This is a genomic window from Streptomyces sp. NPDC046860 (genome assembly GCF_040645115.1).
Classification (GTDB): domain Bacteria; phylum Actinomycetota; class Actinomycetes; order Streptomycetales; family Streptomycetaceae; genus Streptomyces.
Genome location: NZ_JBEYXQ010000018.1, coordinates 1 through 55,718, shown reverse-complemented (window position 1 = coordinate 55,718; position 55,718 = coordinate 1). Strand labels below are relative to the sequence as shown.

Sequence of the window (55,718 nt, the reverse complement as noted above, 5' to 3'; positions counted from 1 at the left end):
TGGGTGTGGCCTGGCACCGCTTCCTCGCCTTCCCGAACATCTGGTTCAAGCGGGACGCGGACGGCGGGGTCGCCCTCGGCGCCCTGCAGCCGATGACCTCCGGCGGCGAGCCGATCGACTTCACCGACCCCGGTGAGGACGACGTCTTCGGCGTCTCCCAGGTCGAACAGTTCTCCTGGAAGGGCCTGCTGGACTTCTCCACCTGCACCGAGTGCGGCCGCTGCCAGTCGCAGTGCCCCGCCTGGAACACCGGCAAGCCGCTCTCCCCGAAGCTGATGATCATGTCGCTGCGGGACCACGCCCACGCCAAGGCGCCGTACCTGCTCGCGGGTGGCGGCAAGACCATGGAGGGCGAGGAGAAGGCGAGCGAGGAGCAGCTCAAGGACGTTCCCGCCGCGGCCCTCGCCGAGGCCGAGCGCCCGCTCATCGGCACCGCCGAGGAGAACGGCGTCATCGACCCCGACGTCCTGTGGTCCTGCACCACCTGCGGCGCCTGCGTCGAGCAGTGCCCGGTGGACATCGAGCACATCGACCACATCGTCGACATGCGCCGCTACCAGGTGATGATCGAGAGCGCGTTCCCGTCCGAGGCGGGCACGATGCTCAAGAACCTGGAGAAGAAGGGCAACCCCTGGGGCCTGGCGAAGAAGCAGCGCCTGGAGTGGACCAAGGAGGTCGACTTCGAGATCCCGGTCGTCGGCCGTGACATCGAGGACCTGTCCGAGGTCGAGTACCTCTACTGGGTCGGCTGCGCCGGCGCCCTGGAGGACCGCGCCAAGAAGACCACCAAGGCCTTCGCCGAGCTGCTGCACATCGCGGGCGTCAAGTTCGCGATCATGGGCGGCGACGAGAAGTGCACCGGTGACTCCGCCCGCCGCCTCGGCAACGAGCCCCTGTTCCAGGAGCTCGGCATGGAGAACGTCATGTCCCTCAACGCCGCCTTCGGCGAGGAGATGGACGACGACGGCAAGGTGCTGCCCGAGTCGGCGAAGCCGAAGTCGGCCAAGAAGATCGTCGCCACCTGCCCGCACTGCCTCAACACGCTCGGCAACGAGTACCCGCAGCTCGGCGGCGACTACGAGGTCATCCACCACACCCAGCTGCTCCAGCACCTGGTGGACGAGGGCAAGCTGATCCCGGTCACCCCGGTCGAGGGCATCATCACGTACCACGACCCCTGCTACCTGGGCCGGCACAACAAGATCTACACGCCCCCGCGCGAGATCATCGGCAAGGTCCCGGGCCTGCGCAACGAGGAGATGCACCGCCACAAGGAGCGCGGCTTCTGCTGCGGCGCCGGCGGCGCCCGGATGTGGATGGAGGAGCGGATCGGCAAGCGCATCAACAACGAGCGCGTCGACGAGGCCCTCTCCCTCAACCCGGACATCGTCTCCACCGCCTGCCCGTTCTGCCTGGTCATGCTGACCGACTCGGTCAACGGCAAGAAGGCTGCTGCCGAAAGTGGCTCCGCCACGGGCGTCAAGCCCAAGGAGTCCATCCAGGTCGTGGACGTGGCCCAGCTCCTGCTGGACTCCGTCAGGACCCCGGCGGACCCCGCGGACGAGGACGAGCCGGCCACCGAGCCGGAGCCCGAGCCGGTGAAGTAGCCGCACGACTCCCCATACGACGGCGCCCCCCGGCCCACGAGGCCGGGGGGCGCCGTCGTATCCGTAAGGGCTACTTCGGGGACGCCTGCTGCACGACCTCGAAGGACCACAGGGTGGAGCCGGCCGCGGCGGGCCGCTGCTTCTCGCCGCCCTCACCGCCGCCCGCGCCCTGGTGGGCGGCCTTCATCGGACCCTCCATCCACGCCTGGAAGGCCGCGTCGTCGCGCCAGCGGGTGTACACGAGGTACTGGTCGGTGCCCTCGACCGGCCGCAGCAGCTCGAACCACTCGAACCCGTCCGAGCTCTCCACGGTGTGGGCCCGCGAGGCGAACCGCTTCTCCAGCACCTCCCGCTGCTCGGCGGGAACGGTCAGCACATTGATCTTCACTACGCTCATGCCCCCATCCTGCCCCCCACGGCCCGCCGACGCCCGCCCCGGAAGTTTCCCCGCGCCCGCGGGCAACCGTTCCCGCCCCACGTCGGTCTGATGATCGCCAACCGCTGCGCGGCCCCCGGGCGACCGGGGCCGACGCGGGCTGTCGGCCCCCACCGACCGCGGATGCCCGTCCCCGGCATCCCCCGTACGCCGCAGGAGAACCCCATGCGCGCGCACCACAGACTCGTCCTGGCGACGGCCACCGCGGCCGCGCTCACCGGCGGGCTGCTCACCCTCACCGCCGCCCCCGCCACGGCCGCCGACTCCACCACCGTGGCCAGGGCCGACTTCAACGGCGACGGCATCGGCGACATCGCGACCTCGGCCTGCACCGCCTACGTGGGCGGCAGGAAGGGCGCCGGCCAGGTCGTCGTCCTGTACGGCACCAGGACCGGCGTCTCCGGCACCAAGCGCACCACCCTCAGCCAGGACACCGCCGGCGTCCCCGGCGGCTCCGAGGCGGGCGACGCCTTCGGCGGGTCCCTGGCCTACGGCGACTTCAACCACGACGGCTACGACGACCTCGCCGTCGGCGTCCCGCACGAGAAGGTCGGCACCGACGTCAACGGCGGCGCCGTCACCCTGCTCTGGGGCTCGAAGAGCGGCCTGACCGGCAAGGGCTCCGACCTGCCCGACCCGGCCGTCGGCTCCCACGACTACTGGGGCCGTAACCTGGCGGCGGGCGACTTCGACGGCGACGGCCGCACCGACCTCGTCGTGGGCGCCACCGGCTCCACCCTGTACCTCTACAAGGGCGGCTTCAGCTCCAGCGGCACCGCGGCGAGCCGCACCACCGTCAAGCCGCCCATCCAGTCCGGCACCGCCGACGACCCGACCGGCCCGCTCAACCTGACCGCCGGGGACGTCAACGGCGACGGCCGCACCGACCTGGTCGTGGACGGCTACGAGACCGGGACCCGCTTCGGCTGGAACACCAACTACTGGCTGCCCGGCACCGCGAGCGGCCTCAGCACCTCCGCCGCGAAGAAGCTCAGGTCCGGCATCATCACCGGCATCGGTGACATCAACGGCGACGGCTACGGCGACATCGTCAGCGGCGCCATGTGGGACGGCGGCAGGCTGGACGACGGCACCCCGGTGCCGGACGCCTCCACCGGCGGCCGCGTCAACATCACCTACGGGTCGGTCTCGGGTCCTGACCGCAACTCCGCGATCGACCAGAACACCGGCAACGTCCCCGGCGCCTCCGAGAAGGGCGACGGCTTCGGCGGCGAGCTGGACCTCGGCGACATCAACGGCGACGGCTACCAGGACCTGGTGATCAGCAGCGTCTTCGAGGACCTCGGCACGGCGTCCGACGCGGGCCTGGTCACCGTCCTGTACGGCTCCGCGGGCGGCGTGAACACCGCCACCCGGGCCCAGTCCATCGCCCAGAGCACCGCGGGCGTGCCCGGCAACGACGAGAAGGGCGACCACTTCGGCATGGACGTCAAGCTCGACGACGTCACCGGCGACGGCCGCGCCGACCTGCTGGTCGGCTCCGACGAGGACGGCGGCGACGGCGCGCTCGTCTACCTGCCGTCCGACGGTACGAAGATCACCGCGACCGGCTCCCGCTTCGTCGGCGTGAAGAACGTGGGCGTCTCGTCGACCGGCGCGCCCTGGTTCGGCAGCGTCATCGCCAACTGAGCCCCGGGCGCCGGAATCCCGCCCGGCCCCGGGATGTCACCCTGACGGTCCCTTAGGGGATGTCACAGGATGGCCGCAATGCCGGGCCCGACCCCTCGGGCCCGGCACACCGGCGGCCGGGAGCAGGTACGTTCGACGGGTGGCTGGATTCAGGATGGGACGCGGGGACCGGGACGACCGCACCGCGCAAGGACAGCAGACGCACGCGCCCCAGGGACCGTCGTACGGCGGCCGGGCCCCGCACCAGGGGCAGCGGCAGCCTTCCTACGGCTACCCGCAGGGCAGCCCGCAGAGGCAGCAGTACGGGTATCCGGGGCCGGTGAACGACGGACCGGAGTACTTCGGCGACCCCGGCCACGGGGCCCACGGCGGTGGGCACGACCCGTACGCGGCGAACCAGCCGGGCCACACCCAGGCGTTCTCCGTCGACGAGGCCTCCGCCTACAGCCAGGGCGACACCTACCACGCGGGCTCCGCCGCCCCGGCCGGCCCCTCCGGCCCGCCGCTGCACTGGAAGGAACTGCTGAAGGGGATCTTCCTCTCCCCCGGCCCGACCTTCCTGCGCATGCGGGACTACACGATGTGGGGCCCCGCCCTGATCGTGACCTTCCTCTACGGCCTGCTCGCCGTCTTCGGCTTCGACGGCGCCCGCGAGGACGTCATAGGAGCGACGCTCACCAACGCGATCCCGATCGTGCTGGTCACGGCCGTGGCGCTGGTGCTCAGCTCGTTCGTCCTCGGCGTGGTCACCCACACCCTGGCCCGCCAGCTCGGCGGCGATGGCGCCTGGCAGCCCACGGTCGGCCTGTCCATGCTGATCATGTCGCTGACGGACGCGCCGCGCCTGGTCGTCGCCATGTTCGCCGGCGGTGACGCGAGCTTCGTGCAGGTCATCGGCTGGATCACCTGGCTCGCCGCGGGCGCGCTGCTGACCCTGATGGTCTCCCGCTCCCACGACCTCCCCTGGCCCAAGGCCCTGGGCGCGTCCGCGATCCAGCTGATCGCGCTGCTGTCGATCGTGAAGCTCGGCACCTTCTGAGCGGACCCCGGCACACGAGAGGGCCCCCGGAGCACGATGCTCCGGGGGCCCTCTCCCGTACCGGGCGCCGTCAGGCGTCCAGCACCTGACCGGTGCGCCGCACGACGGGCGGTTCGACGCTCCACGGGAAGTTGATCCAGTCCTCGGTGCGCTTCCAGACGTACTCGCACTTCACGAGGGAGTGGGACTTCTCGTAGATGACGGCGGAGCGCACCTCGGCGACGGTCTCCAGGCAGAAGTCGCGCACCAGCTTGAGCGTCTTGCCGGTGTCGGCGACGTCGTCGGTGATCAGCACCTTCTTGTCGGAGAAGTCGATCGCGTCGGGGACGGGCGCCAGCATGACCGGCATGTCCAGCGTGGTGCCGACGCCGGTGTAGAACTCGACGTTCACCAGGTGGATGTTCTTGCAGTCCAGGGCGTACGCCAGGCCGCCGGCCACGAAGACGCCGCCGCGCGCGATGCTCAGCACGATGTCCGGCTCGTAGCCGTCGTCCGCGATGGTCTGCGCCAGCTCGCGGACGGCCGCGCCGAAGCGCTCGTAGGTCAGGTTCTCCCGCACGTCACTCATATCGTCGTCGCCCTCATACCTGGGTCCGGTGGAAGTTCAGGAAGGACCGCGAGGCGGTCGGACCGCGCTGGCCCTGGTAGCGGGAGCCGTAGCGCTCGCTGCCGTAGGGGTGCTCGGCGGGCGAGGACAGCCGGAACATGCAGAGCTGGCCGATCTTCATACCGGGCCAGAGCTTGATCGGCAGGGTGGCGAGGTTGGACAGCTCCAGCGTCACGTGGCCGCTGAACCCGGGGTCGATGAACCCGGCGGTGGAGTGGGTGACCAGGCCGAGCCGGCCGAGCGAGCTCTTGCCCTCCAGGCGGGAGGCGAGGTCGTCGGGGAGGCTGATCACCTCGTACGTGCTCGCCAGGACGAACTCACCCGGGTGCAGGATGAACGGCTCGTCGCCCTCGGGCTCCACGAGCCGGGTGAGGTCCGGCTGCTCGACGGAGGGGTCGATGTGGGGGTACCGGTGGTTCTCGAACACCCGGAAGTAACGGTCCAGCCGTACGTCGATGCTCGACGGCTGAACCATGGATTCTTCGAAGGGATCGATCCGCACCCGCCCGGCGTCGATCTCGGCCCGGATGTCCTTGTCTGAGAGAAGCACGCCCCGAGGATACGCAAGGGGCGCGGACCGCCGACAATCGTGACGAGTCCGCGCCCCCTGGTGGTGCGTGTACCTACCGCTTGTCTACCGCTTGCCCAGCGCTTGTCTACCGCTTCTGCAGCGTGACCGGCACCGCGCTGCGCAACCGCGCGCAGCGGGGGCACCGGACGAGCCGGCCGGGGCCGAGGCGCTCGGCCTGCTGCATCGGGAACGTAGCGGCGCTGAAGACGTGCCCGTCCGCGCAGCGGACGACGGTGCGTTCCATCAAGTCCCTCAAGTCCCTTCCCCAGGAGCCGCGTCGGGCTTGCCTCCCCGACGCCGGACGGCACATTACGGGATGAAAGAGACGCCGTACCAGGCGGCACTCCGGGCCGTCCGAAGCCCCCACCGTACGCCTCAACTCACCCCTCCCACCCCGAGGGTCGGACACGCCCGCACGGCCATGGGGTACAGTGAGCGGGCGTTCGGACATCGACTGCGACTCGGTCAATATGTCCGTATTGCGCGGGTGTAGTTTAATGGTAGAACATCAGCTTCCCAAGCTGAGAGCGCGAGTTCGATTCTCGTCACCCGCTCCATGAAGAAGGCCCAGGTCATCGACCGGGGCCTTTTTGCTGTTCGGTTCCTCTCAGTCGTCGCGTGCCACATCCGTGCCAGAAGCTTGATCGTTCGCTTTCCGTGCCACAGCCCGGCGAGCCTTCCGCACACTGCGGTCCAGCATCCCGGCAACCTCCTGCTGCCGCGCGTCCTCGGAGTGCTGGTAGCGCATCGCGGCCTTCTCCGACGACTGGCCAGCCCGCGTCATCGTGTCCTTGAGCGTGGCACCCGAACGGGTCGAGAGGGTGTGCCCGGTGTGCCGCAGGTCGTAGAAGCGGAAGTGGTCGGGCAGCCCGACGACCGCACGAGCCTTGCGCCAGTACCGGCCGAAGGTGCTGCGCCGGAAGGGGGCACCGCGTTCTCCGACGAAGACCAGCCCATCGGGCCCTTCCTCGGCGAAGGACTCCATATGCCACACCACCTCGCGCTCAAGGAACGAGGGCAGGTGGATCGTGCGCACGCCGGCTTCCGACTTGGTGTCGCCCGGAGCGCGCCGGCCGTTCGTCCGCTCTGGTTCAGCAACCCGGATGGTGACCTTCAGGGCGTCGAGATCAACGTCACGGCGGCGGAGCCCGGCCAATTCCTCCGGTCGAGTGGGGCCGTACGCCCCGAGGTAGACCATGAGGCGCCACCGCACACCGATGGCATCGGCCAGAGCGTCAACCTGGGCGACGGTCGCAGTGGGGCGCTCCTTGGCTTTCTCAGCGCCGGCGCCCTTGATGCGGCAGGGATTTCGGCGGATCAACTCGTCATCCACTGCGGTCTCCATGACCGCCTTGAGCAGCCGGTACGCCTTCGCGGTCGCGGTCCTCGCGCCGGTACGGAGACGTTCCGTACGCCAGGCCCGGACGCGGGGAGGGGTGATCTCATCCAGGTTGTCATCACCGAAAGTCGGCAGGAGGTGGGCGTCGAGCAGGTACCGGTACAGGTCGACGGTGAGGACGCCTAGTTCGCGGTCCTCGACCCACTTGTCGGCGTAGGCGCGGAAGTTGACCGCCCCTGCATCAGGGTCTCGCCAATCACCCTTGCGCACCTCGGTCTGCTTCTCGGCAAGCCAGTCGTCCGCCTCGGTCGTGGTGGCGAACGTCCGAGGCGCCGGCCGCATCACGCCATCCGGTCCGGGATACCGGGCCTGGAACCGGCCGGAGGGAAGCCGCCTGATCGCTCCGAACCGACGACGCCGGCCCCTGCTGTTCGCCATTACGCAGCCCTCCTCACCGGAACGGTGCGCGAGGCGATGTACTGCTTGACCACCGATTCCGCGATGAAGACCCTTCGACGGTCTTTGACGTACTCGATCCGCCGTTCCTCGATCAGGCGCCGTACGTAGCGCTCGCCTCCAAGCACCTCAGCGACCTCCCGCACGGTGAGCAGTCGATCCACGGTCACCACTCCCCCTCGGAGTTCGGGTCGGGCATGTCGCTCAGGGCCTCGCGGGCGGCCTCGCGGTTGTGCTGGATGTCCCGGCGGATGTTGGCGGCGAGCCAGGATTCGCCGGGGGTGTGGCCGTGGCCGGCGTAGGCCCAGTGGGCGAGCGTGAGGGTGGTGGCCTCTTCCTCGGTATCGGGGTCGGGGAGGCCGAGGGCGGTGCGTTGCTGTGCGGCGCGGTAGTCGGCGCGGGTCTGGCGGAGGGCGCCGAGGGTGGTGGAGTAGCTGCGGGACTTGGTGGAGAAGTGACCTCGGAAGCCGAGCATGTGCGCCCAGTCCCGCAACTTCCGCTCGGGGTAGAGCGGGTGGAGGTCTAGGCATGCGGCGATGAGCCGGGCCGGGTGCTCGGGCACATCGAGCAGGGCCAGGGCTTCCTTGTTGCCGATCCGGCGGTCCACGGTGCCGGTGGTCTCGGCGGCTTTGGTGGCGTACTTGGCGACGTAGGAGGCCACGGCCTGTTCGGTGATCTCGGCCCCGTCCCCGAACGCATGGATCGGGCGCACGTCGATCTGCTCACCCCACCGCAGGGTCCGGGCCGGCTGGTCCCCGGCCGGGTCCACATCGACCGCGACGCGGGCGGCGGCGGCCCCGATCGCTGCGTCGAGGAGTTCGCCCGTGGCCCAGGCCGGGGGCGGGTCGTCGGGGCCGGTCGGTCCGTCGAAGCGGATCACCACGTGGAAGTGCACGGCCCCGCGCTTCTGGTACTCGGCGACCTTGCCGAAGGAGACGCGGGACTCTTCCTTGGCGGCTTTCTGGGTGAGCCCGGCCATGCGGGCGATCTCGCGGCGGAGGTAGATCGTGAAGTAGCGCCACAGGTCGGAGGCGTGGTTGTTCCACAGCACCGCCCCCGCGTAGTCATAGTCGTCCGGGTTGAGCGGCGTGCCCAGCTCCGGGGCGTGCTCATCGTGGCGGGTGCCGCAGCGGCAGGGCCGGTTGCCCGGCCGGTTGTGGACCGGGCCGAACGACGGGGCGGTCAGGGTGGCGAACACCCGCGGGTGATCCCGGATCGTCGTCGGGGTGCCCTTTCCCGGGTCTCCGACGAGGCCGGCGCGGATCAGGTGGTAGGTGTCGCCGGCGTAGGTCCAGGCGCAAGCCGGACAGCGCGAGGCACGCCGATTCCCGCACGCCAGACGGAGCACGCCGCCGGGCTCGGTTTCGGTCGAGTAGTGGTGCAGCACGTGGCCCGTGGCCTTGTCGCGGGTGACAGTCGTCCCGGTAAGGCGGATGGGGTCGGTGCAGCCGCCGGTGCGGCGGATCTGGTCTTGGATGCGGTCGAAGCCGGTGGACCCGGCCAGCCTCAGCACGTCGGTGAGGGTGGCCGGGTCCAGGCCCGCCGCAAGGGCGGGGGCGTGGGTCACGTGAAGCACCGCCCGGAATCACACAGTGCGGTCTCGTCCCACTCGTCGAAGAGGGTGTCCCAGCCGTCCGGGATGGCTCGGTCGAGGGGCTTGCCGAAGCGGGTCAGGTAGACGGGGTCCTTGCCGAGGGTCGCGCGGCGTTCGTTGAGGATGGATTCGAGCTGGCAGGAGCGGGCGAACAGCTCAGGTGCGGTGCGTCGCATCTCGCGCCACGTCTCGGGGCGGTGGAAGGGGCAGAAGAAGCACGCCGATTTCGGAGGGACTGGCAGACCCGCGGCCCGGATGACGCGGTGGCAGTCGGTGCGGCGTAGGCCGAGGTCGAGAAGCGGGTAGGTGATCTGCTCGTACGGCTCGCAGCGGCGGTTATTCGCCCGTTGGATCTCATCGACGCTGATCCCGACGCCCACCTTGGCCGGTGATTCAGCGCTGGCTCCAAGTTGCTTGAGCCACTTGCCGATCACCCTGATCTTGAAGTCGGCGGTGCACTGGCGGGTGCCAGGGGCGCCATTGGCCATACGGACCGGGATCGGCAGGGACCGAGAGCCTTCACGGGTCAGCCGACCCCAGAGCGTTTCCGTGCTGCCGTCGCGGCGGATGCGGTGGAGTTCTTCTAGCTGGATGTTGTGGGCGGCGGCGTAGGGCTGGGCGTGCTGACGGAAGTAGTCGAGGGTGCGAGGGTCCTCGGAGTCTTCACCGACGTTGGCGAACAGGAAGACGTCAAAGTCGATGCGACCTTGAGCGGCGAGGACCAGGCAGGCTACCGACTGGACACCGCCACCGAAGCTGAAGACTCGGAGCTGGCCCGAGTTCCCGGCCGTCATCGGGCTTCACCCTGCTCGGTGTGGGCGTCGATCCACTTCTCGGCGCACACCTTGTGGACGGGCTTGCCACGGTCGGAACGGAGCGGGGTGGGCTTGGTGCAGAGGACGCAGGGCTTGTCGCCGCTGTGGTCGAAGTGCTCCGGGGAGCGCCAGTCGAGGAGGGCCACGGCGGTCACTTCCCGGCGCGGGCGAGGCGGGCGGCGGGGGTGCGGTGGCCGGTGCCCTGGCAGGTCGGGCAGAGCACGGTGAGCGTGGCGCGGGTGCCGTCCGGAGTGCGGGTGCCGGTGGTGATGACGACCGCGGCGAAGCCGTCGCAGTCGCGGCACAGGCGCGGGGCAGGGGTGTGCTGGGGCATGATGGTGCTTCCCTTCCGGGTCCTTTGGATCTGGGATGTGGGCCCCCGGAGCGGCGGAGACTTGGCGGTTGAGGCCGCTCCGGGGGTTGGTCAGTGCTGGGTGTTGCGCCTGCTGTGGCCCTTGACCGCGTACATCGACCTGTCGGCGGCGGAGAGTGCGTCGGTGAGGGTGGGGACCGGCAGGTCCGCGCGGTGACAGCGTCCGACCGACGCGGAGACCGGCAGCACCTCGCCGTGGTGGTGGACCGGGCGGTCCAGGGCGGCCCGCAGGGCGTGAAGCCCGGTGGTGTGCGTCGGGTCGGTGACGATGGCGACGAATTCGTCTCCGCCGATCCGGGCGGCGATGCCGTGGCGTCCCACCCAGTCGTTCAGCCGGCGGGCGGTCGCGGTGAGTACCGCGTCTCCGGAGGCGTGGCCGTGCTGGTCGTTGATGGCCTTGAAGTCGTCCAGGTCGACCAGGGCAACGAGGGCGTTGGGGTGCCGGTCGAGGAGGCGTTCGGCGCGGGCGGTCCAGCCGGCGCGGGTGTGCAGGCCGGTGAGGGGGTCGCGGCGGGCGCCGGCCAGGCGGCGGGCGAGGACGCTGCCGTGCACGGCCCAGCCGAGGGCCGGTAACGCGGCGCCGACGAGGGTGAAGTCCATCCCGCTCACCGGCCGTTGCGGGAGTCGTTGAGCAGGGAGCGGAGGACCACGGCGCAGATCGCGACGGAGACGCCCGTGATGGCCACAGCGAGCAGCATGGAGACCAGGACGGTGCCGACGATGAGGACCACGGCGGTCCCGCCGCCGACGAGGACGAGGGTGCTGCCGGGGGTGAGCTGGATGGTCGGCCGGTTCGACGCCGGGACCGGGGTGACCGGGGCCGGGGTGGTCATGGCCGGCACGGTCGAGGACGCCGTGGAGGCCGTGGTGGGCGTCGGGGTAGGGGCGTGGTCGGAGGGCGGGTACTTGGGGGTGAGCATCGGGGTGTTCTCCTGTCAGGGGTTGCAGCGGTGGGTGCGGGCGGCGAGTTCGGCGGCGGAGCGGTCGGCGTAGTCGGTGGAGAAGCCGCAGCCGGGGGCGGAGCAGGCGACGGTGTGGCGGTTGCGGCCACGGCCGTCGTGGTAGGTGGCGACGGTGACCGGGCCGAAGCGGCGCACGTCACGGAACCGGCGGTACACACTCACGGGATCAACCTCCCTTTCCGGATCAGGTGAGTTCGAGTTGTGCGGCGATGGCCTGGCAGGTCGGCCCGGGAAGCCCGAGCCGGGCGGTGAGCGTGTCCGCGGTGATCGGCTCACCGGTGGTCTTGCGGTGGGCGTCCGCGATGGAGCGGGCGTGCTCGACCAAGGCCGCCGGGACCGCGGGAACCGGAGCGGACGGCTTGACCGGCGCGGGGGCCAGCTCCGCAGGAGTGGACGCGGGGGCCGGGACCGGTGCAGTGTCGGTGCGGTGCAACTCGACTTCCGGCACTGCCAACTCAGGCTCCAGAGGCGGGGCTTCGGCAGCGGCCGTCGAGGCGGGGGTGTGGACGAGGAGGGTGCCGCCGAGGAAGGCGAGCGCGGGCCAGCCGGCGACCAGGATGCGCAGCCAGTCCGGCACATGGGCGAGGTCGAGCAGACCGGCCGTGGCGACGTTGGCGCCCAGGGAGGCGGCGAGCGCGATGGCGAACCAGGTCCACGAGGCCCCGTCCCGGCCGATCCGGAGCCGACGCCAGGCAGCGACCAAGAGCAGGTCGACGGAGATCGGGTAGGCCCATGCCTTCCAGCCGGACTGCCCGGCAGCGGCGGCCAGATCATGCAGGTGAGCGAAGGACAGAGCCCCGGCGATCACGGCCTGAACGAGAACGGCGTCAGGGCGGCGGACAGGACGGTTCACGGCGCTCACTCCCCGTCCGGTGCTTCACCGGTGCCCAGGCAGGTCAGACAGAAGGCGGCCTGCCGATCCTTGGTGGCGCGGCCCTTGCGGGCGCCGACGCGCACGGTCTCGGCGATGTCCCCGTTGCCGGAGCAGTCTGGGCAAGCCGCGGGCTTCGGCGGGGTCTTCTTGCGCGTGGCCATGACGTGCCCCCTCTCAGTCCGTGACCGGGAACGGCTTGACCAGCGACGGACCCGAAGCCGGAACGCTCGCCGGACTGTGGGGCCGGTAGGGGTCGAGGGCGGGGAAGTCAGGCACGAGATGCGCGAACTCCCGGCAGACCGCAGCCGCTTCGGCACGAGTGGTGTGTGGGGTGCGGATCTTCGTCCAGCCTCCGGAGGCGTCGGCGGCCACGGCGGTGCCGGGACGTTCGGCGGGGATGAGGGAGGCGGTCAGCACGGCGTCCGGGGCCACGTCCGCCAAGCCCATTTCGGCGGTCTGCTTGTCGTTGACCCGATGCACCACACGCCCGGTGAGCTGGGCACGAAGCATGGTCGCGCCACGTCCGAGTTCGGAGCCGAAGCGCTGCCCGCATACCTCCAGGTGAATGCCGACCGCGCGTGCCATCTGGGCGAGGCGGATCAACGCGGTGACGATCCGCTCCCGTCGCTCCTCGTCCTTCTTGGAGGAGATCAAGAACAGCTCTGCCACCTCGTCCACCAGCACGATCACGGGCACGGGGCGTAAGCCGGCGGGCAGGTCCCACACGTCGGAGACGCCGTGCAGGCTGAGCAGGTCGAACCGGGACTCCATCTCGCCCACCAGCACGTTCAGCAGGGAGGCGGAGTCGTCCGGGGTGGTCGCCAGCGCCGACAGCCGAGTCGCGTAGGCGGACTGCTCGACGCCGCGCTTGCAGTCGATCCCGACCAGGGCCACCGGCAGCTTCGCCAGTCCCTTGATCAGGTTGCGCTGATAGACCGACTTCCCGGAGTTGTTCGCCCCGAGGGTCAGGGCCATAGGGATCTGGCGGTAGTCCCGCATGAACGCGGTCCCGTCCTCCCGCAGCGCCACCGGCACGGCCAGTCCCTCAGGGCGGGCCCGGCGCGGCATCCGGACCCGGCGCAGCACGTCGTAGCCGGTCATGCGGAGTTCGACGTGGCCGGGCTTGGTCTCCGTGGCGGTCACCGAGTGGACACCCCAGGCGTGGCGGAGCCGTTCCGAGGCGGCCACCAGGTCGGCCGGTTCCATGCCGGCGGGAAGGCGGAGGGTCACCCGCAGTCCGGTGGAGGTGCCCCGGACGTGGCGGACCTTCGGCGGGACGGGCTGCACCTCGGTGTGGGCGATGTTCCGCGCCAGGAAGGCCCGCAGGCGGGACGGCTGAACCGTCAGCCCGCACACGTCCATCGTGGAGCGGTAGGTGAAGGAGAACCGGCCCCAGGTGACCGGCAGCCCGACCAGCGACCAGTACACGCGCGGCGCGTACACCTTCGCGTAGCCGAGACCGCCGGCCCCCGCTAATGCTCCCGTGGTCTCCAGGACCGTGGACAGGTCGGTCATGATCAGACCGCCGGGGTGATTGCCACGGCGCGGAACGAGATCCCGTGCCGCTTCTGGCCGTTGAACTCGTTCTCCCAGTCCCGCGCCTTCAGCCCCACGACCCGGACCGGGGTACCCGGTGCCAGACCCTCCGGGCAACCGGTCTCCGGGACGGTCACCTGGTAGAGGTTCCCCTCACCCTCGTCCGAGACCAGCAGACCCACGGTCGACATGTCCGCACCGGTCTCCCGGTCCACGGCCCGCTCCCCGGTCTTCTTGTTCACCATCTTGGGCTCCGGCGCGGTCGCCACGAACACCACAGCGGACGAAAGGTCGATCTTGAACGACGGCATAGAGCACATCCCTCGCTCTTGGAAGCCGCCCTACGCGGCCTCTCTAGACATCTTCAGCATGGGGGCACCTGTCTAGAGATGTCAAGCAGGATGTATAGAGATGTTGGTCGAGCTAGATCGCGGTCACACGCACAGAGCGGGTGGCCTAGCCATGGCCTAGGCTGTCTAGAGAAGAGAGGAGGGCTCCCGAATGGCGAACACCGACGACGATCGTCGGCCGAAGTACCAGCGGATCGCGGACTCCCTGCGCGAGGCGATCCAGTCGGGCGAGTACGGTCCGGGTGATCGGCTTCCGGGAGAGAACGAGCTGATGGCCGCGCACGGCGTGGCCCGTATGACCGCTCGGCAAGCGCTGAGCGTGCTCCGTGACGAGGGTGCGGTCGAGGCCCGCAAGGGTGCCGGCGTATTCGTCCGGGACTTCAGGCCGCTTCGGCGTCGAGGCATCCAGCGGTTGTCCCAGAAGCAGTGGGGCAGCGGCCGGTCGATCTGGTCCGCCGACACGGAGAACCGCGACCTTGAAGTCGATCAGGTCACGGTGTGCGAAGAGGTGGCGCCGGATCATGTCAGCGCCGTTCTGGATCTCGGCGATGACGAGCGGGTGTGCGTCAGGCGTCGACGCTTCGTCCTCGACGGCAAGCCCGTCCTGCTCGCAACGAGCTACCTGCCCATGTCGCTGGTCGCCGGTTCCGCGATCACCCAGGCAGACACGGGGCCGGGCGGCACCTACGCCAGGCTTGCCGAACTGGGATACAAGCCGGTGCACTTCCGCGAGGAGGTCCGCTCCCGCATGCCGTCGAAGGACGAGACTTCCCGGCTGAGTATGTCCTCGGGCACGCCGGCCATCCTGATCTGCCGCACCGCGTTCGCGGACGAAGGGCGCCCCGTCGAGATCAACGAGATGACGCTCGACGCCGCCTCGTACATCCTGGAGTACGACTTCGACGCTTGATCAGCCGGACCAGGTGCGCCGCTGCCTTGCCACATCGTAGATGTGCGCCACCTGATCGGTCGTAAGCGTCGGTGTCAGCCCAGACAGCACCCTGTCCAGATGCTCGACCTCCAGGACGAGGACCGGCGGATTGGCGCCCTTGACGCGCAGCTTCGCCGCGTCCACGACGGAGATCACAGGTCGCACGGGCACCTCGAATCCACAGGGCGTGGACAAGGTGCGGCAGACCTTGCGCGCCTCGGACTGGCTGGCAGCGATGTGCTTGGTGGAGGCGCCGTTCACGGTGACGGCTCGGTCTCCGTACCAGAGGGTCTTGCCCGGATGCCGTTTCGAGTTGATGGCGAAGACGCCGGCGGGACCGATGGCTAGGTGGTCGATGTCCGTACCGGTGGCCCACTGGACAGAGTGCAGGGTGAGCCAGCCGTGGCTACGAAGCCTTCGGAGCCGTCTGGCGGTGCGCTGCTCACCCTTGAGCCCAGAGGCCCAGGAGTAGATGTCCGTACCGGGGCGCCATCGGTCGATCAGTCTCAGTATCGGGTTCGGCTGTAGCTCCCGGATCTTGCGGCGCACCGCATCGCCCGGCCGGTTCCGTGCCAAGTCATCCGGCAACGATTGCACCCTGCCCCCTTGCGCGTGCCTGCCCTGACTATCAGGCCACCACGGAGGCGGCATCCCTGCCCAGACCGGGACCAGCCACGAGTTGTTACAGGTTTCTCTACCTCATCAAGCCCCGGCTGCGCTCCGCTCCGCCGGGCGCGCTCCCGGCTCCGCCGCGGGCGGCGCTCCTGCCTTCGGCCCGCTCTGCCCGCACTGCGCCGACGCGCGCCCTAGTGCGGACAGGGCCGGAGGTCATGAGTCGATCACCGCATAGGTCGGGCCACGGTCAAGACGATGCCTCCGGCGGGGGATCGGCCGGCACCGGGATGGAGGGGGCGCCGTCGCCGGCCGCGGGCACGTTGGAGCATGCGTGGGGAGCTTCCGTCCCATCCACCGTCGACCCAGGCAAAGCCGAGCAGACGCGGCCCAGGGCGTCCAGGTCGTTCGTACAGTAGCGCGCTCCACCTGGACGCCCTGAACCACGCCCGCTCCACGGTGTGTGGGTCGACGGCGGACGGGACGGAAGCGGGCTGGAGTGGGCTGAGCCGAGCGCCGACCTAGCCGTGCAGTTGCTTCAACCTCTCATGCAGCAACGGATAGTCGGACACGGGACGACTAGGTGGGGCAGTTTCGAGATTTTCGAAGTCGACTGGTTCAGGATTCACTGCGGCCACAACGTCGGCCACCAGCCTCTTAAGATCCTCGTCATCGAGAGCAACGACGTATCCACGACCGTCGCTGGCTGTGTCTCGACAGCGACGAAGGAAAAGATCCTTATCCTTGAATGAACGGCAGGCCAAGATGCCGAACTGTCCACGTAGAGTCGAAAATCGAGAAGAGAGTTGATCTAGCTCAGGGTTGGTGACATCTTTGCCGTAATTCTTGCATTCGACAAAAACGTACCGGCTCTGAATGCGGTGGCGAGTGAGATACCTGAAGAATCCGTCTCGCGCCGTATTCGTGTACGAGATGTCGATCCTTTTGCGTCCGTCATGGATGTTGCTCTCCTTGTCAGACATGGAGAGCGAAGGGTAGAAGATCGCAGTCAGCAAGGACTCTACGGCATCGTGATAGCGCGTCGCGTCGGGCTTGCCGGACGGTACGGCCAATACGGCTTCCAGCAGTTGTTCGTAGTCAGGCATCGGCGTGGCTGACGTAAGAGACAATTCTTCATGGGAGAGAGGCTGCGGGGCAACCTGCCTCTTGATTGCCCGGTAGTGTTCATACACGGATGGCCGCTTTAGCGTCTCACGCGTGACGTCAGGCTTTGTGCTGCCATATTTTTCCGCGATCAGCTTTTTGGTGACCCTCACTTTCCGGCGCGAACGCACCGTCTCCGCAAGCCCCCTCAGGGCCACCTTGGCCTCTTCCTCCTGGAGTACCGGAACCAGGTGATTCCGGTAGTACTCGTTGCGGGACATGTGCATAGAGCGCCGAACGATCATCTTTGGCACAAGGAGTAGCTTGTTGCCATCAGGGACCGGAAGTTGAGTGTAGCCATTCTCCCACTCCAGAGTGGTGGGATTCCAGACCGGGCCACTGACTACATCCTCTTCCAAGGGGATGTTGAAAATATCCGCCATCTGCTGAGTATAGGCAATCAAGGGGCCACGGATGATATTAGTGGTCACGTCGGAGACGATGTCCATATCGACACCATCAATGAAGAAGGCGGTGTCTTCAAGATCCTGAATTAGCCCTGACTTCGCAGCCTCACTTTCCGCGAGTTTTTGCGCGAAGGCGGCTCCCATTTTACTTCCGAAACCCCTGCCCGCACTCGGGCCGCGCGAGATGCCAAGGTGTGTCTCGTTGGGCTCACGAAGCTGGCTAAGCAGAGAGACCGTTCGCCGCTTATCGTTCGACCGAACAGAGTCAAGGACGCTATCGAAGAAGGTTTCGAGCATTTTCAGGCATTGCTTGCCCCAGTCGTCTTCAAGGTAACGGATAGACCCAGGGTCTACGTATACCTGAATATCGTTCACCGTGTCGACGTCAACAAAATCCAGCGTCCCCTGGGTCCGCCCCAGCCGGTAATACTCAGAAACACGCGCCATAACTGCCCCCTACCCTAGATGAACTGTCCACCCCTGCGCATTCTCGCTGGGCCGGCCCACGCTGTAAAGCGTGCATCTCCGCGTGACACGACCACCACGCAGCGATGTTATTACCCGCCACTGACAATCGCCCGGCAGTGGAACGGTATTCGCTCTCGTGTTCGGTTTATTTCAGAGACTGTCGCCGCCCTTGCTCCACGACGTCGAAGGCCGACGCCTAGGGCAGCACAGAGGCCCACCTCCCGCGCTCAGCATCCCCGGCCTCGACCAGGAGGAGCGAAAGTCCATTTATGGGGGCGTCTGGTGATGAAGTGGACTTACTGCTCGCCTGCCACGCATCCGAATCGGATGCCAAAATTTGGCATCCGATTCCCATGTGCGTATCATGCTTACGAAGATCGCGCTCAAGACGCGGCAGCTTTCGAAGGAGGCACATGAGCGGGACGGCAGAGGAAGCCGTGGAGTGGCAGCTCAAGCCTGGCGATCAGATCGAACGCAAGGCACTACACAGCGAGTTCGGGGGGCGGACGCAGGGAGGCATCGGGCCGTCAGCCAAGACGCCTAACGTCTTCGTGTTCACGGACCCCGTGGCCGGCGAGAAGCACGGCTACTACGACGACTGGATGCCCGACGGCCGCTTCCACTACAGCGGAGAAGGCCAGTACGGCGACCAACGGATGATCTCCGGCAACGCCAGCATCCTGAACCATCAGACCGAAGGACGCGCGCTGCGCGTCTTCCAGGGTGCCCGCGGAACGGTCACCTACCGCGGCGAGTTCACCATCGACCAGGAGAATCCCTGGTACTCGGCAGACGCTCCCGAGACCAACGACGGCCCTCTTCGCAAGGTCATTGTCTTCCGGCTCAATCCTGTAGACGCCACGCCGCAGGAGCCCGCTACCAAGCTCGGCCGGCTTCTCGTCTCGCAACCCAACCAGGTAGACGACCTCCCCTTGGAGCGGAACGAGAACGAGACCACGTTCGTCAACCCAAACCAGGAGCCCTACGAGGCCGATCGCAAGGAAGCCCGCCTCGTCAAGGCATTCGCCGACTACCTGACCAGCAACGGCCACCAGTCCGGCCGGCAGCGCATCCTGCCCCCCGGCGAGAGCCGCCCGCTCTTCACCGACCTCCACGCCAAGGGGCTGGGCCTCCTGGTCGAGGCAAAGGGCAGCGTCACCCGCGAGAACATCCGCATGGCCATTGGCCAGCTAGCGGACTACAGCAGGTTCGTCGATCACACGATTCGCGCCATCCTGCTTCCCTCGCAGCCTCGGGGTGACCTCCTGGCTCTGGCCAAGGCGCAGGACTGCGCCGTGATCTGGCCCAAGGACGAGGGGTTCGTCAGCACCAACCCCAAAGCACTCCCCTAACCGCGGCCGAGCCCGCAAGGCAGTATCGCAACCTCAGCAACCGCCGGCGTCCGCGCTCTCCAAAGCCCTATAGCAACCGGTATGACCAACACCGGCCGATCCACATAAAGCTACGGATCAAAACCTCCCCGTGCCACACCCGTGCCAGATCATGCGGGGAAGTACAGGGAATGGCGGGGAGCCGCGTCGCCGGCCAGACCAGCTCTGTCGCCGCTCCACCGCAGTTCACGTTGGCAACGCACAGGTGGATGACCGGAGCTTCCCAAGCTGAGAGCGCGAGTTCGATTCTCGTCACCCGCTCCGTGCGAAACCCCCGGTCAGATGCCCGGGGGTTTCTTGTTGTCCAGACCGTCGGACCGGTTTCCCGGCTCAGATCTTCTCCGCGCTCACGCGCGAATGCCCGGCAGTGAGCAGGCCGATGTCTTCCACATCGGACGTCAGAATCGTCACCCGGCCCGGATGCCGCAGGGCGGTCGCGCACAGCATGGCGTCGATGGCGTACTTGTGGCCGTGCAGCCCCGCCGCGCGCAGCAGAGCGGCAGCGGACTGCGCGACGGCGTGGGTCACCGGCTCGACGGCCAGACGGGACAGGGTCCACTTCAGCGCGGCGTCGTTGATCTTCGGGTGGATCACCTCGACCAGCACGGCGGCCGAGGTGATCACCGGCAGGTCCGCGTCGCGAGCCGCCGTCAGCCACTCGTGGATCTCCCGATCACGCCGCACGGCCTTCGCCAGGCCCTCGCTGTCCAGGACCAGGACACCGCTCACGCGGCCGTACCGGCCTGTGAACCGCCGCCGGTCAGCCGCGCCCGCTTGGCCGCCACGGCCTCGGGATCGGCCGGGCCGTGCACCTCGTCGAAGCCCGCGATCAGCTCGTTCAGGTTGTCCCGCTCGATCTGCCGCTGGGCCGCCTTCTCCAGGTAGGCCGAGACACCCCGCTTGCCGACCCGCTCGCGGATCGCGTACAGAGTCCCGGCGGTCAGGGTGACGGAGATGCCACTGGCAGGGCCGTCGCCGGGCACGAAGTCCACATCGTCGTCAGTCACGGTTCGAGTATGGCATTCGAAATGGCATAGCGGGCGCGTACGGGTTTGTCCACCGACCGGTGGACCCCAGGTTCAACCGGTCGCCTCTGTCCGGCTGCCGGCCCGGCTCGCGAGGCTGTGGGTATGGACTCATTCACTGTGCGTACGGCGCGCTGGAGTGCCCGGCATCCCTGGTGGGCGATCGGCGGATGGCTGGTGTTCGTGGTGCTGTGCGTGGGGATCGGCGGTGCCGTCGGGACGAACAGCGCGAAGACGGCGGACTACCGGGTCGGCGAGGCCGGGCGGGCCGAGGCGCTGGCCGCCGAGGGGCACCTGGAGCGCAGACCCACCGAGCAGGTGCTGATATCCGCCAGGTCGGGGACCCTCGACCTGGACGCGGCACGGGACGCCGCCCGAGACCTCACCGCCCGGGCCGGGCGCCTGCCCGACGTGGCAGGGGTGGCCGCCCCCCGGCTCTCCGCCGACCGCGGCACCCTCATGGTGGAGGTGGCGATCACGGGGGAGGAGCGGGACGCCAAGGACAAGGTCGGCTCGCTGGTGGCGCAGACCGAGCGGGTGCGGCGGGACCATCCAGGCCTGCTGCTCCAGGAGACGGGCAGTCCGTCGATCAGCAAGGGGGTCGACCGGCAGCGCGGTGACGATCTGGCTCTCTCCGAGGCGATCACCCTGCCGGTCACCCTGGTCACCCTGCTGGCCGTGTTCGGGTCGGTCACCATGGCCGGGGTGCCGCTGCTGCTCGCGCTGTCGTCGATCGCGGCGGCGGTCGGGCTCTCCATGGTCGCCTCGCACGTCTCCCCGGACGCGGGGGTCGGTACGAACGTCATCCTGATGATCGGCCTCGCGGTCGGCGTCGACTACACGCTCTTCTATCTGAAGCGTGAGCGCGAGGAGCGGGCCCGTTCCGGCGGCCGGCTCGGCTCGCAGGCCCTGGTGGAGATCGCGGCGGCGACGTCGGGGCGGGCGGTGGTGGTGTCCGGGCTCGCGGTGGTCGCCTCCACCGCGACGCTGTACCTGGCCTCCGACGTGATCTTCTCCTCCCTGGCGACCGGCACCATCGTGGTCGTCCTGGTCGCGGTGGCCAGCTCGCTCACGGCGCTGCCCGCGCTCCTGGCCGGCCTCGGGCGGCGGGCGGAACGGGCGGCGGCACGGCGGGCACGGCGCGGGAAGCCCGCCCGCCCGGTGCGGGGCCAGGGCGGCGGCGGCCGGGTGTGGGCCGCGATGCTGCGGCCCGCGACCCGGCATCCCCTGGCCACCCTGTGCCTGTCCGTGCTCGCCCTGCTCGCGCTCGCCGCGCCGCTGGGCGGACTGCGGATCACGGAGATGAGCCGCGACACGCACTCCCGCGACATCCCCGCCATGCGGGTGTACGACCGGCTCAACGAGGCTTTTCCCGAGCAGCGGGTGACCCACCAGGTCGTCGTCCGCGCCGACGCCTCGCACGCCGCCGAGGTCGGCCCGGCCCTGCGCGAGGTGGCCCGGCGGGCCGTTGCGGACCCGCTGTTCGCCGGTGCGTCGGAGATCCGGACGTCCCCGGACGGCCGGACCGGCGCGCTGGAGCTGAGGGTGCCGTACCTCGGTGACTCCGAGCGGGCGTCCGACTCCCTGAAGCGTCTGCGGAACGATCTCCTGCCGGCCACCGTGGGCCGGATCGACGGCGCCGAGTACGGCGTGAGCGGTGATGTCGCCCGCTACGCCGACTATCCCGCCCACCAGAACGGCAAACTCCCGCTGGTCCTGGCCGCGTTGCTCCTGGTGACCTTCGCGATGACGGTGTACGCCTTCCGCTCGGTGGTGCTCGGCCTGCTCGGTGTCGTACTGAACCTGCTGTCGGCCGCGGCGGCACTGGGGCTGCTCGTCGCGGTGTTCCAGGGGACCTGGGCCGAGGGACTGCTGAACTTCCGCTCCACCGGGTCGATCGGGTCCCGCGTCCCGCTCTTCCTCCTGGTCATCCTCTTCGGGCTCTCGATGGACTACCAGGTGTTCGTGGTGAGCCGGATCAGGGAGTCCGTGTCCGCGGGTGTCCCCACCCGGCAGGCGGTGCTCGACGGAGTCCGCGCCTCGGCGAGCGTGGTGACCAGTGCCGCTCTCGTGATGACCACCGTCTTCGCCGGCTTCGTGTTCCTGCACATCATCGAGATGAAACAGATCGGCTTCGTCCTGGCGACGGCCGTACTGCTCGACGCCTTCCTGGTCCGGATCCTGGTGCTGCCGTCGGCGATGCTGCTGCTGGGGGAGGCGAGCTGGTGGCCCTCCCGGCCAGGACCGGTGGCGGACGTGACGCGGAAAGAGGCCGCCGACCCCGCCGGGGCCGACGTACGTTGACCGGCATGACCGCTCTCGCCGGGCCCACCGCCGACGCCTTCTGGGCGACGTCCCTGCGCCGCTGGAACACGGTGTGCTGGGTGCTGTTCGCCGTCATGGCCGTCGGCCTCGCGGCCATCGACCGGCCCGGCGGGAGCAAGTACGCGGCGCTCGCCCTGCTCGGCGGCGTGATGCTGTCCTACGCGGTCCTCGACCGCTTCCCGCACAACCCCGTCGTACGGCCGCACGTGTACCTCTCGGTGCTGGCGGTGGCCGTCGGCGGCCTCGCGTACCTGCGCGGCAACTACGCGGCGCTGTTCATGGTCACGCTGCCGCACTACTGGATGTTCGGGCGGACCCCGAGGGCCTCCATGGGGTTCCTCGGGCTCGCCACGGCGGGCACCCTGGCCGGGAGCGTCCTGCGGCAGGACGGCTGGTCGGTCGAGTTCTTCACCGAGACCCTCGTGTCCACGCTGATCGTCGTCGCCGTGGGCGTGCTGATCGGGCTGTGGGCGCACGCGGTGGTGGCGCAGAGCGCGGAACGGGCCCGGCTCATCGTCGAGTTGGAGCGGACCCAGGCGAAGCTGGCCGAGGCGCACCAGCGCCAGGGGGCGGCGGACGAGCGGGAACGGATGGCGCGGGACATCCACGACACCCTCGCGCAGGGCTTCGCCTCCATCATCGTGCTCGCGGAGGCCGCACGCGCCGGACTCGGCACCGAACCCGTGCGCAGCGCACAGCAGTTGAGGTCGATCGAGTCCACGGCCCGCGAGAACCTGGCCGAGGCGAGGGCACTGGTCGGCTCGTCCCGGCTGCCGGACCGGGCGGCCGCCGGGTCGCTGGCGCAGATGCTGCGCCGGACCCTGGACCGTTTCGCGGAGGACACCGGTCTCGCCGTCGAAGCCGAACTGGCGGACCCGGTCTGCGATCAGCAGACCCGGATCGCGTTGTTGCGCTGCACCCAGGAGTCGCTGGCCAACGTGCGCAAGCACGCACGCGCGTCCACGGTCGGCGTGGTCCTGGTGCGGCAGGCGTACGGGGTGGAACTGGAGATCACCGACGACGGGACCGGATTCGTGGTGGAGGAGTCCGTGGGCTTCGGTCTGGACGGGATGCGCAAACGGCTGACGGAGCTGGGCGGGAGACTGACGGTGACCAGTTCGGTGGGCGACGGGACGCGCGTACTGGCGTCGCTTCCCCTGACCTCCCCCGCGACCGTGGAGAGCGGGGCCGGGGCATGACCGGCGAGCGGCGGGCGGAGGGGAGCGGCACGGCGGTCCGGATCATCGTCGTGGACGACCACACGGTCATGCGCGCCGGGGTCGTGGCCCTGCTCGGCTCCGGGACGGGCGCCGGGACCGGCATCGAGATCGTCGGCGAGGCGGGCGACGGCCGCGCGGCCCTCGCACTCGTCGAGCGGTACGACCCCGACGTCGCCCTGGTCGACCTCCGGATGCCGGTGCTCGACGGAGTGGCGACGACGGCCGGGATCGTGGCGCGTTTTCCCCGCACCCGGGTGCTGATCCTGACGACGTACGACACCGACGCGGACATCGGACGCGGAGTGGAGGCCGGGGCGATCGGCTACCTGCTCAAGGACACCACCCGGGAGCAGCTGGTGGACGCCGTGCACGCGGCGGCCCGCGGCGAGACGGTGCTCGCGCCCCGGGTCGCCGAGCGGCTCGTCGCCCGGATGCGGCAGCCCGCCCAGGCACCGCTCACGGCCCGTGAGACGGACGTGCTGAACGCGGTGGCGGACGGTCTGACCAACGCGGAGATCGGGCGGCGGCTCGTCATCTCCGAGGCCACGGTCAAGACCCACCTGCTCCGCCTGTTCGCCAAGCTCGACGTGAACGACCGGACGAGGGCGGTGGTGGTGGCGATGGAGAGGGGGGTGCTGCGCCGGGCGTCCGGCGGGAAGGACTCCCCGTGACGCCGCCCGGCCCTCCGGCGAGGCGATCCGACGCGCCCCTCAGCCCCCGCTGTTCCGGTACCACTTCGTCCCGCCCAGCAGGAACTCGTACACCGGCCGCCTCCGGCTCCCGCTCGTGCGGAACGCCCTGCCGTGGTCGCTGATGCGGATCGTGCCCTGGCGGCCGCCGCTGTTCCACTGGAGGTCCACGTACCACCGCACGTCGTGGGTGTCGGCGTGGGCGGTGATGTAGAGGACCTCGGGGTCGGTGCGGCTGACCTTGTACGGGAAGCCGCGCTGACCCGCCTTCGGCGTGATGACGGGGTGTCCGGCGTCGAGGTCGGTGTCGAACGACCTCGTCTCCACGCCCCCGCCACAGCCCGAGGAGCCCAGGTACGCGTTCCAGGCCGGGGGCGTGCTGGAGCCGGCCACGCCCACGTGCATGGACTCGATGACGACCGTCTCGTCCCCGGTGCCCTGCACGGTCAGCGCCACCCGCTGCTCGTCGGCGGCGACGGCGCCGTTCGCCGCCACCCAGCCCGGCACGTCCTGGCCCATCACCGGCGGGCCGACCTGGGCGGGCGGCCGGTCGATCAGGTACTTCGCCTCGCACTGCGGGTCGTCCCAGCCGTAGGTGCGGGTGCTCACCGTGAGGGGGACCCCGACGGACTCCGGGGCGGGGGCCCGGGTGGTGGCTCCGGCCGACGGCTCGGTGGCAGAGGGCGAGGAAGGGGAGGCCGGGGGGCTGCTGCTCGGCTTCCGGGACGGCTCGGCGGACGCCGACGGGTGGGGTGCGGACCGCACGGACGCGGAGGCGGCGGGAGTCGTCGGCCGTCCGTCCGCCGTCGTCCCCGTGCCCTCCAGGTCCACCGCGAGCGCGGTGGACACGACGACGACCACGGCGACGCCCGCCGACACCAGTACCCACCGCTTGCGGCGCCCGGGAACCCGTCCGGCCGCGGGCCGGGCCGGGACCGCGTCGGGCGCGGTGGGAAGCGAGGGTGTGGCCGGCACGGTCACGTCCGCAGACGTCCGCACCGGGTCCGGTGCCTCGTCCGGTACGGAGGCCGGCTCGGAACCCGGCACAGAATCCGCTGCCGCGTCCACCGCCCCCCGCCGCCCGCGCTCCCGTGCCGCGTCCGCCAGGACCCACCGCCGGTGCAGCTCGACCAGCTCGTCCGGTGTCGCCTTGCACAGGCGGGCGAAGCGGGAGAGGACCGCGTAGTCGGCCGGTACCCCGTCGCCCCGGCAGTACCGGTGCAGCGTCGAGGTGCTCATGTGCGCGCGCTTGGCCAGGGCCTCGTAACTCAGCCCGGACCGCTGCTTCAACTCCCGTAAGAGCGAAGCGAAATCGGCGATGTCCTCAGCCGCCCCCACCGGTCCCCCATTCCGTTCGGCATCCCAGGGTGGTCACGTTTCCCCAGGTCAGAGCCGGTGCAGGCATCCCAGCGTCCCGTAACTCCCTTTGGAATGGCGGGTGGGACGCGGTGTGGCACAGGCTTGGGTCATCCAAGCACGGCGGCCCACCGCACCAGGTGACGGCCCCTGCCCGGCTCCCCTCGTACGGAGCCGTGTGATCCCGTATCGACAGACAAGGCATTCCACTCATGCGTATCGCCACCCGCTCCGTGTCCCGCGCCACCGCCTCCTCCCTGGTGGCCGTCGCCGCACTCGCCCTGCTCGGCGTCCAGGCCGGCACGGCCACCGCCGCCACCACGGCCACCTGCACCACGGCGAACACCAAGCTGACCGTCACCGAGGTGTCCCGCCCGGTCAACCACCTGCTGCTGAAGGCCACCAACACCGGTACGCAGACCTGCTACGCGTACTACGCCCCCGTCCTGCGGGCCGGCGCCGACGCGCAGGCCCCGGTGGCGTGGGTCGAGGACAGCAAGCCGCAGGCCGTGGTGACCCTCAAGCCCGGCCAGTCCGCCTACGCCGGCATCGGGACGTACTCCCCCGACGGCGAGGGCGGCGGCACCGAGAAGACCCTGGGCGTCTTCTTCACCGACCGCGACGCGGGCGGGACCGGCAAGGAGTCGACGCTGAACCTGCCGAACGGCGGCACCTACTTCAACAGCGCCGCCGCCGTCACCTACTGGCAGGACAACGCGGCGGACGCCCTCACCTGGTAGGGGCGTTGTCCGGGAACCTCCCCGGAATCGTCAGCGATCGGTAACACACGTATCCCATGGCCCCCGCCCGCCGTCCTGACAAGTGGTCGCAGGGCGGCCGGGCGGTCGGGCAGGGCGAGAGAGCGGGGGCGGACATGGCGCGGCACAGCGGGACGCGGGGCTGGTACGGCAAGGTGGCCGGAGCGGCCCTCGGGGTGACGATGCTCGCGGTCGGGGCCTCGATATGGACGGCGCAGGCGGGGACCGTGAGCGGGCCTTTGCCGAAGGCGGCGAAGAGCAGCGTGAAGGCGGTGGACGTGACCATCGCGCACGCCTCCGACCAGGGCGCGCGCGGCGTCAACATCACCATCGACGACGGCCCCGACCCCACGTGGACGCCCCAAGTGCTCGACGTGCTGAAGGAGTACGGGGTGAAGGCCACCTTCTGCATGGTCGGCACCCAGGCGCAGGCGCACCCCGACCTCGTGAAGCGGGTGGTGGCCGCCGGGCACCGGCTCTGCGACCACACGGTGTCGCACGACACCACCATGGACAAGAAGCCCGTGGCGTACCAGTCGCGGCAGATCCTCGACGCCGAGCGCATGATCACCGAGGCGTCCGGGGGCGTACGGCCCATGTACTACCGCGCCCCCGGCGGCGCCTTCACCCCCGCCAGCCGCAAGCTCGCCGCGTCGCGGGGCATGCGCCCGCTGGGCTGGAACGTGGACACCAAGGACTTCGAACTGCCGGGCACGGAAGCCATCGTCGCCACCGTCGAGAACGAACTGCCCAACGGTCCGACCCTGTTGTTCCACGACGCGGGCGGCGACCGCTCCCAGACCGTCGAGGCCCTGCGCCGCGTACTGCCCCGGCTGAAGGAGCAGGGACACACCTTCGGCTTTCCCGTGCGCTGAGCGCCCGTGAGCCTGCGGGCGGAGCGCCTCACGCCGGTTCGAGTCGCGGTTCCGGTCGCGGCGCCGGGGGCACGGAGGTCGGTTCCCAACGGCTCGTGGTCCGTACGTAACCGTGGATCACCGTGGCCAGCGCCAGGAGCAGGAGAGGGCCGGCCACCCAGGGGTGATGGGCCATCTGCACCGGCAGGTAGCGGACCGAGAGCAGGATCGCGGTGAAGACCGCCACGCCTCCGAAGACCAGCCGGACGGCGGGGCGCTCCCAGCCGTGGTCGAAGGAGCGCAGGGCGGTCTCGATCGTGAGCGTGAAGACCACCCCGGCGATGAGGTCGACGCCGTAGTGGTAGCCGAAGCCCAGGGTCGCCGCGAGGGTGGCGATCAGCCAGAACGTCCCCGCGGAGCGCAGGAAGCGCGAGGCCCCGCGGGAGTGGATGAAGATCGCGGTGGCCCATGCCGTGTGCAGGCTGGGCATGCAGTTGCGGGGCGTGATCATGTCGTACACCACGGGATGCGGGGTGCCGACCGGCGGCGGGGTGTGCGGCCACAGCTCGGCGACCGCCCAGTTCGCGCTTCCCGTGCCGAACGCGCCGGTGCCGTAGGCGAAGACGGGCCCGACGACGGGGTAGATCATGTAGACGGCCGGTCCGAGCATGCCTATCACCAGGAACGTACGCACCAGGTGGTGGCGCGGGAAGCGGCGCTCGCTCGCCACGTTGCGGAGCTGGTACAGCGCGACGACGACCGCGGCCACGGCGAGCTGACCGTAGACCGCGTGCAGGACATGGGCGCCGGCCCAGCCCGTGGCCTCGACGACGCGGCCCGCCACCCATGACGGGTTGCCCAGCGCGTGATCGGCGGCGGCCACGTACGGGTCGAGCACCTGCGGGCGGGACCTGGCCGTGATCAGCAGCCAGGTGTCGCCCGTCTTGCGGCCGATCACCAGCAGCAGGCCCAGGCCGACTCCCTTGAGCAGCAGGACCCGTTCCCGGCCCGTGCGGCGGGTGAGCGCGACGACGCCGCAGCCCAGCATCGCCCACAGCGCGCCGTTGCCGAAGGGGTAGCCCTCGGTCCCCCCGAAGTCGAACGCCCAGCGCGCCAGCGCCAGCACGACGTCGATGCCGGCCGCGACGCCGAGCGCGGCGAAGCGCTGCCGCCAGGTGAGCACCACCATCGTCAGGGCCAGGCCGGCGTACAGCAGCGCCGCGGACTTGGGGCGGTACGCCACGTCGGCCACCAGGTTGGTGAGCGGGCCGGGCAGGCCGTAGCGGCGTGTGGTCATCTCCAGCACGGCGAAGAACCCGAGCGCCGTCACACCCGCCACGGCCCAGAGTGCCGCCCGTGGCAGGCGGCCCGCGGTGGACGCGGTGGGCGTGGTGGAGGCGGTGGGCGTGGTGGCGCCGGATATTCGTGAAGACCCCCGTGACAGCATGCGCCTCAACTTATCGGCACAGGGCATGGAAAAGCGCCCCTATGAACAGAACTGATCAACAACGGGCGGACCTGGGCGGAGTGAGAGACGCGGACAGGCCCGGACGGGGAAACCGTCCGGGCCTGTCCGATGACGCCGGGGGGGGTGGGTGGTCACCGCCCCGGTGCTCGTCCTGGTCCTCGTCAGACCGCCACGTTCCCGCCCTCGGTGCGGCGGCGCCGCACGACGAACACCGCGCCGACGCCGAGCGCGACCGCCGCGCCGCCCGCGAGGGCGATGACCGGGAGGGCCGAACCGGCGCCGGTCTCGGCGAGGTGGCCCTGCGGGACGATCTCGGTGTCACCGGCGGGCTTGGTGGTGGGCAGCGGCTTGCTGCCGCCCTGGGGCTTGGGGGTGGAGTCGTCGACCGGACCGGCGGAAGTGCCCGCGGCGAGGATGTCGAACTCGTAGAAGGCGTCGTCCGAGGCGTAGACGCAGTTGCCCTTGTCGTCCGCGTAGGAGCCGATGCTGATGGCGAAGCCCATGCCGGCGGGGGCCTTCTTGTCGACGGCCACACGCAGGTCGATGGAGAACGACTCCTTGGCCTTCACGTCGGTGTAGCCGAGGTAGCCGGCGGCGTCGTCGTCCAGGGCCACGGAGATGTCGTTCCACTCACCGGTGGACGGGTCCTGGTACTGGAGGGTGAGGTGGCCGGTGGCGTCGGAGAAGTCGTCGTCGACCGCCCCGGCGAAGACACCGAGGTCGACGCGCTTGTAGGAGTGGCTGCCGGAGTTCTTGACGTTCAGCTTGAAGCCGTGGAAGCCACTGCCCGCGACGATCTTCGACGGCAGCCCGGAGAGGCTGGTGTGCAGATCGTCGTCGATCTTCATGTCCTCGCCGTCCTCGCAGTCCTCCGGACCCGCCGGGGCGGACTCGGAAGCGGCCGCGGCGGGCGAGGAGGCGGAGGACGAGGGGGCGACGCCCGCCTTGCCGTCGGGCGCCGACGAGGTGGTCTCACCGGCCGGCGGCGTCGAGGTGTCCGTCGCGGCCGGGGTGGTGGTCTCGGCGGCGGCCGGGGTGGTGGTGACACCTGCCTCGGGCTCCGTCTCACCGCCCGTCGTGACCGACTCGGTGGCGGAAGGCGTCGGCGAGCCCTCCGCCGCCTGCGCGACCGAGGCCGTCATGAGCACGACCGGGGAAAGGACAGCCGTCGCGGCAGCGAGGGCCAGGGAACGACGCAGCTTCATACGAACCTCTGGACGGGAAGGATCAACGTTTTCGCCTGGCTGACCCACACCCGGGGCAAAGGGTTGCGCGGAAAACCTCAGAACCTCTGCTTGAAGTGCCCGAGTTCGACAAAAAACAAGGCTATTTCCGGTCATTCAGGGAGGGAGCGGAGGCGGTCACGGGATCGGCACGGCCTGACCCGTGACCCGTACGCGGGTCTCGTACGGGTCCACCTCGACGGTGAGGTCGCTCGGGCGCCCCATGTCCTCGCCCTGGCGGACCGCGACCGTGCGCGGGGCGGTCACCAGGCCGAGCGTGCGCAGGTATCCGCCGAAGGCCGCGGCCGCGGCCCCGGTGGCCGGGTCCTCGACGACACCGCCCACGGGGAAGGGGTCACGGGCGTGGTAACTCCCCTCGCTCTCACGCCACACGAGGTGCACGGTCGTCCAGCCGTGGGTGCGCATGACGGCGGTGAGGGCGTCGAAGTCGTAGGCGAGGTCGGCGAGCCGGGCGCGGGAGGCGGCGGCGAGGACCAGGTGGTCGTTGCCCGCGAAGGAGACGTGGGGCGGGAGGTCCGGGTCCAGGTCGGCGGCCGCCCAGCGCAGGGCGGCGAGCGTGGCGTCCACCTCGATGGCCTCCGCCGGGCGGGAGCGGGTGGGCACGCTGGTGAGGGTCGCCCGCACCTTGCCGTCCGGGCCGGTCACCGTGTCCACCCCGATCTCCCCGGCGGGCGTGTCGAAGAGCAGCGCGCCGGTGCCGATGCGTTCGGCGAGCGCCACCGAGGTGGCCAGGGTGGCGTGGCCGCAGAAGGCGACCTCGGCGAGAGGGCTGAAGTACCGCACGGAGAAACGGCGTCGGGCCTCGTCCCGCCCGGTGATGAAGGCCGTCTCGGAGTAGCCGACCTCGGCGGCGAGCGCGAGCATCCGCGACGCGTCGAGACCGGTCGCGTCGAGGACGACGCCCGCCGGGTTGCCTCCGGCGGGGTCGCCGGTGAACGCCGCGTAGCGCAGGACTTCGGGTGCCTCGGTGGATGCCATGCCTTCATGCTGGCGCCTCCGCCACATCAATACCAACGATGGTTTTTCATACCTGCCATCGGATTTTCCGAATGCTTTCTACGGGACGGCCCTTAGGCTGCCGCCATGGAAACCCGGCTGCTCCAGACCTTCACCACGCTGGCCAGGACGGGCAGCTTCACCGCCGCCGCGACGGAACTGCGGCTCGCCCAGTCCACGGTGACCGTGCAGATCAAGTCGCTGGAGAAGGCGCTGGGCACGCGCCTCTTCGACCGGGTGGCCCGGGGGGCGCTCCTCACCGAGGACGGGCGGCGGCTGCTCGACGCGGCGGGGGCCGTACTGGAGGCGGAGTCCCGGTTGTTCGCCGCCGCCGCCGAGGACGGGCCGGTCAGCGGGACCGTGGTCGTGGGCGCGGGCGAGACGCTCTGCTCGGCCCATCTTCCGGGAGTGATCGCCGCGCTCCGTGCCCTCCACCCCGAGGTGGAGGTGCAGTTGGAGCCCCACGGCACGTCCGCGGCGCTGACCGGGCTGCGGTCCGGCCGGCTGGACCTCGCCCTGCTGCTGGAGGAACGCGTGGAACACGCGGACATCACCGCCGAACGCGTCGCCACCCAGCCGCTGGACCTGCTGTGCGCCCCCGGCCACCGCCTCGCCGGCCGCACCCGGCCGGCGACCTGGGCGGAGCTGGCCCAGGAGGACTTCTTCCTCCACGAACAGGGCTGCTCCTACAGCGACTGGCTCGCCGAACAGCTCCGGGCGGTCCCCGGCGCCCACCCCCGCATGACCCGCTTCGGCAGCATCGAGGCCGCCCGCTCCTGCGTGACGGCGGGCCTCGGCCTGACCGTCCTCCCCCACGCCAACGCCGAGGCCGCCCTCCGCGACGGCCGCCTCACCCAGGTCACCGGCCCCACCCTCCCCGACGTCCCGGTCCACCTGGCCCACCACCGACGCCGACGGCCCACGCGGGCGGCGCGGGCGGTGGTGGGGGAGGTCGTGCGGTACTTCGGGGCGGGCCGCCCTCGCTGACGCCGCCTCCACGGCCGTGAAGCGCTGAGCGGCAGGGCCGGTACGTCGGCGGAGCGTGCTCCTCAGGCGCTCTTCGCGGGCTCCGCCTCGCTGTCGAGATGTGCCACCACACTCCGGTGGAAGCGGTGCACCGCCTCGTCCACGCTCCGGATGAAGCTGGACGCGGCGTTGCCCCGGGTGCTGCCCATGGTCTTGAGGAGGGAGAGGCGGAAGCCGGTCACCGGAGTCCCGGACTTCGGCAGTATGTTGCCGGGCTCGGGGCGCAGGCGCTCCAGCGTGCCGCGAGGCCCGCCCGTCCCGCCCTCTACGAGGGTCTCCACGTGCAGGTCGGCAGGGGCTTCGGCGAGCCGGCGGACCAGGCGCTTCGCCCAGCTGAGCGGGTAGCCCTGCGCGGGTGCGGCGATCTCGAACGAGGTGCGCAGGCGGCCGGTGCGCAGGTCGGCGGTGAGGGACAGCACGCCGGGTGTGCCGTCGATCCGCAACTCGGCGCCGAGACGGCCCTCGTGGCAGAGCTGGTCGGCGAGGAGGACGCGGCGGGCTGCCGGGTCGGTGCCGCGCCGGGAGCGCTGGACGGGCAGCACCTTGCGGCCGAGTTCGCCGCCGAGGCTCAGACAGACCTGGCGGACGAGGCGCTCCCAGCTCTCCACCACCTCCAGCGCGCGCGGGTCTCCCTGGCACAGGGTCTCGTCGTCGATGCCGTTGCGTACGGGGACCCAGGCGGCGCCCATGTTCTGGAAGCCGTGACAGCCGGAGTTCTCGTGCTGGAGGTAGTGCAGCAGTTCACGGAGCAGCCAGGCGTGCGCCGCGTCGTTGACGCCCTCGTGCTGGATCAGCATCTGCGCCTGGTGCGCGACCTCGGCCCAGGACAGGTGCCGGAGCGCCACCTTGTGCTTGCGCCGGCCGTCGATCTTGACGTCGACCAGCGGGCGGCCCTCCAGCTCCACGTCGTTCGACAGCGTGATGACGGCCTCGTAGCCCCGGCGCGCGGCGATGTCCATGTACGCCTGGACCTGCTCGTCCCTGAGGGCGTTGCCGTTGGTCTTCGTCTCGACCAGGGCCGTCCACAGCTTGCCCGCCCGCTCGACCCGGATCACCCCGTCCGGGCGGCGCGGGGAGTCGCCGTGCGGCAGCGTGACCTCGGTGAAGGTGTCCATCCGCCCGGCCGGCGCGCCGAACGCGGCGGTCAGGCGGCGGCCGAACTCCGGGATCTGCGCCATCACCGACAGCAGTACCGAGGTCGCCCGCGCCTCCCGGTCGCGGTCGCTCTTGAGGGCGGACACGGGGAACAGCCGTGCCTCGCGCCAGGAGTCGTTCTCCGCCAGCGACCGCCGGGGGACCTTCGGCAGAGTGACCTTCTTCTTGGCGGTACGGGGGCGGGCCGGGGCCTTCTTCGGCGCGACGGGTCCGGCGGCGCGGGGTGCGGGGACCGCGGCCCGACCGGGTCCGCCCGCGCTCTCCTCCTCGCCGGTGCCGTCCGGCGACTGCTCCACGAACGTGGCCGGCGCGTCCTCCGGCACCGCTTCCGTACCGGCGTCGTCGTCGATGTCCACGCCGAAGTCGGTGGCCAGGCCCGCGAGACCGGAGCCGTACCCCTGGCCCACGGCCCGGAACTTCCACGCGCCCTCGCGCCGGTACAGCTCGCCGAAGATGAACGCGCTCATCGGGCCCGCGTCCGCGATCGTGAAGCCGACCAGGTCCGTGCCCGAGCCGTCCGTCAGGGTCAGGCGCAGGTTCTCCAGTTCCCCGAAGTGGGCGCCCTCGTACCGGCTCGCCGCGATCACGATCCGCGCGACCTCGCCCGGGATCGCGGTCAGATCGAAGCCGATCCGGTCCTGACTGCCGTCCCCGGTCGGCGTCTTGCCCAGCAACTGCACGCTGCCGTCCGGCGCGACGGGGTTGTTGTAGAAGTAGAAGTCGGCGTCGCTGCGTACCTTGCCGTCGCCGTTCAGCAGCAGTACGGAGACGTCCGCGTCGCCCTCACCCGTCGGGCTCGTCCAGTCCAGGGCGATGACGACGGAATCGACGCTCTCACTCAGCGCCGCAAGTGTCGCATTGGCTCCCTTGGCCAGCTCCTGCATGACTCCACCCCCCAGTAGTGCCTGCGGCACGCCCTGCCAGGGCATCGTCCATGCCGATGGCACCATGCGACGCGCCGCACATTCAGTGCACCAAAAACGTTAATACGTGCCACGCTCCGCCGGGCCTGTCCGCTCGAAATAGTTGCTGCTTGCAGGGGATTCGGGGGCTCGTACGCGGAAGTGGGGGCATCCGAGGGCTCGTTATGGTTCTCCCACCGATCGCCGAAGGGGAGCGCGTTCCGCATGCCTGTGCTCAGCGTCCTGACGCCCGTCCACGACGGCGGTCACGCCTATCTGCGCGAGCTGTACGACTCGCTGCGGGCGCAGCGGCTGCCCGCGGGGTGGCGGATGCAGTGGGTGGTGCAGGAGGACGGCGTCACGGGACGGCCGGCGGCCGTGCTGCCCGACGAGCCCTGGATATCGACGGGTTCGGGACGCCACGGCGGGGCCGCCCGTGCCCGCACCCTGGGTCTGGCCCGCGTCACCGGCAGGCTGCTGCGGTGTGTCGACGCGGACGATCTGCTCCCGGACGACGGCACCCTCGCCCGTGACATCGAGGTGCTCTCCGCCCGCACCGGCTACGGCTGGACCGTCGCACCCTGCCTCGACCTGCTCCCCGACGGCCGCCTGGTGCCCGGCCCCTACGACCCCGCGCCCGGCCCCCTGCCCGCCCGGACCCTGCTGGACGGGGCCGCCCGCGGTGCCATGCCGGTGGTGGGCACCACCCAGACCGTGCACACCGAACTGGTCCGCCTGCTGGGCGGCTGGCCCGCCCTGCCCGCCTTCGAGGACGGCGCCCTGCTGCTGAGCTGCGAGGCGGTCAGCCCCGGCTGGATGCAGTCCGAACCCGGCACCCTCTACCGCAAGCACCCCACCCAGCACACCGCCACCGAAGCCTTCCGCGACCGCTCGGAGGCCCGTCTGCGCGTCCAGATCGCCGTCCAGCGGGCGGAGGCCCTCCACACGGCGGGCTGGCGCTGGCGCCCGACGGCCGACAAGGACTGACCGACTCAGCCCGTCTCAGCTCAGCCCGTCTCAGCTCAGCTACGTGTTTCACGTGAAACACCCGATCGGCCGTCCGGGCACGGGGCACCGAGGTCCGGATCTGGGCGCACCGTCCGTGGTGGCGGGACGGGCAGGTGGGGTGAGGACGCCGTCGGGGGTGCCTCGATCTCGGTGAGGAGGCGGTGGAGGGAGGCGCGTACGGCCGGGAGGTCGGGGAGGTCGGGGGTGCCCGGCAGGGTGCCGGGGGTCTCCAGGGCGGCCAGGGCGCGGTGGGCCCGGCGCCAGGCCCGGGCGGTGCGGCCCTGGCTGAGGTCGGTGCGGGCGCGGGCGTGGCGGGCCAGAGCCGTCGCCCAGGCGTCGTCGCGTACGCCCGGGGAGGCCAGCGCGCGACGGGCGCTGCGGCCCGCCGCGCCGGGGGACGCGCCGGCCTGGGCCAGGGCCAGTGCGGCCAGACTCACCGCCGGCGGCGGCCCGCCCGGGGCGTGCGCGGGAACGGTGTCGGCGGCCTGCCGGAAGCAGTCGGCTGCGGTACGGGCGTCCCCGCGCTCCCACGCCAGTACGCCCTGCACGTGCGCGACCCGGCCGATCAGCGCGTCGTCCCCGGCGAGCACCGCCACCGGCCAGACCTGGCCGAGCAGGGCGCGGGCGGTGGCCGGGTCGCCCGGGGCGTGCAGCCAGGCGGCCAGCCACTTGGCGCGGGCCACGAGGTGGTCGTCGGCGACCGGGCGGGCCAGCAGACCGGCCAGGTGCGCGCGGCCCTCCTCGCCGTGGTCGTGCACCGTCCACCAGAACCAGAGGCCGACCACCGCGGCCAGCGCCGCCGTCACCTGCGCGGCCGGGGCCTCGGGGCGGGTCGCGTACTCCACCAGCGCCGCCAGGTCGGCCGCGTTGTCCTGGACCAGCAGGGCGGCCTGGCGCTGGTCCCCGGCGTTCCACAGGTGCTCGGCGACCTCCGCCAGGCGCCGGTGGTGCAGCACATGGCGTTCCACCGCCACCTCGAACTCACCGGCCGCGCGCAGCCGTTCGGTGCCGAAGTCGCGGGCGGCACGGGTCATCCGGTAGCGGGGCGGGCGGGGGCCTCCCGGTTCGTCCAGGGTGTCCAGCACTCCGGCCGAGGCCAGCCGGGCCAGGCAGGCGGAGACCTGGTGCGGGGCGACCCCCGCGCCCGCGCACAGATAGGCCGCCGTCGACTCGGTGAACGCCCCCCGGAACACGCTGCTCCGGCTCCACACCGCGCGCTCGGACCGCTCGCACAGCAGATACGCCGACCCGACCGCCGAGCGCAGCGAACGGTGCCGGTGCAGCGCGGGTCCGGGCGCCGCCAGCCAGCACTGTCCCCGCTCCAGCCGGTCGGCCAGCTCCCACGCGGACGACTCCCCGTCCAGCTGTCCGGCCGCCAGCTCCACGGCGAGGGGCACGCCCTCCAGCACCCGGCAGATCCGGGCCACGGCCGCCGCCCGCTCGCCCTCCGCCCGGAAGCCGGGGGCGGCGGACCGGGCACGCGCGAGGAACAGCGCCACCGCCGGGTCCACGGCCAGCGGCGCCAGGCGCAGCACCCGCTCCTCACCGAGCCCGAGCGCCTGGCGGCAGGTCACCAGTACGCGCACACCGGGGACGTCCATCAGCAGCCGCTGCACCAGCCCGGCGCACTCGGTGCGCACCGCGTCGGCGTCGTCGATGAGCAGGAGCACGGGGCCCCGCTCCGGCGCGGCCAGGGCCGGGACCAGGTCACCGAGGGCCGGGCGGCCCTTCTCACGGGCGCGCCCGCGCCCACGCGGCACGTTCCCCGCGCCGGACGTACGCCGCCCGGCCGCGCCCCGCGTACCCGTCACCGCTTCCGTCACCCGCGCCGAGAGCGCGCCTGCCGCCACCGGCCCCCCGCCGCCCGGACACCGCACGTAAACCACCCGCGCCCAAGGACTCCCACCCGGCACCCCGAAGCCGCACCCCACAGCCGGCCCCCGCCCCTCAGCACCAACCCCGCCCGGGCACCCGCACCCGCACCCGCACTCCGGACTGCCGTCGGCCGGGACGCCCCACCCCCACTCCGGGCCACCACCGGCCGGGCGCCCACACCCGCACTCCGGACCGCCGTCGGCCAGGCGCCCGCACCCACACTCCGGGCCGCCACAGACCGGCACGCCACGCCCACACTCCAGTCCGCCACCGGCCAGGACGCCACACCCACACCCCAGATCACCTCCGGCCAGAGAGCCGCACCCGCACCCCGGACTGCCACAGCCCGGGCACCCGCACCCACCCCCCGGACCACCACCAGCCGCGAAGCCGCCCCCGCACTCCACGCCACCACCAGCCGGGCGCCCGCACGCACGCTCCGCACCACCACCGGCCAGGACGCCACACCCACACCCCGCACCACCAGCCGGGCACCCGCACCCACACCCCACACCACCACCACCCCAGCACCCGCCCTCCAACCCCGCCCCCTCCACCGCGGCAGCGGCCAGCACGCTCTTGCCCACGCCCGCCGCCCCCGTCACCGTGACCAGCCGGTTCCGGAGCAGCCGGGCCCGCAGGGCCGCCGTCTCCGCCTCCCGCCCGATCAGGCCCTCGGGCCCGCAACGCCCCGCTGCGGAGGCCCATTCGGTGTCCTCGGCGTATGCCCACACTGTTCCGCGCTCCCGAGCTCGGTGCGGTGCGGCACCCCGTGGCCGCACACCCGGAGGGCGGCGCGACACAGAGGCGAATCGTTCCTGCATGGCACCGCGTTCACGCCCGGTCCAACGGCCGCCCGCGGCCCCAGGTGCGGACGCGGGCCAGGGATCACACGCCGCACTGAACCGTCGTACACAGGTGCACATACCGGTGGGCGGCCCGGAGAACCGGACCGCCCACCTCACCGAACCGCCGGAGGAGCTAGTACTCGTCCTCGTCCGGACCCTTCCCCGGGCCCCCAGGGCCGCCGCCCGGGCCCTCGCCGCGGCCGGTCTCGTCGTCGCGGTCCACCGTCCTGACCGGGCGGGAGCGGCCCGGCTCGGGGAGTTCACCCAGGTCGTGCCGGAGGTAGAGCACGTCACCGACGAAGAGGTCGTAGAGGAAGATGCCGACCAGGCCGCCGACCAGCGGGCCGACGATGGGAATCCACCAGTACCCGCTGAACTGGCCCGGCACGCTTCCCGGGAAGGCGAGGCTGCCCCAGCCGGCCGCCCAGGTGAACAGGCGGGGGCCGAAGTCACGGGCCGGGTTGATGGCGTAGCCCGCGTTGGCGCCGAAGGACATGCCGATCGCGGCGACCACGAGGCCGACGACGAAGGGAGCCAGGTTCGCCTTCACCGCCTGGTTGCGCAGGTCCAGGATGGCGACCACGAACATCACCAGGAAGGCCGCGCCGACGATCTGGTCGATCAGCGGGCCCCAGATGCCGCCGTGGAAGTAGGGCGCCGGGAAGGTGGCGAAGATGGAGAACGAGGCCAGGGTGTGGCCGTCCGTCTTGGGCCCCTTCACCGAGGAGTCGAAGGTGTCGATCGCGTTGTGGTAGACGAGGTACACCAGCGCGGCACCCGCGAAGGCGCCCGCGACCTGGGAGAACCAGAACGGCAGCACCTTCAGCCAGGGGAAGCCCCGGCGTACGGCCATGGCCAGCGTGACGGCCGGGTTGAGGTGGGCGCCGCTCACGCCGCCGGCCACGTACACGCCGAACGTGACGGCCAGGGCCCAGCCCCAGGCGACCAGCAGCCAGTCACCGGCGGCGAGGAAGATCGTCGTGGTGGTCGCGGCACGGCCGGAGCCCGGCAGCGCGGCGACCGCCATGGCGACCACACCGCAGCCGAACGAGATGAGGACGAAGGTCCCGATGAACTCCGCCATGCACTCGCCCGCCAGACCGCCCCGGTGCCGGAGCCGGGACGGCTTGATGATCGGGGGTATTTCGACAGCCATGGAGGCCCCCTAGCAGAGGAGCGGTACGGCAAACATCCTCATATTCACCCGAACCGCCCCGGCCCGCAGGGCGGGAGCCCCATCCGGCCTAAGGGTCCTCACGGGGAGGACACCTCGGAAGGACGCCCTCCGGCCCGTCAGACCCGGGCCAGACGCGCCGTCTGGGCCGCCGTCACCGTACGGACCATCAGCGCCCCCGCGACCGCCGCGCCCGCCACGGCCACGTCGGCCGTCAGCAGCGGCCCGATGTCCGAGTAGGCGCGGGCGATGACGGAGTCGGTGCTCCGCTGCTGGAGGACGCCGCCGAACGCTCCGGCCAGCCACAGGACCCACCACACGTTGACCACGGCCGGCAGCCGCTGCCCGGGCGCGCTCGCCCGGTAGGCGTCGGCCACGATGCCGCGCGGGAACCACAGGTTCACCACCGGCACCACCCACCCCAGGTACACCCAGATCCCGGCGTACTTCGGCGGGCGTCCCGACAGCGCGAGGGCGTTGTCCCGGACCCGCCACAGCCACATGAGGAAGGCCGCCGCGCACAGGAGGGTGAGCAGGGAACCGGCCGCGCTCACCAGGTGGTACGCGTTCTCCAGGGAGTCGAGCGGGCGGTGCGTACCGCCGCCCTGGTCCGGGGGCCCGGAGGCGGGCTCGCCCGCGCTGTACAGCCGTATCTCCCACACCGCCCGTGCCAGCCAGGCGGTCCCGGTCAGCAGCAGGGTCCCGGCGGCCAGCCGGGCGAGGGTGTCCGAGGCCCGCGGGTCGGGGGGCGCGGCAGGGGCCTCAAGAGCGTCGTCCATGGTCACGGACCCCATACTCACCCGGCCAAGTGGCGAGGCGCCAGGCCCTCTTGTGCCGGTGGGAACCGTGAACGAGGCCGGTGCCGCGCGGGAGAGCGTCGCGGCACCGGCCTCTGCCCGGAGGCGGCCGTCAGACCGTCGTACCCGGCATACGGCCCTCCGGGTGCCAGGTGGCCAGCGCCCAGATGATGAAGAAGTCGATGGCGATCAGGATCAGCGACCAGATCGGGGAGTACGGCAGGAACAGGAACTGCAGGATCAGGCCCAGCGAGGTGATCACGATGCCGACCACCCGCGCCCAGGCCGCTCCCATCAGCACGCCCGCGCCGGTCGCCACCACGATCACGCCGGCCGCCAGCAGGATCCAGCCCCAGCCGGTCAGGTTGATCTTGTAGACGTAGGCGTTGATACGGGCGTACACGTCGTCCACGGCGATGGCCGAGATGCCCTGGAAGATGTGAAGGATGCCGTTCACCAGCATCAGCACACCCGCGAAGACCGCACCTCCCTCGGCCAGCCCGCTGTGCTGGGGCCGCGCCGACTGAGTCTGCTGGGTCATGGCCGTTACCTCCGACGTCTCGTCCCCCGTGAACCCCGGACGGGTCCGTAGCTACGACGATCGGACGCGGGGCGCCCGGTGACCACGGGGGCTAGGCCGAACGGGTGACGGCACGGGGGGCGGCGAGCCCGGGTCCGGGGCGGCTCAGGCCATCCAGAAGAACACCGCCGTCATCCGCTTGTCCGCCAGGGTCCGGCCGGTGTAGGCGGTCGCGCTGTGCACCAGGTTGGCGTGGTAGAGCAGCAGGCGGTTGGCCCGGTGCGGGACGCGTACGTCCTCCTCGAAGGCGTCGGGGGCGACGAACCGGGTGCCGAGGGCGTCCACCAGGTTGTCGTGCGGGGCCTGGACGACGTTGCCGCCGAGGCGTCCGCCGGGCAGGGACTGCCGGTAGAAGCTGGTGCCACAGGACTTCGGGACCCCCGGGTTGAGGTAGAGCACGGCCGCGTACCGGCACAGGGCGCGGGAGTCGGCGTGCGGGCGGGGCTCGCTCTCGCCCTCGCCCACCACCTGGACGCAGTTGTGGTCGAGGGTGCCCCCGCCCAGGGCCCGCTGCACCCACAGTTCGCTCGCCCCGGTGGCCCTCTTCACCAGCCGTTCCACGCGGGCCAGTTCACCGGGTTCGAGGCCGGGCGTCGCCCGCAGTCCGGGCCAGCTCTGCGAGGTGTACGGGTGGCCCTCGGCCCAGTCCTCCTTGGCGAGGCACCGCTCGCGCACCGCGCCGGCGTCGGGCAGGACGTCGTCCAGGACCCAGTAGTCACGGCCCTCGGTGGGCTTGCGGTACGGGAGCACGGGCAGGGCGGCGGGCGGTCTCGGCTGTGGGGGCATGCGGCGAAATCTAGGCCGGTGACCTGCGCGGCTTCGCCCGGGGAAAGGTCAATCCTTGGCCAACGTCCGCTCAGGTTAGGGTTGTTCAAGGGCCAAGAGCGCCCGTCCGGCACACCGCGCGGGACCGGTGCGAAATCTTTGCGGCGAACATCGAGACGAATCGTCTCCGCATCCGTACTGCTGTGTGTCTGAACCCGCCTGTCGGCGGAACCACGACCGGGCAGGAGGAACAGTGCGCTTTTCGCGGAACGCGACGGGAACTCTCTTCGTGGGCGGTGCCATGGCACTGACCCTCGCCGCGCTGGCCTATCCGGGCATGCTCGGACTGGACACCGTCTCCACCTCGCAGACCCGCATCGTCGCCAACACCCAGTGGGGTCCGCTCACCGAGCAGGACCGGGACTTCGTGGTGAAGGTGCGCGCGGCGGGGCTGTGGGAGTACCCGCTCGGCCAGATCGGCCTGCAGAAGGGTGCCTCCGAGGAGGTCAAGACCGCGAGCAGGCACCTGATCGACGGGCACGCGGCGCTGGACGCCTCCGTCCGCAAGATCGGCCCGATGCTGAACATCACCCTGCCCAACGTGGCGAGCCCCCAGCAGGAGGGGTTCGTGACCCAGCTCAAGGGCGAGACCGGCAAGGAGTTCGACACCGACTTCGCCAACATCCTGCGGATGACGCACGGTTCGATCTTCAACGCCATCGCGAAGATCCGGTCCACCACCAAGAACTCGCTGGTCCGCGCGCTGGCCGACCAGGCCAACGACACCGTGCTCGACCACATCACGGTGATGGAGAAGACGGGCCTGGTCGACTTCGACCAGACCATCTTCCAGCAGACCACCCCGCCGAAGCTGCCCTCGGACAACCTGACGCCGCCGGCGCCGGACCCCGGTCAGCCGCAGGTCGTGCTGACCCCGCCGCCGACCGCCACCTCCACCCCGCTGAACATCGACGGTCTGACCGGCCCGAACAGCACCCGCAACGACCCCACCCCGGCCCCGGCTCCGGCCCAGCCGAGCCCGACGCCGACCATCGGCTAGCCGAGCCACACCGTGGTGTCCGGCGGGACGACGTCCGGATCGGGCAGCGTCCCGCTGGACAGCAGGAGTTCGCCCGCCGGACGGGGCACCGGTTCCCCGGTGACGTTGGTCAGACAGCGCCAGCCCGGGGCCCGGGTGAAGTCCAGGACGCCGGGCGGCGCGCCGGGCGTCCAGGTCAGCTCCTCCCCCTGGAGCAGCTTGCGGCGCAGCCGCAGCGCGGTGCGGTACAGCTCCAGCGTGGAGCCCTCGCGGCCGGACTGCGCCCTCACGGCGTACCGGGCGAAGGACTCCGGCTGCGGCAGCCAGGCCGGGCCCGGCCCGAAGCCGTACGAGGGTCCGATGGCCGTCCACGGCAGGGGTACCCGGCTGCCGTCCCGGCCCTTGCGGGTGTGCCCCGACTGCTCCCAGACCGGGTCGCGCAGCGCCTCGGCGGGCAGACCGGCCACCTCGGGCAGGCCCAGCTCCTCGCCCTGGTAGAGGTAGGCCGAGCCGGGCAGCGCCAGCATCAGCAGGGTCGCCGCGCGGGCCCGGCGCAGGCCCGCCTCGGGGTCGGTGGCGGGGTCCGTGCCCCCGGAGCGCAGCCAGGCGTCCAGGTCGGTGCCGGGCGGCAGGATCAGCCGGGACGCGTGCCGGATCACGTCGTGGTTGGACAGCACCCAGGTGGCCGAGGCGCCCACGGTGTGCGCCTCGACGAGGGAGGCGGTGATGGCGCGGCGGAGTTCGTCCGCGTCCCAGCCGGTCTGCAGATACTCGAAGTTGAACGCCTGCCCCAGTTCGTCGGGGCGGGCGTACAGGGCGCGGCGGGTGTCCGGGACCCACGCCTCGGCGACGGCGGTGCGGGGCGGGTCGTAGGCGTCCAGGACGCGGCGCCAGTCCCGGTAGATCTCGTGGACCTCGTCCCGGTCCCAGTAGGGGTGGCTGCCGGGGGCGAGCCGGGTCAGGGCCTCCTCGCCGGTGGCGCCGAGCGCGCCGATGTCCCGCAGGGGCTCGGTGAGGTCCTTGGCCAGGCCGTGGGCCACGTCCACGCGGAACCCGTCCACGCCCCGGTCGGACCAGAAGCGCAGGGTGGTGCGGAAGTCCTCGCGGACCTCAGGGTGCGACCAGTCCAGGTCGGGCTGCTCGGGGGCGAACAGATGGAGGTACCAGTCGCCGTCCGGGACACGGGTCCAGGCGCTGCCGCCGAACACCGACTCCCAGTCGGTCGGCGGCAGTTCGCCGTACGTGCCCCGGCCGGGGCGGAAGACGTAGCGGGCGCGGGCCGGTGAGCCGGGCGCGGACAGCAGGGCCTGCTGGAACCAGGGGTGGCGGTGCGAGGTGTGGTTGGGGACGAGGTCGACGACGACCTTCAGGCCCAGCCGGTGCGCCTCGGCGACCAGCGCGTCGAAGTCGTCCAGGGTGCCCAGGCGTGGGTCGACGCCCCGGTGGTCGGCCACGTCGTAGCCGCCGTCGGCCAGTTCGGAGGGGTAGAAGGGGCTGAGCCAGAGGGCGTCCACGCCGAGGGTGGCCAGGTGGTCCAGGCGCGCGGTGACGCCGGCCAGGTCGCCCAGGCCGTCGCCGTCGGCGTCCGCGAAGCTGCGGGGGTAGACCTGGTAGACGACCGCCTGCCGCCACCAGTCGGGGTTCCGGGACGAGAGGTCCGCCATGCGGGCTCCGTTCGCTTCACCTAGGGGGTGTTGCCAGGAATCTGTCCAGGTCGTCCCGATTCGGAAACGTGCTGATCCGCCGGAGCGGCCCTATGGCCGCTCCACCGTCCTCAGGTACAGGTCCACGTACCGCTCGACGTCGACGTCCAGCGCCACGTCGATCAGGGGCCTTTCGCGGGCGCCCCCGTGGATCTCGGACTCGCCGGGGCGGGCCCTGAGGTCCACGATCGTCTGGCCGCGGGCCGGGCCGGGGGCGAGGCAGACCTCGACCGGGAGTGCGCGGGTGGTGAGCCCGGCCGGGTCGGCGACCGCGCAGACCGCGCCCGCGTCGCCCAGGCCGCCCGCCTCCTCGTCGCCGGGGGTGGTGCCGGGGGCGCTCGGGCGGTGGGCGAGCAGGTCCCCGGCGAGCCTGGCGCCCGGTTCGGGGCTCGCGCGCAGGCGGCGGACCTCGGTGCCGGGCACGACGACCCGGCTGAACACGTCCAGCCCGTACATCGTGACCGGCACGTCGGCGGTGAGCAGGATCGCGGCGGCCTCCGGATCGTGCCAGACGTTGAACTCCGCGACCGGGGTGGCGTTGCCGACGCCGACCGCGCCGCCCATGAAGACGATCCGCTCGATGTTGCCGGTCACCTCCGGGTGGGTGCGCAGCAGCAGCGCGATGTTGGTCAGGGGCGCGGTCGGGATGAGGGTCACCGGGCGCGGGGAGGCGAGGATCTCCCGGCGCAGCAGGGCGACGGCGTCCAGGGCGGCCGGGGCGCGGGTGGGGGCGGGCAGGCCGAGGTCGCCCATGCCGTCGTGGCCGTGCACATGGCGGGCCGGACGGGCGGGCTCCAGCAGCGGGCGTTCGGCGCCCCTGGCCACCGGGACGTCGGGGGCGCCGGCCCGCTCCAGCACGGTGAGGGTGTTGCGGACCACGCCGTCCACGTCGGTGTTCCCGGCCACGCAGGTCACGGCGCGCAGGTCGAGTCCGGGGTGGCGGACGGCGAGGAGCAGGGCCAGGGCGTCGTCGACGCCGGTGTCGCAGTCGATGATCACGGGAACGGCGGGCTGCTCGGCCACGGCGGACTCCTCGGGGTGTGCGAGCGGGCGCCTCGACCTTAGGGGGTGTCTCGCCCGTCGCGCCGGACTCGCGGCGTGACGGACGGGTGACCCGGCCGGGGTGCGGTCCTCACCCGAACGGACCGGAGCGCTGGTGGCCGGTGATCACCGGTGTTGCCGTAGGAGCAGGCAGCGGCCGGAACGATCTGGAGGCACCCGATGACCGGAGGCATACGTACCCGCGGCTCGCGCGTCCTGCTGCCGGTCGCCGGGCTGCTGGCGCTGACCGGCTGCGCGACCCTCGGCCTGGAGCACCCGCCCACCGCGACGTATCCGCTGCCGACGGTCGAGAAGCCCGCGGCCTCCTCCAAGGCGGCGCCCGACGGGAGTTCGGCGCTCACCGACGCGCAGGCGGAGGCGGCGCTGGTCACCGAGTCCGACCTGGGCTCCCCGTGGGCCGCGACGGGCGGCGCCGCGACCTGGCGGGACGGCATGCTGAAGGCCACCTCGCAGGTGGCGGAGTGCCAGCGGCTGCTGGACGCGCTCTACTCCGACCAGGTGCTCGGCGCCCCCGCGCGGGTGGCCGTCGCCCTGGACGACCCCGGCTCCGGGGCCCAGATCCGCTACCAGATCGGCGCGCGCCGTCCCTCCGACGTGGACGCCGACCTGAAGTGGCTGGGGGAGATGCCGGCCAAGTGCGCCCGCTTCACGGCCACCACCCAGACCGGCCTGAGCGAGGACGTCCAGGTCGGGACGCTGCCCCTGCCCGAGGTCGGCGACAGACGCCAGGGGCTCGCCGTCACCGTCACCGCCACCGACCCGGAGGACCCGGACGCCGGGGAGCAGGTCCTCACCCTGGAACTGGCCGCCGTCCGCGTGGGCGAGGACGCCTTCGCCCTCACCAACGGCGGCACCGGCGACGTCCCGAACGACGCCACGCAGGCGGCGGTCCAGATCGGCGCGCTGCGCCTGGCCGACGTGCGCAGGCAGGGGCGGGCGCAGGTCTGAGGGCCCGGCCCGCCGGCTCCCCGGGCCCCTCTTGTCGTCCGGGGTACACGCCCCTAGGTTGAACGGCGGCCCAAGTCCGCTTGACTCGTCGCCGATGTTGCGAGGTCGCTGTGCCAGGACGCACCCCCGCCCACGTCGCACGCCCCCACGCGCCCTTCCTCGCCCGGCTCCGCCCGGCGGCCACCACCCCGTTCGCCAGAGGCGTCGCCGCTGCCGTGGTGGCCGTGGCCGCCCTCGTCACCGCCGCCAACGCGGGCCCCGCCCGCGCCTCCGACACGGTCCAGGAGCCGGTCGCCCGGCACGCCCAGCCCTGAGGGCCCGAAGGACTCCGCCGACCCCAACACCCGGTTCACGCAAGGGGCTTTACGGTCCTCCCCGGGTAAAAACCCGCCCCGGACCGGGGCATCAATCACCCCAGACCCCACCGAAAGACCGGTTGTACGGAAGTGGAATATCTCACCGTCAACAGTTGACAGCCGACCACGCCATTAGGGTGAGCGCGATCCGGCCTGGCCCACGCCCACGGCGCACCGCCCGGCCGCTGAACGGGGATCTCTTTTCGGTGGCCGGGGTCGGGGCCAGGGGCGGAAGGGCACGGGGGATGACGGGTAGCAGCCTGCGCGCGGAGGACACCGAGGCACCCGGCGGCGCAGCGGACGAGACCGTGAGACCGCCCCGCCGCCGCGCCCGACGCGTCCTGCGCTGGACCGCTCTCGTCCTCGCCCTGCTGCTGCTCTCCACCGCCACCGCCGGCTACCTCTACTACCGCCACCTCAACGGCAACCTCGCCAAGGCCCCGCTGAACCTCGGCGACAGCCCGCGCCCCTCCGCCACCCCGGACGCGGCGGGCCGCACCCCGCTGAACATCCTGCTGATCGGCTCGGACAGCCGGAACACCGCGGACGACCTCGAACTGGGCGGCTCCCGGGGCGATGTGGGCCGCCCGCCGCTGGCGGACGTGCAGATGCTGCTGCACGTGTCGGCGGACCGCGACGACATGTCGGTGATCAGCCTGCCCCGCGACACGATGATCCCGATCCCCCGGTGCACCGACCCCGTCACCAAGAAGGTGTACCCGGAGCTGAGCCTGGCGATGGCGAACGAGTCGCTGGGCCGGGGCGGCCCCGGCTGCACGGTGGCCACCTGGATGCGGCTCACCGGCATCCCCGTCGACCACTTCATGATGGTCGACTTCTCCGGCGTGGTCGCCATGGCCGACGCCATCGGGGGAGTCCCGGTCTGCGTCGAGGAGAACGTCTGGTCGCACACCGCGAGCGGCCACGGCTCCGGCCTCAAGCTGGAGGCGGGCACCCACCCGGTCAAGGGCAAGCAGGCACTGCAGTGGCTGCGCACCCGCTACGGCTTCGAGGACGGCACCGACGTCGGCCGCACCCACGCCCAGCACATGTACATGAACTCCATGGTCCGCCAGCTCCGCGCCGACGCCACCCTCGGCAACCCGGCCGAGATGCGGCGGCTCGCGGAGGCCGCGACGAGCGCCCTCACCGTCGACGACGGACTCGGCACGGTGAAGGAGCTGTACGACCTGTCGATGGAGCTGCAGAAGGTGCCCACCGAGCGGATCACCATGACCACGCTGCCCACCACCCCGTGGGCGGCGGACCGCAACCGCCTGGTGCCCGCCGCCGAGGACGCCGACAAGCTCGTCTCCATGGTCCGCGACGACGTCCCGCTGGACGGACGCGACACCGGCAGGCCCAAGCCGAAGCCGACCGACCCGGCCGCACCCGCCGCCGAGCTCACGGTACGGGTCCAGGGCGGCAGCGGCGCGGGCCTCGAGGCCCCCGTGCCCGACCGCGCCGGAGCGGTCGCGCGGAGCCTGCGCGAGCACGGCTTCACCCGGACCACCGCCGACGACGAGGCCGCCACCGAACCCGGCACCTCCGTCCTGTACTCCGGCACCACCCTGAAGGGCGACGCGCTGGCGGTCGCCGAGGCCCTGGGCATCCCCGCCGCACGGGTCCGCGAGGTGGAGGACGCCCGGGACGTCACCCTGGTCGTCGGCTCCGACTGGCCCTCCGGCGACCGGTTCCCGCAGCCGAAGAAGCGCACGGTCCCGAAGACCGCCGCCGTCCTCGGCGGCGCCACCACGGACGCCTGCATGAAGATCCAGAAGGGCTTCACCTGGTGAGAGCCGGGGCGACGCGCCCCGGTGACGGCGGCTAGTCGGCCGCCGACACCCCCTGGGCGCGCCCGAGTTGCTCCAGCCGGGCCCGTACGTCGTCCAGGGCGCCCTCGCGGCGTCCCGGCACGCGCAGCCGCAACTCCACCAGCCGGGGGCCCAGTTCACGGGCGCGGACCGGGTCGTCGATGCGGCCCCACTGATGGTGGGCGCGGTCCGCGGCGGACTCCACGGCGGGCGCGCCGGGCGCGTGGCCCGAGGCGAGCCGGAACTCGGCGACCGCCAGCCAGGCCCGGCAGCTGCGCACCGGGTCCCCCGCGAACATCGCCAGGTCCGCCCGTACTTCGGCCCAGTGCAGGGCGTCCTCGGAAGCGGGACCGTGCACCCGTACCGCCGCCTCCTGGTGGCGGGCGGCCAGCCGGTCCGCCTCGGCGTGCCGGCCCGCCCGCACGGCGGCGCTCACCGCGTCGTGCGGATCGCCCTCGTCGGGGGCGGTGAGCACCAGGTTCGACGGCACCTCGGCCGCGATCCGGTCCAGCGCCCGCCGGTGCAGCTCCGCGAGCGGCGGGCGGTGCCCGCCGCGCAGCAGCGTCGCCACCGCCCGCATGTACGTCGGTTCGGCGATCCGGCGCCACCCCGGAGGCGGCGCGATCCGGCCGTGCACGAGGGCCGTACGGCCCGAGTCCAGCGGGCGCCCGGCCAGGTCCGCCCAGGTCTCGGCGTCCGCGTGCAGGTCCAGCACCAGATGGGTGGTCCCGGCCGGGCGCAGCCGCAGCTCGTCCTTGAGCCAGTGCCAGGGCAGCGCGGTGTAGCGGGCGGTCGCCGGGGTGGTGCGGGCCAGCGCGAGATGCGGCAGCCGCTGGCGCCGGTCGAGCAGCAGTTGCCCGGTGACGTACACCGTCAGCGGGCCGGACGCGGCGGCGGCCGCGCGCACCCGGGTCAGCACGCCCTGCGGGTCGAGGGGGTCGGCGAGTTCGACCACGTTCGCGGTGTCGGTGCCCGCCAGCACCGATGGCGCGACGGCGCCCAGCACCGGCAGCACGGCCGCCGCGTCCACCAGACGGCCCCGGCCCAGCGGCGCGGCCGCGAGCAGCAGCACGGTTCCGGGCATCGCGCCTCCCCTCCCCCTGTGGTTCACCGGCCAGCCTGCACCGTAACCGCTGGACACGGACACGCGGGGGTCAGGAGGGCGAAGGTCGCCCGGTCGTGGACGCGGGCGCCCGCCCGGGAGGGGGCTCGGGCAGCCGCCGGACCGCGAAGGCGGTGGTGTCGTCGCCGAGCCTGCCGTGGGTGTGCCGCAGCACCCCCTCCCGCACCATGCGCACCAGCCGCCGCGGCGCGGCCCGCCCCGGGTCCTCGGCCACGGCCCGCGCCACCTCGCGCGGCAGCGGGTAGTAGGCGTCGGCGCGGTCGCGGGCCTCCGTCACGCCGTCCGTCACCATCAGCAGCGTCTCGTCCGTCTCCAGCCGCTCCCGGCCGACGGGCGGGCCCGCCCGCTCCCCGGGCGCCCCGTCACCCGTCAGGTCCCCGAAGCCGATCGGCAACCGCCCCCCGCCGAGCAGCGGGCGCACCCCGCGCGGGCCGACGGCGAGCGGCGGCTCGTGCCCGAAGTTGATCAGCTCGACGGTGTCCGGGGCGTCCGCCGGGAAGGCGAGCAGCAGCGCGGTGGCGAACCGGTCGCCGTCGTACCGGCCGAGCGCGGCGGAGTGCCCCCGGTGGCGGCACATCCGCACCTCCAGCCGGTCGGCGACGGTCACCAGATCGGGCTCGTGGTAGGCGGCCTCCCGGAAGCTGCCGAGCAGCGCGGCCGCGGTCTCCACCGCGCCGAGCCCCTTGCCCTGCACGTCACCGAGGAGCACCCGGGTGCCGTGCGGGCTGGGCTGGATGTCGTAGAAGTCGCCGCCCACCCGCGCGTCCACGTCGGCGGCCAGATACACGCCCGCGTGCTCCAGTCCGGCCCAGTTCGGCGGCAGCGGCCGCAGCACGGTACGGCGGGTGGTCTCGGCGATGTCCCGCATGTGCAGGCCCCGCCGCTCCCAGCGCGAACGCACCACGGAGGCGATCACGGCGAGCGCCCCGCCGAGCGCGACCAGCACGAAGTCGGCGGTGCCCGCCCGGTACCGCTCGGGGTAGGCGGTGTCCACGGCGAGGTAGGTGACGAGGGACAGCAGGGCGAACGTGATGGTCGGGCCGACCCCGCAGACGGCGGCGGCGATGCTCGGGACCAGGATGATCCAGGAGACGATCCGGAAACTCTCCCCGGACTCGAAGTCCACGGTCACGATGGCCGCCAGCAGCACCAGCGGAACGAGCCAGGACGTGCCGGGGCCGAGGACCCGCCGCTCGCGCCGGCGCCGGTACTCCATCTCGGTCACGAGCCCCATCTCCGTCCCGAGACCGCGCGTCTCTCCGTCCCCGGACCGCGATGCCGGCCGCGGGCCGCCATCCCCGGAAACCTCAGGGGACCACGGAAACCTCAGGGGACCACGGACCGATTCCGGCCGCATCCGGGCCCGGGTCACCCACCCGGCCGAGTTGCCGCGCCGTCGCCGCAGGTGTGCCCTGGAAGGCGAGGGCGGCGGCCAGCGGCCCGAAGCGGCGAGAGAGGAGCGCTCTCATGGCTCACGCGGCATCCGCGTCCGGTGCGCTGCCCCGGGGCGGCCGTAAGGACACCCCGGCCCTGGCGGGCCCGCCCCCCGACGTCTTCGACGCCCGCACCCACCGCATGGCGAGGATCGCGGTACCGGTGCTGCTGGCGCTGGTCTACGGCTACTGGGCGGCCGCCAACCGGCGCTCCGGCGGTCCCGTCACGGGCTGGAACCTGCTCTTCGGCTTCCTCACCGCCCTGGTCTTCGCGGTCGTGCTCTACGGCGTGCTGACCGTCGCGCCCAGGCTGCGCCGCGAACTGCACGCGCTGCTGTGGGCGGTGTTCGTGGGCGTCTCCTTCGGCTTCCTCTACAACCAGGCGGGAGCCTCGATGGTCCGCTCCGTCGGCATCCCCCTGCTGGTGGCCGCGGTGACGTTCATCGTGTTCTTCTACCGCTTCTACACCCGCGAGGACGCCGTGGGACACCGCGTCCACTAGGGTCTTTCTTCCGGATCAGGCCGGCTCGGGCCGACGGCGCCCTTCGGGCCGACCCGAGCGGGGTCTGGTGCGTGCGGCTGCAAGGCGGAGGAGGGAGTCGACGCGGAGCGTCGGCAACCGACGACAACGCCGCAGACGTGCGTGCCAGGGCCCGCGACCCCGGCAAGATCCGGAAGACAGGCCCTAAGGGCCTGTCCCCCGAACGCACCCCCACCGCTCGCGGACCGGGCCCGGCGGGACTTGCCTTGAAGGCGTGCACCCCCGTCTGAGGAGTGCCCTGTCGGCCGCGCTGATCGCCCTGTCCTGCCTCCTCGTGCCCTTCGGCGCGCCGGCGGCCTGGGCTGCGTACACGCTCACCGACACGGGCCGGTACGTCACCACGATGGCACCGCTCGCCGCCGAACCGGCCGTGCGGGACGCCGTCGCGCAGACGGTCGGCGACGGCATCCTGCGCGAGGTGGACCAGCGGGCGGACATGACGCCGGTACGCGGCTCGGTGGGCCCCTTCGTCCGGGACGCGGTGCGCTCCTTCACCCACACCCGCGCCTTCCGCCTCGCCTGGGACACCGGCAACCGGGTCACCCACGACGCCGTGCTGCGCGCCCTGCGCGAAGAAGCCCCGGTGGACGGCGCCCCGCGCCCGGTCACCGTCGACCTCGCCCCGGTCACCGCGCAGGTCAAGGCACAGCTCGCCGAGGACCACGTACCGCTCGCCGCCCGCATCCCGGTCCGCCACACCGAGGTGCCGGTGCTCCCGGCGGGTGAGCTGACCCGGTACCGCAAGGGATTCCACATGCTCGAAGTCGCCGGTCTGTGGCTGCCGGTGGCAGCCGTCGTGTTCGCCGCCGCCGGGATCGCGCTCGCGGTGCGCCGCCGCCGCGCCGTGGTCGCCACCGCGCTGGGCACCGCGATCGGGGGCGGGCTGCTCGGGCTCGCCCTCACCGCGGGCCGCGCGCTCACCCTGGCCGACCTCCCGGCCGACGTGCCGCACCCGGTGGCCGCCGCGGTGTACGACGCCCTCACCTCGGGCCTGCGCACCGTCTCCTGGCTGCTGCTCCTGCTCGGCCTCACGGTCGCCCTGACCGCGTGGCTCACCCGCCGCCGCTCGGCCCGGCGCAGGGGCACGGACGAGTCCGGGCCGGCCGGGACACCCGCGCGGACCCGGGCGCGCGTCTGAAGTCACCCCGCCCGGCGGACGGCGCGCGCCGGTCCGGCACCGGCCCACCGGGAACGGACCAAACAACCATAATGGGCGCATGCCCCGAGAGTTCCGCATCGGCCTCACCCCGCCCGACTGGCTGGTCCGGAACCTCCGCCCGCAGCCCGCACCCGTCAACTGGGCCGCCGTCGCACGTGCCTCGATCGCCATGTCCCTGCCCCTGGCGATCGGACTGGCGGCGGGCCGGCCCGAGCTGGGCGCGCTCGCCTCCATGGGCGCCCTGAACGGCGTCATCGGCGACACCGCCGACGCCTACCGGATGCGCGTCATCACCATCGGCATCCCCCAGCTCACCGGCGCCGCGGGCGTCATCCTCGGCCAGCTCGTCTTCGGCCAGGGCTGGTACGCCGTCGCCGTGGTGACCGGGGTCGCGCTGGTCTCCGGGATGATCTCGACCATCGGCGCGGTGGCCTCCGTGTCCGGGCTGCTGCTCCTGCTCAACTGCGTCGTCGGCGCCGGACTCCCGCTGCCGCACCCCTGGTGGCTGGCACCGCTGCTGATGACCGGGGGCGGGCTGCTGGTGCTGGCCCTCGCCCTGCTGGCATGGCCGCTACGGGCCGGGGTGCCCGAGCGGGCGTCGGTGGCCAACGCCTACCGCAGGGTGGCCGACCTGCTGGCCGCGTGCGGCGACGAGGACCGCTACATCACCGCCCGATTCGACGTCACCCGCTCGCTGAACCAGGCGTACGACCTGATCCTGGGGCACCGGGCCAGACACCACGGCCGCAGCGAGGAACTGACGCGGCTGCTCGCGCAGTTGAACGCCACCGTCCCGATCATCGAGGCCGCCCCCGCCGTCCATCTCACCGGCCGCCCGCTCCCGCCGCAGGTCCCGGAGGCGGTACGGGAACTGGCCGGCGCCGTCGAGACCGGCGACACGGCCCGCCTGCGCCCGCCGGGGCTCCCGCTCGCCCTCACCGAGACCGAGCGCGCCGTCGACCACGCGCTGCGGCACACCGCCGAGGTGGTCACCTCACCCTCGGTGGACCCGCGCGGCATCGACGAACGCACCGTCGCCCTGCACGTACGCACCGCCCGCGCCGCGCGGGACGCGATGCTGTCGGCGGGCTCCTGGCGCTACGGGCTCCGCCTCGCCGTCTGCATCGGCATCGCGCAGGCCCTCGTCTCCCTCGTCCCGGTACCCCGCTCCTACTGGGTCGCGCTGACCATCACCTTCGTCCTCAAGCCCGACTTCGGCTCGGTCTTCTCCCGCGCCCTGCTGCGCGCGCTCGGCACGGTCGTCGGCCTGGTGGTGGCCGCGGCGGTACTGGCGGAGGTGCCGATCGGCTGGTGGGACGTGCCGGTGATGATGCTGCTCGCGCCGCTCGTCCCCGCGCTCACCCCGCGCGGCTACGGCTTCCAGACCGCAGCGATCACGCCGGTGATCCTCCTCGTCTCCGACATCCTCAACCGCCAGGGCACCGGCCTGCTGCTGCCCCGGCTGCTGGACTCCCTCATGGGCTGCGGGATCGCGCTGGTCGCGGGGTACCTCCTCTGGCCGGAGAGCTGGCACACCCGCGTCGGCGACCGGCTCGCCGACGCGGTCGAGGACACGGCGGCCTACGTGGCCACCGCGTTCGCCACCGGCACCGACCCCGCGCTCCGCGCCCGCATGCGGCGCCGCCTCTACCGCGACCTGTCCACCATCCGGACGGAATTCCAGCGCGCGCTGACCGAACCACCGCCCACCGGGCGGCGCGCTGCGGCATGGTGGCCGCTGGTGGTCGCCGTGGAACGGATCGTCGACGCCACGACCGCGGCACGCGTCCGCGTCCACCACGGCGCACCCCCTCCCTCCTCGGCCGAGATCGACCAAGTGGTCCGCCAACTAGGTGAATTGGCCGAGGGGGTCCGGGAGGCCGACACCCTCGTCGCCTTCCCCACCCACCTGACCGGCCCGGCGGGCAGCGTGCTGGAACCGGTACGACAAGAAGTGGCGGCCGCGAGAGCCATCGCCACACCGCACTGACGGGCCGCTAACCTAACGTGGCCGTCCTGGCCAGGGATCTACGGCGACAACTCACGCGAAGGGGTGCGCACATGGGCATTCTCACTCTCCTGCGGAACGCGTTCGGCCGAGGACGCAAAGAGCGTCCCGCCGAGGCGGAGAGTGCGGACCAACTCCCCACCCCCCGCCAGGAACACGACCTGGTGGCAGCAGCCTTCGACACCCCCCGGGTACCGGCCCAGCAGGCCACCACCCGGGACCAGGCACAGCCCACGGAAGCCGACCAGGCACACCCGCAGGCCGAGGTGGAGACTCCGCAGCCGGAACCGGTGACACCGGAGGCGGATACCGCGGAGCGGGTCACGCCGGAGGCGGATACCGCGGAGCGGGTCACGCCGGAGGCGGATGCCGCGGAGGCTGAGGCGAACGTCACGACGGCCGAGGAGGAAACTCCGCAGGCAGAGCCGGTCACGCCGGAGGCGGAGGTCGCTGAGGCCGAGGAGGAGACTCCGCAGGCAGAGCCGGTCGCGCCGAAGGCGGATGTCACGACGGCCGAGGAGGAAACTCCGCAGGCAGAGACAGTCGCGCCGGAGGCGGAGGTCACGGAGGCCGAGACCGAGGCTCCGCAGGCGGAGAAGGCGGCCGAGCCGGAGCCCCTCGCCACGGCGGAAGCGCCGGCCGAGACGGAGACCGCGCCGGAGGCCGAGGTGGAGCCGGCCCCCCTGACGCTGGAGCCGTCCATCCTCGACGTGGAGCCGTCCACCCCCGAGGCGGACGCGGAGGTACTGGTACCGCAGCAGCGCACCGAGCCCCTGCCCGAGGCGGAGGCCGACCAGCCGGCCATCCCCGAGCAGGCCACGGAGCCGACCGCGGACGCACTGACGACCCCGGACCCGACCCCCGAGGTCACGGCAGAGCCGACGCAGGAAGCCGAGCCGGAGGCCACGGCCGAGCCGGCGCCGGAGGTCACCCCGGAAGCCACCGCCGAGCCGGAGCCCACCCCCGAGGTCACGGCCGAACCGACGCAGGAAGCCACCCCGGAGCCCACCCCCGCCCCGGAGGTCACCGCCGAACCGCTGGCCGAAGCCGAGCCGGAGCAGGCCGCCACCCCGGAGCCCACCCCCGCCCCGGAAGCCGCCGACGGCGTCACGCCCCCGCAGGCGGCTCCCGCACCCGACAACGCGTCCCGCACGGGTGGTGCGGGTGGGAACACGATCGAGGCCGATGGCGCAGCCGAGGCCGAGGAGGATCGCGCGGAGCTTGTCGAAGGCGTTGGCCTGGGTCGCGAGCCCAGTCTTCAAGCGCTCCATGGTGCGGATGAAGT

The 55,718-nt window shown here is 71.8% G+C and carries 54 protein-coding genes, 1 tRNA gene and 1 pseudogene (1 of these 56 running past the window's edge); 21 read left to right on the top strand and 35 right to left on the bottom strand.

Annotated features, from left to right (window positions below):
• On the top strand, positions 1–1,607 hold the 3' portion of the coding sequence (locus ABZ898_RS23445; protein WP_361662149.1) for a (Fe-S)-binding protein. 700 nt of this gene lie to the left of the window's left edge; only the last 1,607 of its 2,307 coding nucleotides appear in the window; the start codon falls outside the window, past its left edge; it ends in the stop codon at positions 1,605–1,607.
• A gap of 70 nt (positions 1,608–1,677) precedes the next feature.
• On the opposite strand, the gene ABZ898_RS23440 is transcribed toward ABZ898_RS23445, so the two are convergent.
• Positions 1,678–2,004, bottom strand: a complete 327-nt coding sequence (locus ABZ898_RS23440) for an antibiotic biosynthesis monooxygenase (RefSeq protein ID WP_161148362.1) — start codon at positions 2,002–2,004, stop codon at positions 1,678–1,680.
• 204 nt (positions 2,005–2,208) lie between these two features.
• Between ABZ898_RS23440 and ABZ898_RS23435 the strand changes: the two genes are divergently transcribed.
• Together ABZ898_RS23435 and ABZ898_RS23430 are read left to right on the top strand one after the other, a co-directional pair.
• Positions 2,209–3,693, top strand: coding sequence for a VCBS repeat-containing protein (locus tag ABZ898_RS23435; protein WP_361662146.1), 1,485 nt, complete (start codon positions 2,209–2,211; stop codon positions 3,691–3,693).
• Positions 3,694–3,832: 139 nt separating this feature from the next.
• Positions 3,833–4,732 carry a Yip1 family protein gene (locus ABZ898_RS23430; RefSeq protein WP_361662143.1) on the top strand — a complete coding sequence of 300 codons (900 nt, stop codon included), beginning with the start codon at positions 3,833–3,835 and terminating at the stop codon, positions 4,730–4,732.
• A 70-nt stretch (positions 4,733–4,802) separates the two neighbouring features.
• Here ABZ898_RS23430 and ABZ898_RS23425 read toward each other — a convergent pair whose 3' ends face one another.
• From ABZ898_RS23425 to ABZ898_RS23415, 3 genes are all read right to left on the bottom strand, one after another.
• Complete coding sequence (locus tag ABZ898_RS23425) at positions 4,803–5,300, bottom strand: phosphoribosyltransferase (RefSeq protein WP_361662141.1); 498 nt, start codon at positions 5,298–5,300, stop codon at positions 4,803–4,805.
• 13 nt (positions 5,301–5,313) lie between these two features.
• A complete protein-coding gene (dcd, locus tag ABZ898_RS23420) occupies positions 5,314–5,889 on the bottom strand; it encodes a dCTP deaminase (protein WP_361662138.1) in 576 nt (191 codons plus the stop codon).
• A gap of 106 nt (positions 5,890–5,995) precedes the next feature.
• The gene (locus ABZ898_RS23415; RefSeq protein WP_165507348.1) at positions 5,996–6,154 is read right to left on the bottom strand and encodes a hypothetical protein; all 159 of its coding nucleotides are present in this window, start codon (positions 6,152–6,154) and stop codon (positions 5,996–5,998) included.
• Between the two features lie 239 nt (positions 6,155–6,393).
• On the opposite strand from ABZ898_RS23415, the gene ABZ898_RS23410 reads away from it, so the two are divergent.
• A tRNA-Gly gene (locus tag ABZ898_RS23410) sits at positions 6,394–6,467 on the top strand.
• Between the two features lie 50 nt (positions 6,468–6,517).
• On the opposite strand, the gene ABZ898_RS23405 is transcribed toward ABZ898_RS23410, so the two are convergent.
• From ABZ898_RS23405 to ABZ898_RS23345, 13 genes are all read right to left on the bottom strand, one after another.
• Positions 6,518–7,687 (bottom strand): tyrosine-type recombinase/integrase, encoded by a 1,170-nt coding sequence (locus ABZ898_RS23405; RefSeq protein WP_361662135.1) that lies wholly within the window; start codon positions 7,685–7,687, stop codon positions 6,518–6,520.
• Positions 7,687–7,878 (bottom strand): helix-turn-helix domain-containing protein, encoded by a 192-nt coding sequence (locus tag ABZ898_RS23400; RefSeq protein WP_361662133.1) that lies wholly within the window; start codon positions 7,876–7,878, stop codon positions 7,687–7,689. Before ABZ898_RS23400 ends, ABZ898_RS23405 begins: the two co-directional genes overlap by 1 nt.
• Positions 7,872–9,272: a replication initiator protein RepSA gene (gene repSA / locus ABZ898_RS23395; protein WP_361662130.1), complete on the bottom strand. Its 1,401-nt coding sequence runs from the start codon at positions 9,270–9,272 to the stop codon at positions 7,872–7,874. The genes ABZ898_RS23400 and repSA overlap by 7 nt, the downstream gene beginning before the upstream one ends.
• The gene (locus tag ABZ898_RS23390; protein ID WP_361662127.1) at positions 9,269–10,093 is read right to left on the bottom strand and encodes a phosphoadenosine phosphosulfate reductase; all 825 of its coding nucleotides are present in this window, start codon (positions 10,091–10,093) and stop codon (positions 9,269–9,271) included. The genes repSA and ABZ898_RS23390 overlap by 4 nt, the downstream gene beginning before the upstream one ends.
• The gene (locus tag ABZ898_RS23385; RefSeq protein WP_361662124.1) at positions 10,090–10,260 is read right to left on the bottom strand and encodes a hypothetical protein; all 171 of its coding nucleotides are present in this window, start codon (positions 10,258–10,260) and stop codon (positions 10,090–10,092) included. Before ABZ898_RS23385 ends, ABZ898_RS23390 begins: the two co-directional genes overlap by 4 nt.
• 5 nt (positions 10,261–10,265) lie before the next feature.
• Positions 10,266–10,448, bottom strand: coding sequence for a hypothetical protein (locus tag ABZ898_RS23380; RefSeq protein ID WP_361662121.1), 183 nt, complete (start codon positions 10,446–10,448; stop codon positions 10,266–10,268).
• A gap of 90 nt (positions 10,449–10,538) precedes the next feature.
• A complete protein-coding gene (locus ABZ898_RS23375; RefSeq protein ID WP_361662118.1) occupies positions 10,539–11,087 on the bottom strand; it encodes a GGDEF domain-containing protein in 549 nt (182 codons plus the stop codon).
• 5 nt (positions 11,088–11,092) lie between these two features.
• Complete coding sequence (locus ABZ898_RS23370) at positions 11,093–11,407, bottom strand: SpdD protein (protein WP_361662115.1); 315 nt, start codon at positions 11,405–11,407, stop codon at positions 11,093–11,095.
• 15 nt (positions 11,408–11,422) lie between these two features.
• Complete coding sequence (locus tag ABZ898_RS23365; protein WP_361662112.1) at positions 11,423–11,611, bottom strand: mobile element transfer protein; 189 nt, start codon at positions 11,609–11,611, stop codon at positions 11,423–11,425.
• Positions 11,612–11,633: 22 nt separating this feature from the next.
• Entirely contained in the window at positions 11,634–12,302 is a 669-nt protein-coding gene (locus ABZ898_RS23360; protein WP_361662109.1) for a DUF2637 domain-containing protein, read from the bottom strand.
• A gap of 5 nt (positions 12,303–12,307) precedes the next feature.
• Positions 12,308–12,484 carry a hypothetical protein gene (locus ABZ898_RS23355; RefSeq protein ID WP_361662106.1) on the bottom strand — a complete coding sequence of 59 codons (177 nt, stop codon included), beginning with the start codon at positions 12,482–12,484 and terminating at the stop codon, positions 12,308–12,310.
• Between the two features lie 13 nt (positions 12,485–12,497).
• Entirely contained in the window at positions 12,498–13,838 is a 1,341-nt protein-coding gene (locus tag ABZ898_RS23350; RefSeq protein WP_361662103.1) for an FtsK/SpoIIIE domain-containing protein, read from the bottom strand.
• A gap of 2 nt (positions 13,839–13,840) precedes the next feature.
• Positions 13,841–14,170 (bottom strand): hypothetical protein, encoded by a 330-nt coding sequence (locus tag ABZ898_RS23345; RefSeq protein ID WP_355191149.1) that lies wholly within the window; start codon positions 14,168–14,170, stop codon positions 13,841–13,843.
• Between the two features lie 190 nt (positions 14,171–14,360).
• On the opposite strand from ABZ898_RS23345, the gene ABZ898_RS23340 reads away from it, so the two are divergent.
• Positions 14,361–15,119: a GntR family transcriptional regulator gene (locus tag ABZ898_RS23340; protein ID WP_361662100.1), complete on the top strand. Its 759-nt coding sequence runs from the start codon at positions 14,361–14,363 to the stop codon at positions 15,117–15,119.
• Here ABZ898_RS23340 and ABZ898_RS23335 read toward each other — a convergent pair whose 3' ends face one another.
• Together ABZ898_RS23335 and ABZ898_RS23330 are read right to left on the bottom strand one after the other, a co-directional pair.
• Entirely contained in the window at positions 15,120–15,737 is a 618-nt protein-coding gene (locus ABZ898_RS23335) for a nuclease-related domain-containing protein (protein ID WP_361662097.1), read from the bottom strand.
• A gap of 536 nt (positions 15,738–16,273) precedes the next feature.
• Positions 16,274–17,770, bottom strand: a complete 1,497-nt coding sequence (locus ABZ898_RS23330) for a hypothetical protein (protein WP_361662094.1) — start codon at positions 17,768–17,770, stop codon at positions 16,274–16,276.
• A 434-nt stretch (positions 17,771–18,204) separates the two neighbouring features.
• Between ABZ898_RS23330 and ABZ898_RS23325 the strand changes: the two genes are divergently transcribed.
• Positions 18,205–19,143, top strand: a complete 939-nt coding sequence (locus ABZ898_RS23325) for a restriction endonuclease (RefSeq protein ID WP_361662091.1) — start codon at positions 18,205–18,207, stop codon at positions 19,141–19,143.
• A 369-nt stretch (positions 19,144–19,512) separates the two neighbouring features.
• Here the strand turns inward: ABZ898_RS23325 and ABZ898_RS23320 are convergent, their stop codons facing one another.
• Positions 19,513–19,911, bottom strand: a complete 399-nt coding sequence (locus tag ABZ898_RS23320) for a PIN domain-containing protein (RefSeq protein WP_361662088.1) — start codon at positions 19,909–19,911, stop codon at positions 19,513–19,515.
• The gene (locus tag ABZ898_RS23315) at positions 19,908–20,189 is read right to left on the bottom strand and encodes a hypothetical protein (RefSeq protein ID WP_361662085.1); all 282 of its coding nucleotides are present in this window, start codon (positions 20,187–20,189) and stop codon (positions 19,908–19,910) included. Before ABZ898_RS23315 ends, ABZ898_RS23320 begins: the two co-directional genes overlap by 4 nt.
• Before the next feature lie 123 nt (positions 20,190–20,312).
• On the opposite strand from ABZ898_RS23315, the gene ABZ898_RS23310 reads away from it, so the two are divergent.
• From ABZ898_RS23310 to ABZ898_RS23300, 3 genes are read left to right on the top strand one after another with little or no spacing between them, the layout of a single operon-like run.
• The gene (locus ABZ898_RS23310; protein ID WP_361662082.1) at positions 20,313–22,511 is read left to right on the top strand and encodes an MMPL family transporter; all 2,199 of its coding nucleotides are present in this window, start codon (positions 20,313–20,315) and stop codon (positions 22,509–22,511) included.
• A 5-nt stretch (positions 22,512–22,516) separates the two neighbouring features.
• The gene (locus ABZ898_RS23305; protein ID WP_361662079.1) at positions 22,517–23,731 is read left to right on the top strand and encodes a sensor histidine kinase; all 1,215 of its coding nucleotides are present in this window, start codon (positions 22,517–22,519) and stop codon (positions 23,729–23,731) included.
• Positions 23,728–24,423 (top strand): response regulator transcription factor, encoded by a 696-nt coding sequence (locus ABZ898_RS23300; protein ID WP_361662076.1) that lies wholly within the window; start codon positions 23,728–23,730, stop codon positions 24,421–24,423. Before ABZ898_RS23305 ends, ABZ898_RS23300 begins: the two co-directional genes overlap by 4 nt.
• 39 nt (positions 24,424–24,462) lie before the next feature.
• On the opposite strand, the gene ABZ898_RS23295 is transcribed toward ABZ898_RS23300, so the two are convergent.
• Positions 24,463–25,779, bottom strand: coding sequence for a helix-turn-helix domain-containing protein (locus tag ABZ898_RS23295; RefSeq protein ID WP_361662073.1), 1,317 nt, complete (start codon positions 25,777–25,779; stop codon positions 24,463–24,465).
• 230 nt (positions 25,780–26,009) lie between these two features.
• Here ABZ898_RS23295 and ABZ898_RS23290 point away from each other — a divergent pair, with 230 nt between their 5' ends.
• Both ABZ898_RS23290 and ABZ898_RS23285 read left to right on the top strand, forming a co-directional pair.
• Entirely contained in the window at positions 26,010–26,537 is a 528-nt protein-coding gene (locus ABZ898_RS23290; RefSeq protein ID WP_361662070.1) for a DUF4232 domain-containing protein, read from the top strand.
• Positions 26,538–26,671: 134 nt separating this feature from the next.
• On the top strand, positions 26,672–27,430 hold the full coding sequence (locus ABZ898_RS23285) for a polysaccharide deacetylase family protein (RefSeq protein ID WP_361662328.1): 759 nt from the start codon (positions 26,672–26,674) through the stop codon (positions 27,428–27,430).
• A gap of 28 nt (positions 27,431–27,458) precedes the next feature.
• On the opposite strand, the gene ABZ898_RS23280 is transcribed toward ABZ898_RS23285, so the two are convergent.
• The 3 genes from ABZ898_RS23280 to ABZ898_RS23270 all read right to left on the bottom strand — a co-directional run bounded on the left by ABZ898_RS23280 (position 27,459) and on the right by ABZ898_RS23270 (position 31,099).
• Complete coding sequence (locus tag ABZ898_RS23280; protein ID WP_361662325.1) at positions 27,459–28,748, bottom strand: DUF5933 domain-containing protein; 1,290 nt, start codon at positions 28,746–28,748, stop codon at positions 27,459–27,461.
• Between the two features lie 290 nt (positions 28,749–29,038).
• Entirely contained in the window at positions 29,039–30,082 is a 1,044-nt protein-coding gene (locus ABZ898_RS23275; protein WP_361662067.1) for an LPXTG cell wall anchor domain-containing protein, read from the bottom strand.
• Positions 30,083–30,238: 156 nt separating this feature from the next.
• Positions 30,239–31,099, bottom strand: coding sequence for a PhzF family phenazine biosynthesis isomerase (locus ABZ898_RS23270; RefSeq protein ID WP_361662064.1), 861 nt, complete (start codon positions 31,097–31,099; stop codon positions 30,239–30,241).
• A 105-nt stretch (positions 31,100–31,204) separates the two neighbouring features.
• Between ABZ898_RS23270 and ABZ898_RS23265 the strand changes: the two genes are divergently transcribed.
• A complete protein-coding gene (locus tag ABZ898_RS23265) occupies positions 31,205–32,104 on the top strand; it encodes a LysR family transcriptional regulator (RefSeq protein ID WP_361662061.1) in 900 nt (299 codons plus the stop codon).
• A 62-nt stretch (positions 32,105–32,166) separates the two neighbouring features.
• Here the strand turns inward: ABZ898_RS23265 and ABZ898_RS23260 are convergent, their stop codons facing one another.
• The gene (locus tag ABZ898_RS23260) at positions 32,167–34,182 is read right to left on the bottom strand and encodes a TerD family protein (RefSeq protein ID WP_361662058.1); all 2,016 of its coding nucleotides are present in this window, start codon (positions 34,180–34,182) and stop codon (positions 32,167–32,169) included.
• 243 nt (positions 34,183–34,425) lie between these two features.
• Between ABZ898_RS23260 and ABZ898_RS23255 the strand changes: the two genes are divergently transcribed.
• The gene (locus ABZ898_RS23255; protein ID WP_361662054.1) at positions 34,426–35,187 is read left to right on the top strand and encodes a glycosyltransferase; all 762 of its coding nucleotides are present in this window, start codon (positions 34,426–34,428) and stop codon (positions 35,185–35,187) included.
• 35 nt (positions 35,188–35,222) lie between these two features.
• Here ABZ898_RS23255 and ABZ898_RS23250 read toward each other — a convergent pair whose 3' ends face one another.
• The 5 genes from ABZ898_RS23250 to ABZ898_RS23230 form a co-directional block, all read right to left on the bottom strand.
• Entirely contained in the window at positions 35,223–37,058 is a 1,836-nt protein-coding gene (locus tag ABZ898_RS23250) for a hypothetical protein (RefSeq protein ID WP_361662051.1), read from the bottom strand.
• 1,006 nt (positions 37,059–38,064) lie between these two features.
• Entirely contained in the window at positions 38,065–39,087 is a 1,023-nt protein-coding gene (locus ABZ898_RS23245; protein ID WP_361662049.1) for an MIP/aquaporin family protein, read from the bottom strand.
• Between the two features lie 137 nt (positions 39,088–39,224).
• Positions 39,225–39,884, bottom strand: coding sequence for a DUF4328 domain-containing protein (locus tag ABZ898_RS23240; RefSeq protein ID WP_361662321.1), 660 nt, complete (start codon positions 39,882–39,884; stop codon positions 39,225–39,227).
• A gap of 130 nt (positions 39,885–40,014) precedes the next feature.
• Entirely contained in the window at positions 40,015–40,443 is a 429-nt protein-coding gene (locus ABZ898_RS23235; RefSeq protein ID WP_361662046.1) for a hypothetical protein, read from the bottom strand.
• 144 nt (positions 40,444–40,587) lie between these two features.
• A complete protein-coding gene (locus ABZ898_RS23230; protein WP_361662043.1) occupies positions 40,588–41,268 on the bottom strand; it encodes a DUF6445 family protein in 681 nt (226 codons plus the stop codon).
• Between the two features lie 280 nt (positions 41,269–41,548).
• Between ABZ898_RS23230 and ABZ898_RS23225 the strand changes: the two genes are divergently transcribed.
• Complete coding sequence (locus ABZ898_RS23225; protein WP_361662040.1) at positions 41,549–42,307, top strand: DUF4142 domain-containing protein; 759 nt, start codon at positions 41,549–41,551, stop codon at positions 42,305–42,307.
• Here ABZ898_RS23225 and ABZ898_RS23220 read toward each other — a convergent pair.
• Entirely contained in the window at positions 42,304–43,950 is a 1,647-nt protein-coding gene (locus ABZ898_RS23220; protein WP_361662037.1) for a glycoside hydrolase family 13 protein, read from the bottom strand. The genes ABZ898_RS23225 and ABZ898_RS23220 overlap by 4 nt on opposite strands.
• 90 nt (positions 43,951–44,040) lie before the next feature.
• Positions 44,041–45,012, bottom strand: coding sequence for a nucleoside hydrolase (locus ABZ898_RS23215; protein ID WP_361662034.1), 972 nt, complete (start codon positions 45,010–45,012; stop codon positions 44,041–44,043).
• A 198-nt stretch (positions 45,013–45,210) separates the two neighbouring features.
• Here ABZ898_RS23215 and ABZ898_RS23210 point away from each other — a divergent pair, with 198 nt between their 5' ends.
• From ABZ898_RS23210 to ABZ898_RS23200, 3 genes are all read left to right on the top strand, one after another.
• Positions 45,211–45,999 (top strand): hypothetical protein, encoded by a 789-nt coding sequence (locus tag ABZ898_RS23210; protein WP_361662031.1) that lies wholly within the window; start codon positions 45,211–45,213, stop codon positions 45,997–45,999.
• A 110-nt stretch (positions 46,000–46,109) separates the two neighbouring features.
• Entirely contained in the window at positions 46,110–46,313 is a 204-nt protein-coding gene (locus tag ABZ898_RS23205; RefSeq protein ID WP_361662029.1) for a hypothetical protein, read from the top strand.
• 287 nt (positions 46,314–46,600) lie between these two features.
• Entirely contained in the window at positions 46,601–48,151 is a 1,551-nt protein-coding gene (locus ABZ898_RS23200) for an LCP family protein (RefSeq protein ID WP_361662026.1), read from the top strand.
• Between the two features lie 31 nt (positions 48,152–48,182).
• Here the strand turns inward: ABZ898_RS23200 and ABZ898_RS23195 are convergent, their stop codons facing one another.
• Positions 48,183–49,253: a hypothetical protein gene (locus ABZ898_RS23195; RefSeq protein WP_361662024.1), complete on the bottom strand. Its 1,071-nt coding sequence runs from the start codon at positions 49,251–49,253 to the stop codon at positions 48,183–48,185.
• 70 nt (positions 49,254–49,323) lie between these two features.
• Positions 49,324–50,508: a PP2C family protein-serine/threonine phosphatase gene (locus ABZ898_RS23190; RefSeq protein WP_361662318.1), complete on the bottom strand. Its 1,185-nt coding sequence runs from the start codon at positions 50,506–50,508 to the stop codon at positions 49,324–49,326.
• 251 nt (positions 50,509–50,759) lie between these two features.
• On the opposite strand from ABZ898_RS23190, the gene ABZ898_RS23185 reads away from it, so the two are divergent.
• From ABZ898_RS23185 to ABZ898_RS23170, 4 genes and pseudogenes are all read left to right on the top strand, one after another.
• Positions 50,760–51,227, top strand: coding sequence for a hypothetical protein (locus ABZ898_RS23185; protein WP_361662021.1), 468 nt, complete (start codon positions 50,760–50,762; stop codon positions 51,225–51,227).
• A 253-nt stretch (positions 51,228–51,480) separates the two neighbouring features.
• Positions 51,481–52,404: a hypothetical protein gene (locus tag ABZ898_RS23180; RefSeq protein WP_361662018.1), complete on the top strand. Its 924-nt coding sequence runs from the start codon at positions 51,481–51,483 to the stop codon at positions 52,402–52,404.
• Positions 52,405–52,483: 79 nt separating this feature from the next.
• On the top strand, positions 52,484–54,415 hold the full coding sequence (locus ABZ898_RS23175) for an FUSC family protein (protein ID WP_361662015.1): 1,932 nt from the start codon (positions 52,484–52,486) through the stop codon (positions 54,413–54,415).
• Positions 54,416–54,432: 17 nt separating this feature from the next.
• Positions 54,433–55,718 (top strand): annotated as a pseudogene (locus tag ABZ898_RS23170) (hypothetical protein); the annotation flags it as partial.

Bases quoted from the DNA above. Each gene is read 5' to 3' on its own strand.
- ABZ898_RS23265 (WP_361662061.1), top strand. From the start codon at position 31,205: ATGGAAACCCGGCTGCTCCAGACCTTCACCACGCTGGCCAGGACGGGC.
- ABZ898_RS23405 (WP_361662135.1), bottom strand. From the start codon at position 7,687: ATGGCGAACAGCAGGGGCCGGCGTCGTCGGTTCGGAGCGATCAGGCGG.
- ABZ898_RS23440 (WP_161148362.1), bottom strand. From the start codon at position 2,004: ATGAGCGTAGTGAAGATCAATGTGCTGACCGTTCCCGCCGAGCAGCGG.
- ABZ898_RS23300 (WP_361662076.1), top strand. From the start codon at position 23,728: ATGACCGGCGAGCGGCGGGCGGAGGGGAGCGGCACGGCGGTCCGGATC.
- ABZ898_RS23375 (WP_361662118.1), bottom strand. From the start codon at position 11,087: ATGGACTTCACCCTCGTCGGCGCCGCGTTACCGGCCCTCGGCTGGGCC.
- ABZ898_RS23195 (WP_361662024.1), bottom strand. From the start codon at position 49,253: ATGCCCGGAACCGTGCTGCTGCTCGCGGCCGCGCCGCTGGGCCGGGGC.
- ABZ898_RS23235 (WP_361662046.1), bottom strand. From the start codon at position 40,443: ATGACCCAGCAGACTCAGTCGGCGCGGCCCCAGCACAGCGGGCTGGCC.
- ABZ898_RS23350 (WP_361662103.1), bottom strand. From the start codon at position 13,838: ATGACCGACCTGTCCACGGTCCTGGAGACCACGGGAGCATTAGCGGGG.
- ABZ898_RS23340 (WP_361662100.1), top strand. From the start codon at position 14,361: ATGGCGAACACCGACGACGATCGTCGGCCGAAGTACCAGCGGATCGCG.
- ABZ898_RS23230 (WP_361662043.1), bottom strand. From the start codon at position 41,268: ATGCCCCCACAGCCGAGACCGCCCGCCGCCCTGCCCGTGCTCCCGTAC.
- ABZ898_RS23225 (WP_361662040.1), top strand. From the start codon at position 41,549: ATGGCACTGACCCTCGCCGCGCTGGCCTATCCGGGCATGCTCGGACTG.
- ABZ898_RS23290 (WP_361662070.1), top strand. From the start codon at position 26,010: ATGCGTATCGCCACCCGCTCCGTGTCCCGCGCCACCGCCTCCTCCCTG.
- ABZ898_RS23260 (WP_361662058.1), bottom strand. From the start codon at position 34,182: ATGCAGGAGCTGGCCAAGGGAGCCAATGCGACACTTGCGGCGCTGAGT.
- ABZ898_RS23345 (WP_355191149.1), bottom strand. From the start codon at position 14,170: ATGCCGTCGTTCAAGATCGACCTTTCGTCCGCTGTGGTGTTCGTGGCG.
- ABZ898_RS23185 (WP_361662021.1), top strand. From the start codon at position 50,760: ATGGCTCACGCGGCATCCGCGTCCGGTGCGCTGCCCCGGGGCGGCCGT.
- ABZ898_RS23175 (WP_361662015.1), top strand. From the start codon at position 52,484: ATGCCCCGAGAGTTCCGCATCGGCCTCACCCCGCCCGACTGGCTGGTC.
- ABZ898_RS23380 (WP_361662121.1), bottom strand. From the start codon at position 10,448: ATGCCCCAGCACACCCCTGCCCCGCGCCTGTGCCGCGACTGCGACGGC.
- ABZ898_RS23270 (WP_361662064.1), bottom strand. From the start codon at position 31,099: ATGGCATCCACCGAGGCACCCGAAGTCCTGCGCTACGCGGCGTTCACC.
- ABZ898_RS23245 (WP_361662049.1), bottom strand. From the start codon at position 39,087: ATGGCTGTCGAAATACCCCCGATCATCAAGCCGTCCCGGCTCCGGCAC.
- ABZ898_RS23415 (WP_165507348.1), bottom strand. From the start codon at position 6,154: ATGGAACGCACCGTCGTCCGCTGCGCGGACGGGCACGTCTTCAGCGCC.
- ABZ898_RS23330 (WP_361662094.1), bottom strand. From the start codon at position 17,770: ATGGCGCGTGTTTCTGAGTATTACCGGCTGGGGCGGACCCAGGGGACG.
- ABZ898_RS23390 (WP_361662127.1), bottom strand. From the start codon at position 10,093: ATGACGGCCGGGAACTCGGGCCAGCTCCGAGTCTTCAGCTTCGGTGGC.
- ABZ898_RS23325 (WP_361662091.1), top strand. From the start codon at position 18,205: ATGAGCGGGACGGCAGAGGAAGCCGTGGAGTGGCAGCTCAAGCCTGGC.
- ABZ898_RS23255 (WP_361662054.1), top strand. From the start codon at position 34,426: ATGCCTGTGCTCAGCGTCCTGACGCCCGTCCACGACGGCGGTCACGCC.
- ABZ898_RS23240 (WP_361662321.1), bottom strand. From the start codon at position 39,884: ATGGACGACGCTCTTGAGGCCCCTGCCGCGCCCCCCGACCCGCGGGCC.
- ABZ898_RS23435 (WP_361662146.1), top strand. From the start codon at position 2,209: ATGCGCGCGCACCACAGACTCGTCCTGGCGACGGCCACCGCGGCCGCG.
- ABZ898_RS23355 (WP_361662106.1), bottom strand. From the start codon at position 12,484: ATGGCCACGCGCAAGAAGACCCCGCCGAAGCCCGCGGCTTGCCCAGAC.
- ABZ898_RS23275 (WP_361662067.1), bottom strand. From the start codon at position 30,082: ATGAAGCTGCGTCGTTCCCTGGCCCTCGCTGCCGCGACGGCTGTCCTT.
- ABZ898_RS23370 (WP_361662115.1), bottom strand. From the start codon at position 11,407: ATGCTCACCCCCAAGTACCCGCCCTCCGACCACGCCCCTACCCCGACG.
- ABZ898_RS23190 (WP_361662318.1), bottom strand. From the start codon at position 50,508: ATGGAGTACCGGCGCCGGCGCGAGCGGCGGGTCCTCGGCCCCGGCACG.
- ABZ898_RS23200 (WP_361662026.1), top strand. From the start codon at position 46,601: ATGACGGGTAGCAGCCTGCGCGCGGAGGACACCGAGGCACCCGGCGGC.
- ABZ898_RS23285 (WP_361662328.1), top strand. From the start codon at position 26,672: ATGGCGCGGCACAGCGGGACGCGGGGCTGGTACGGCAAGGTGGCCGGA.
- ABZ898_RS23305 (WP_361662079.1), top strand. From the start codon at position 22,517: ATGACCGCTCTCGCCGGGCCCACCGCCGACGCCTTCTGGGCGACGTCC.
- ABZ898_RS23210 (WP_361662031.1), top strand. From the start codon at position 45,211: ATGACCGGAGGCATACGTACCCGCGGCTCGCGCGTCCTGCTGCCGGTC.
- ABZ898_RS23310 (WP_361662082.1), top strand. From the start codon at position 20,313: ATGGACTCATTCACTGTGCGTACGGCGCGCTGGAGTGCCCGGCATCCC.
- ABZ898_RS23425 (WP_361662141.1), bottom strand. From the start codon at position 5,300: ATGAGTGACGTGCGGGAGAACCTGACCTACGAGCGCTTCGGCGCGGCC.
- ABZ898_RS23220 (WP_361662037.1), bottom strand. From the start codon at position 43,950: ATGGCGGACCTCTCGTCCCGGAACCCCGACTGGTGGCGGCAGGCGGTC.